Here is a 57,671-nt window from a genome sequence, read left to right as displayed (position 1 = left end):
CGCGCTCGCGGTTGCCGCACACCTCGCTGGAGCACCAGCGCCGGCGGCGGCCCCGCGAGGTGTCGAGGTAGACGAGCGAGCAGCTCTCGCCCTCGCACTGGCGCAGCCGGCCGCGGGCGACGGGGTCGGTCAGCAGGTCCACCGCGTCGCGGGCGATCTGCCCGAGCAGCTCCCCGCAGTCGGGCGGGCCGGCGAGGCTGCGCACCAGCCGGCCGTCGGTGCCCCGGACGGCCCGTGGGGCGGGCGGGGCGGTGGCGGCGAGGGCGTTGAGCCGCTCCAGGTCGGGGTCGGCGGCGCGGCCGGCGACCTCGGCGTGGACGACGCGGTGCAGCAGGTCGCGGGCGGCCTGGAAGCGGCCGAGCCAGCCGGTGTCGACGGCGTCGAGCGGCGTGCCCGGGGGCACGAGCCCGGCCCCTGTCAGCCAGGCCCGTAACCGCCGGGGCCCGTCGAGCCGTTCGGCCGGTTCGGCGGTGGCGACCAGGTCGAGGCAGAGCCGCCCGGAGTCGAACCGCAGATCGTAGGAGGCCGCTGCCATGCGCGTGCACCTTTCCCGTCGGTGTGGCTCCCCCCGGCCCAGGGTGCCCGCCCGGCCGGGAGCCCGGAAGTCCCACACGGCCAAGGTGCCCCCAAGGAACCAGTGCCGGGCCCGCGGCGGCCGTTCCTCAGCACCCCATCAGTGCCGCGTCCCCCGCCGGCAGCCACGCCCCCGCCGGCCGCTCCAGCCAGCCGCGGGCGGCCGCCAGCGCACGCGCCGCGGTCCGCAGCGCGTCCAGTCCGGGGTGGTGCAGGCCGCGGCGCCACACCATCGCCACCGGCGACAGCGGCACCGGGCCGGTCAGCGGGCGCAGCACCATGCCGGGCACGGAGACGAACTCCTCGCTCGCCAGCACCGACCAGCCCCGTTTGCGCACGACCCGGACGAACTCCTCCTCGCCCTCGATCTCCGGGAACGGCTCGGCGACGGCGATGCCCCGCCCCTCGAAGAGCCGCTCGGCCAGGTCCGTCCACTCCGCGGTGGCGGGGTTCCCGGCGGCCGCGTACAGCGTCTCGCCGCGCAGCGCGGCCAGCGGCACCTCCGCGCGGGCGGCCAGCGGATGGTCGTCCCGCAGGAGGACGGCCATCCGCTCCAGCCGTACGGGCTGGTGGCACAGGCCCGCGCGCAGGCCGGCCGGGACGCCGTCGAGGCGGCCGAAGGAGACGTCGAGGCGCCCCTCGGCGAGGGCGGCGGCGGCCCCCGTGAGGCCGCTGTGGCCGCGGGAGACGAGCTCCACGTCGGGTGCCGCGCGGCGGGCCGCCGCAAGGACGCGGCGGCCGGTGGTCACGGGTCCGCCGCCGACGTCCACGAGCAGCGGCCGGTCGCCGCCCGCGCAGGCCGCCGCCAGTTCGTCGTGGGCGGCGAGCACCCGCCGCACGTACGGCAGCAGCCGTGCGCCCTCCGCCGTGAGGGTCACCTTGCGGGTCGTCCGGACGAACAGCTCGGCGCCCAGGCGCTGTTCGAGCCGGCGTATGTCACGGCTGAGGGCCTGCTGTGCGACGTAGAGCCGCATTGCCGCCCGGGTGAAGTGCAGTTCCTCGGCGACGGCGGCGAAGGCGCGCAGCAGGCGCGGGTCCATGTCGTGGGGCATGGACGGCAGTCAACAGCACGGCGGTGCGGTCGGACGGCGGCGTCCAGGGCGGCGTCCATCCTGATGCTGCAGGTCTTCACGCCCGCCGGCGGACTGATCCGCCGCTTCTCCGCCGCGGCCATGGTCGCCGTCGGCGCGGCCCTGGCCGCCGTCTTCGCCGCCTTCTTCGGCTGGCTCAACAAGCGAACGGCCGCCTCCGCCGACGCGGCGCGGTGACCCTCCCTGCTGTCGCTCAGCCGTTGCGGCGGGCCCGGCGGCGCAGCACTGCCGCCGTCGCCGCGGCGGCGGCCGTGGCCGCTGCGAGCCCCGCGCCGCCGGCCGCGATCAGCATCGTGCGGTCCGGGCCGCCGGACGCCGAGGAGACCGGTGACGTGGAGGGCGCCGAAGAGGATCTGGAGGACGCGGAGGACGCGGTGGCGGTGCCGGTGACGACGAGGTGGGCCGTCCGCTTCACCCGCCCGTGGTGGCTGATCACCGTGACGGGATATCGCCCGGCCGCGAGCCCGGACCGGACCCGTGCGGGCCCGTAGTAGCGCGGGGCGTCGCCGTCGCCCGCCTTGCTGACGTCGCGCCGGAGCGGCACGGGCCGCTCGAAGGCCGGGGAGGTCGCGGTGAGCCGCTCTTCCTCCCCCGGGTCGGGCGAGGAGTCCCGCCACAGGACGTTGACCTTCCCGCCGGCCGCGACCTTGTGGCCGTGCGCGCGGGCCGCCTCGGGGCGGCCCTGCCCGGCGAAGAAGGCCGGACCGCGCACCCTGCCGACGTAGTCGCTGTCGCCGGGCCGGGCGGCGCGCACCACGAGCGGCCGCTCCTGCACCGGCCGGCCGTCGGAGGCGGTGAGGGTGACCTTGTAGGTGCCGTCCTTGACGTCCGGCGGCAGGGCGACGAGCGCGGTGAACATCCGGGGGTTGTTCCAGTGCGAGCCCGCCGGGTCGTGGGTGAGCCGGACCTTCGACCGGAAGGCCGGGGAGGCGGCGGTGAAGACGTCGCCGGTCGCCCCGGGCCGCAGATCGTCGAAGGAGAGCCCGACCCGCTCCCCCGGCCGCAGCACGTCGTCGGGGGCGCCGGCCCGGAACTCGGCCGGCCGCGGGGCCCGCACCTCCACCCGGTCCTCGGCGACGACCCGGCCGCCGGCGTGGACGGTCAGGGGATACGTGCCGGGCCTGACGGTCATGGCGACGGCCGGCCGCGCGTGGTGGGCCCGCCCGCCCGGCCCGTCCGGGGTGAGGCGCACCCGGTGGCGGAAGACGGGCGAGGTGACGGTGACGGCGCCGCGGTCGCGCACGCCCTGCACCTCGATGTCGATCAGCTCTCCGGGGCGGTTGCCGAAAGCCCCGTTGACCAGCAGGTGCACCTCGTGGGAGCCGTCGCCGGGGCCGTCCGCGACGGCGGACGGGGCTCCGCCCGCCCACACCGCACCCGTCCCTGCCACGACGACGACCGCTGTCCGTGTCCAGTGCACCCGGCCACCCCCCCTAGGTCGCTCTGTAAGAGGCCGCCCCCGGCCCATCGGTTGCCCGCCGGACGGGCCGGAAGGGGACGGATGCGACGGGCACGACGCGTACGGATACGACGAAGGCCCCACCGCCGGGGCGGTGGGGCCTTCGCCTCACATGGGATGAGGGGGCCTGGGGGTCATGCCCCCAGAAATGGGACGGGCGGACTGTGCTCGCGCTCGTTGCGAGCGCAGTCCGCCCGTCTGCCCGTGGAGATGGCGGGAATCGAACCCGCGTCCAACGGTGCAGAATCAGGGCTTCTCCGTGTGCAGTTCGCTGCGATTTTCTCGGCCCCGGAGATCACGCGAACAAGTCTCCGACGGGCTCAGCCACTGTTTGATTTCCCACCAGGCCCCGTGGCCGGGCCTAGTGGTTTAGTTCCCTAGCTGATGCCAGGATCCGGGTCGGGAACAGCCCCGGGCTGACACTTCGCAAGTCGCTACTTAGGCAGCGAGGGCGAAGGAATCGCGCTTGGTGTTGGCGATTATTGGTTGCGACATATGGTTTACGAGATCATTGCCGCTTCCTCGACACGCTTCCCCTGCTTCGACATCCGCTGTCGAAACCGATCATCCCCATGTTGTGTTTTCAAGCTGCGCACCGGTTACCAGCCGGTGTGCGATGCGCCCATCGTACGTGACCAACGCACGACGGTGCCAGCGAATTCCCGGGAGGGTCTAGCCCCGCTGGGCCCGCTGGGCCTGCTGGCGCCTGCGGGCGGCCGCGATCGCCCGGTTCGACTCGCGCGTGTCCTGCTTCTCGCGCAGCGTCTGCCGCTTGTCGTACTCCTTCTTGCCCTTGGCCAGAGCGATCTCGACCTTGGCCCGGCCTTCCTTGAAGTAGATGGCGAGCGGCACGATGGTGTGCCCCGTCTCCTGCGACTTCGAGTCGAGCTTGTCGATCTCCGCCCGGTGCATCAGCAGCTTGCGCTTGCGGCGCGCGCTGTGGTTCGTCCACGTGCCCTGGGCGTACTCGGGGATGTGGGCGTTGTGCAGCCATGCCTCGCCGCCGTCGATCTGGACGAAGCCGTCCACCAGCGAGGAACGACCCTGGCGCAGCGACTTCACCTCGGTGCCGGTGAGCACCATGCCGCACTCGTAGGTGTCCAGAATGTGGTAATCGTGGCGCGCCTTCTTGTTCTGCGCGACCAGTTTGCGACCCGTCGTCTCTTTCTTAGCCATAGCCCGGCCATTCTCGCACTACGACCCACCCCCGAGGCCACCCAATACTGTGCGGGCCCGTTGCTCGGCGTCGTCGCGCACCACCAGATCGGGCACGATGCCGGTGCCGTCGACCGACCGGCCCGCGGGGGTGCGGTAGTGGCCGACGGTGAGCTCGGCGACCGAGCCCTCCGCGAGCCGGCTGGGCATCTGCACGGACCCCTTGCCGAAGGTGCGGGAGCCGACGACGACGGCCCGGCCGCGGTCCTGCAGGGCGCCCGTCAGCAGCTCCGCGGCGCTCATGGTGCCGCCGTCGACGAGGACGACCAGCGGCCGCCGGGTGTCCCCGCCCCGTCCGGCCTCCAGGACGCGCGGCCGCCCGTGGACGTCGTAGGTGGCGACGAGGCCGCCGTCGAGGAAGGCGGAGGCGGCGGTGACGGCCTCGGTGAGCAGGCCGCCGGGGTTGCCGCGCAGGTCCAGCAGGACGCCCTCGCCGGGCGCGGCCGCCCGCACGGCCTCCCGGACGCGGTCGCCGGTGCCCTTGGTGAACGAGCCGATCTTGATCAGGGTGGCCGGTGCCGTGCCGGGCCCGCCCCCGGCCAGCCGGACGGCCTCGACGTTCTCGGTGGCCAGCCGCGCCCGCAGCAGCGTCCGCTCCCAGCGCCGCCCGCCGCGCTGGAGGCCGAGGCGTACGGGCGTGCCGGGCGTGGCGGCGGGCCAGGCGGACAGGGAGCGGCCGTCGCCGCGCAGCAGGGAGACGACGTCGGTGACCGGGCGCCCGGTGACGTCGACCGCGTCGATGGTGCGGATCCGGTCGCCGGGCCGGACCCCGGCCCGCTCGGCGGGGCCGCCGGGGCGCACGGCGTCGACCTCCATGCGGCCGCCGCCGGTGCGGCGGGTGGTCAGGCCGACGCCCACGTAGGCGCCGTCGAGGGCGAGCGCGAAGCCCTCGTACTCGCGGGGGCTGTAGACGGCGCTCCAGGCGTCACCGCTGCGGTCGATGACCTCGGCGGCCGCCTCGGAGCCGGACTTGCCGTCCTCGGCCGCCTCCGCGGCCGCGGCCTCCAGGGCGTTGCGGTCGACGGCCCGGGCGGCGGTGCGCGGCGGGGTGCGGTCCACGGCCGGATTCCGGCCGTCCTGCCCCTCCTCGCCCCAGGAGCCCGTGGCGGCACCGGCCGCCAGCACACCCGCGAAGACCAATGTCAGAACGGCCCCGCGGCGGGTGCGGCGCGGCGGAACGAACATCGTCGGGCCGGGCATGCGCGTGAGTCTAGGACACCGAAGGGCGCCGCACGGTCAGTTGACCGCACGGCGCCCTGGGCGCTTCTTCGGTGTCCGTCAGACCTTGAGGTACTTGCGCAGGGCCGCGAAGGCGGCCAGCGCGGGCATCAGCAGGCCGATGGCGAGCACCAGGGGCAGCTTGGCCAGCACCGCGTCCCAGCCGATGAACTGGATGACGTCGATGTGGTGGGCCAGCCAGTTGTTCACCAGGAAGTACTGCCCGCCGACGAGCAGGACGCAGGCGAAGCCCGCGCCGAGCAGGCCGGCGAAGGCGGCCTCCATGATGAAGGGGATCTGGATGTAGAAGCTGGACGCGCCGACCAGGCGCATGATCCCCGTCTCGCGGCGGCGGCTGAAGGCGGAGACGCGGACCGTGTTGACGATCAGCATCAGGGCCACCACCAGCATCAGGGCCATCACGCCGAGTGCCGCGTAGTTCATCCCGTTGAGGAGGTTGAAGAGGTTCTCCAGCAAGGTCTTCTGGTCCTGCACCACCTGCACGCCGGGACGCTGGGAGAAGGCGCTGGAGATGACGGCGTACTTGGAGGGGTCCTTCAGCTTGACCCGGAAGGACTCCTGCATCTGGTCCGGGGTGAGGGAACCGGCGATCGGCGACTTGCCGAACTGCTCCTTGTAGTGCTTGTACGCCTCGTCGGCCGTCTCGAACTGGACGCTCTGGACGACCGGCATCTTCTGCAGGTCGGCCTTGATCTGCTTCTTCTGCTCGTCGGTGGCCACGCCCTTGGCGCAGGCGGGGTCCGACTCGGCGTCGATCTTGTTGCAGAGGAAGATCGAGACGTTGACCTTGTCGTACCAGTAGCCCTTCATCGTGCTGACCTGCTCGCGCATGAGCAGCGAGCCGCCGAAGAGGGCGAGCGACAGGGCGACGGAGACGATCACCGCGAAGGTCATCGTGAGATTGCGGCGGAGACCGACGCCGATCTCCGACAGGACGAACTGGGCGCGCATGGCGTCCTTTCAGTGCCTTCAGGCGGTTCAGTGCTGGTAGCCGTAGACGCCGCGCGACTGGTCGCGCACGAGACGGCCCTGTTCGAGTTCGATGACGCGCTTGCGCATCTGGTCGACGATCTGCTGGTCGTGAGTGGCCATGATGACCGTGGTGCCGGTCCGGTTGATCCGGTCGAGCAGCTTCATGATGCCGACGGAGGTCTGCGGGTCCAGGTTGCCGGTCGGCTCGTCGGCGATCAGCAGCAGAGGACGGTTGACGAACGCACGGGCGATCGCGACGCGCTGCTGCTCACCGCCGGAGAGCTCACCGGGCATGCGCTCCTCCTTGCCGCCGAGGCCGACCAGCTCCAGGACCTGGGGGACGGCCTTGCGGATCTCCCCGCGCGGCTTGCCGATGACCTCCAGGGCGAAGGCCACGTTCTGGGCGACGGTCTTGTTCGGCAGCAGCCGGAAGTCCTGGAAGACCGTGCCCAACTGGCGGCGCATCTGCGGCACTTTCCAGTTGGAGATCCGGGCGAGGTCCTTGCCGAGCACATGGACCTGACCGTGACTGGCCCGCTCCTCGCGCAGCAGCAGCCGCAAGAACGTCGACTTTCCGGAACCCGAGGAACCGACGAGGAAGACGAACTCGCCTTTCTCGATCTCAAGCGAGACGTCCCGGAGGGCGGGACGGTTCTGCTTGGGGTAGGACTTGGAGACGTTGTCGAATCGGATCACGAGTGCACCACGTGTCGGCCTGGAGAGCGGCACGGAACGCCGCGTTCACGGCGTCCGTCGGTGTGCGTGACCATACCGAACCGTCCGTGTACGCGCAGTCGGCATCCCGTGTTGACGCCCTTGGCGCCACCGGGTTCGGGGACAAATCCTGGAGAATCGACTCCTATGGCATGGTGTGCGGGACCCCGCGCGCCGAACGGCGGGAAAGCTGGCACAGTGGTAAGGGGAACCGCACGCTGCCCCCGCGCGTTGGACGTACCGGAGGAGGACATCGCATGACATGCGACCGACTGGTGTGCGCCCACTGCGCGGCCCCCGTCAGCGAGGGCAGGTGTCCGGTGTGCCGGGCGAGCCGCGAGAGGCTGCAGCATCAGGAAGGCATCTTCGCCGGGCTGACGCCTGCGGCGCTGATCGTGCTGCTCGTGGCTCTTGTCGCGGTGATGGTGCTGGTCCGCGGCCTGGCGGGATAGCGGCGGCAGCCGCGTCTGCGGGCCGTGGCCGCGCAGACGGCGGTACGGACATACGACGGCAGGACGGACGAGGCCCGGGGTGCAGGAGCGCCCCGGGCCTCGTTCGTGCTGTGCCTAACGCCGTCAGGCGGCGGTGCTGCGGTTGATCAGGCGCGGCAGCATGCGGAAGCCGATGCCGCCGGCGATCATCGTCGCGGCACCGGCCACGAGGAAGGCGGTCTGACCGGCACCGGTCTGCGCGAGCTCGCCGGTCTGGGCCAGCTCCTCCTTGGCCTTGCCCTGCTGGACGGGCTGCGAGCCGCCGCTGTCGGGGCTGGTGTTGCAGTTGCCATCGGTGTCGACCGGGCAGGTACGGGCGTCGTCGCCGGTGCTGCCGCTGCCGCCCGTGCCGCCGGTGGCGGAGCCGTCGTGGGTGCCGCCACCGGTCGAGCCGCCGCCGGAGGTGCCGTGGTCGCCGCCGGTGGAGCCGCCGCCCGTGGAGCCGCCGCCCGTGGTGCTGCCGCCGGTGGAGCCGCCGCCGGTCGTGCCACCGCCCGTGGTGCCACCGCCGGTCGTACCGCCGCCGGTCGTGCCACCACCCGTGGTGGAGCCTCCGGTCGTGCCACCACCCGTGGTCTCCCCACCGGTCGTACTACCGCCCGTGGTGCCACCACCGGTCGTACCACCGCCGGTCGTGCCACCACCCGTGGTGCCACCGCCCGTGGTCTCCCCACCGGTGGTCCCACCGCCGGTCGTGCCACCGCCCGTGGTGCCGCCACCGGTCGTACCGCCGCCGGTGGTGCCACCGCCGGTCGTCCCGCCACCGGTCGTACCGCCGCCGGTGGTCTCACCGCCCGTGGTGCCACCGCCCGTGGTGGTGCCACCACTGCCGGTGCCGCCGCCCGTGGTGGAACCGCCCGTCGTGGAGCCGCCCGTCGTGCCGCCGCCGGTGGTGCCACCGGGCGTCGTGGGCTGCGGGATCTCGGTCGGGCCGGTCGTCGGGTCGGTGCCGTCCGCGGTGCGGACGTCCACGCTGACCTTGTCCCCGATGCCGACGTCGACACCGGCGGCCGAGGCCGCGCCGGCGGCCGTCAGCGAAGCACCCGCGGCGATCATTGCGCCGGCCGCTATGCGCGCCACGCGCAGCCGCGTCTTGTTCGTCATATGCCTGCTACCCCCAGTAGCTGATCTCGTCAATGAGCAGCTATGCACAGGGCGGTGGCGCTTCGGGGGCGGCGTGACCGAACCGGCCGTACACCTCGTACAGGCCGGGACGCTCGCCCCCCGCCACTCGTGCCCCAGTGATACGCATGCCGCACGCCAGCCTTCCCAGTTTTCCGGGCAGCGTCAAGGAAGTTACGGGCGTGATGTCCGGCTATGCGAGGGGTTGTTCGGGCTTGTTTCGAGGACGTTCGAGGAGGAGGGCTACTTCTCCTGCTGCTCCTGCTGCTTGCGCCAGCGGATGCCGGCCTCCAGGAAGCCGTCGATCTCGCCGTCGAGCACGGACTGCGGGTTGCCCACCTCGTGCTCGGTGCGGAGGTCCTTGACCATCTGGTAGGGGTGCAGGACGTACGAACGCATCTGGTTGCCCCAGGAGTTGCCGCCGTCGCCCTTGAGCGCGTCCATCTTCGCCTGCTCCTCCTGACGGCGGCGCTCAAGGAGCTTGGCCTGGAGGACGTTCATGGCGCTCGCCTTGTTCTGGATCTGCGAGCGCTCGTTCTGGCAGGAGACGACGATGCCGGTGGGGATGTGCGTGATGCGGACCGCGGAGTCGGTCGTGTTGACGCCCTGGCCGCCGGGGCCGGAGGCGCGGTACACGTCGACGCGCAGCTCGGTCTCGTCGATCTCGACGTGGTCGGACTGCTCCACGACGGGCAGGACCTCGACGCCCGCGAAGGACGTCTGGCGACGGCCCTGGTTGTCGAAGGGCGAGATGCGCACCAGGCGGTGCGTGCCCTGCTCGACGGAGAGCGTGCCGTAGGCGTACGGCGCGTTGACGACGAAGGTGGTCGACTTGATGCCGGCCTCTTCGGCGTACGAGGTCTCGTAGATCTCGGTCTTGTAGCCGTGGCGCTCGGCCCAGCGCAGGTACATGCGCTGGAGGCGCTCGGCGAAGTCGGAGGCGTCGACGCCGCCGGCCTCGGCGCGGATGTTGACGAGGGCCTCACGGGCGTCGTACTCGCCGGAGAGGAGGGTGCGGACCTCCATCTCGTCCAGCGCCTTGCGGACGGAGCCCAGCTCGGCCTCGGCCTCGGCGAGGGTGTCCGCGTCGTCCTCGGCCTCGGCGAGCTCGAAGAGCACCCCGAGGTCGTCGATGCGGCCGCGCAGCGCCTCGGCCTTGCGCAGCTCCGCCTGGAGGTGCGACAGCTGGCTGGTGATCTTCTGCGCCGCGTCCGGGTCGTCCCACAGGGACGGGGCGGCCGCCTGCTCCTCGAGCACGGCGATGTCGGCCCTCATCCTGTCGAGGTCCAGAACGGCCTCGATCGACCCCATGGTCGAGGAGAGGGACTTCAGCTCTTCGGATACATCAACGACTGCCACGCACCCAGCCTAACGGCTGCGCGGGGCAACCCGGTCCGAAGGGCCGTGATCGAAGCCCCGCGCACCGCCCGCCGCCTCTACCGCAGGGGCTCCACCGAGCCCTGGGCCGGGCCGTGGCCGGGGGTCCGGGACGGCTCGGTGCGGTGGACGCCCGGCTGCTTCCCGCCCGGCTTCGCGTCGCCCGCGTCCGTGCCGCCTCCCGTCGCGAACCAGCCGCCCACGCCCGCGGCCGCCGCCAGCGCCACCGCCGCCGCGCCGAGCCGGATGCGGCGCCGCCGCACCTCCGCCGCGGAGCGGTGCCGCGCCGAGCCGGCCCGGCGCTGCCCCGCCGGCCGCGGGGCACGGGCCGTGCCGTGCGCCCCGCCCGCGAGCTCCTCCGGGCCCGGCACCCGCATGCTCGTGTGCGTGTCGCGGCTGGAGTCGGGGACGGCGCCCGGTACGAGCGGCACCACGCCGCGGCGGCGCGGCTCGGGGGCGGCGGGCGGGGCGGACCCGCCCTCGTAGGCCCCCTCGCGCTCCGCACCGGCCCCGCCCGGCTCCTCGGGCTCGTCGATGTCGAGCGGCGGGATCCCGGCCAGGCCGGGCAGCAGCTCGCGCAGCCGTGCCGCGAGCTCGGAGGCGCGCAGCCGGGAGGCGGGCGCCTTCGCCAGGCACTGGACGACGAGCTGCCACAGCTCGTCGGGGATGCCGGGCAGCGGGGCCACGGTCTCGGTGACGTGCCGGCGCAGCACCGCGCCCGGGTGGCCGCCGCCGAAGGGCGTGAAGCCGGCCAGCAGCTCGTACAGGACGGTGGCCAGGGCATAGACATCGACGGAGGCGCGCGGCGGGAGGCCCTCGATGATCTCGGGGGCGAGGTAGTCGGGGGTGCCGATGACGCTGCGCTGGCCGGCGGGGCGGCCGCCGGGGCCGTCGCCGGTGCGCTCGCGGGCCGGGCGCGGGAAGTCGACGAGCCGGGCGATGCCGAAGTCCGTGAGCAGCGCGGGGTGCGCCCCGCCGGGCCCGAGGGGGCCCTGCATGTCGAGGAGGACGTTCTCGGGCTTGACGTCCCGGTGGATGATGCCGGCGGCGTGCGCGGCGGCGAGGCCGTCCGCGACGTCGGCGACTATCGCGACGGCCGCCTCGGGCGCGAGGCGGCGCTCGCGGTCGAGGCGGGTCCGCAGGTCCGTGCCGCGGATGAGGTCCATGACCAGGGCGAGGTCGGCGCCGTCGACGACGAGGTCGCGGACGCCCACCACGTGGGGGTGGTCGAGACCGAGGAGGGCCGCGCGCTCCTGCACGAAGCGGCCGACGAGCTCCTGGTCGGAAGCGAGGTCCTCGCGCAGGAGCTTGATGGCGACCGGGCCCTCGGGGCCGTCGCCGAGCCACACCGTCCCGGCGCTGCCGCGGCCCAGGACCTGGTGGGCGGTGTACCGGCTGCCGATCTTCCGTGCCAAGACTGTTCCCCGACTCCTCCGTCATCCGACAGGCTCGCTGGCGACCAAGCTACGCGGCCGGAGGAAGGTTGGGGACACCGATTCGGTGCCAACCATTACTTCTGAGGCAGAAAACACCCGTCGGGTGTCGACATATCGACTACCCCGGGAGGTTCCGACGGGCTCTGCGCTCGGCGTCCGGCTACGGTCCGGCTACTTGGAGGAGACCAGGTCGGAGACCCAGTCCTTGGCGTCGGTGACCCAGTCCCAGGTGGCGTCCCAGAAGCTCTTGCCGTCGGCGACCCAGTCCTTGAGCGGGGTGAACTCCCAGATCAGCCAGGAGCCCACGACCAGGACCACGATCATGAACAGGCAGCCCTTGAGGCAGCCCAGGCCCGGGATCCGCATGGGGTTCGCGCTGCGCTGCCGCGGCGGGCGCGGCTCGCGGCGCGGCGGCGCGGGGGGCTCGGGCGCGGGCGGCGGGGCGTACCGCTGCGCCTGGGCCTGGGGCGGCTGGGGCGCCTGCGGCGTCTGGTAGCGGGGCTGCTGCCGCTGCGGCGGGCGCGGCGCGTACTGCTGCGGCTGCGGCTGCTGCTGCTGCTGCTGCTGCGGTGCGTACGACTGCTGCTGCCCGTACTGCTGCGGGGGGTACTGCTGCTGGGGGTACTGCTGCCCGCCCTGCGGCGGCCGCGGGGGCTGCTGCTGGGGTGCGGCGCGGCGCACGGGGCGGCGGCGCAGCGGGTCCTCGCCCGGGTCGAGGTACTGCGTCTGCTCGTTGCGGTCGCGGGCCGCGCGCATCTGGGTCTGCCACGGGTGCGGGCTGTCGCCCTGCTGCGGCTGCTGCTGCGGGGGACCCGGCGGGACCGGCGGCATGACGCGCGTGGGGTCCCCGCCCTGCGGGCCGGAACCCGCGGGCAGCACCTGGGTGGGCTCCGCGGAGGGACCGGTGCCGTGGCCGGTGCTGCGCATCACGCTCGTCGCGGCGTTCGGGTCGTACGCACCGGGGGCGGCGGGCGGCAGCACCTGGGTGGCCTCGGCGTCGCCGGCCCCGGGTGCCGCGCCCAGGCCCGTGCCCGGGACGGACGTGGGCTCGGGGTCGGGCGCGAGCAGTGCGGCGACGCCCAGGGCGGCCTCGGCCTGGGCCGGGGAGGCGTGCACCCCGACGCCGGCGGCGACCACGCGCAGGGCGCGGGCGAGGTTCTCGGCGCTGGGGCGCTCCTCGGGCCGCTTGCTCAGGCAGCGCTCGATGACCGTCCACAGCGGCTCGGGGACGGTGGTGGGGCGGCGCGGCTCGGCGCTCAGGTGCTGGTGGAGCACCTCCAGCGCCGTCGCGCCGGCGAACGGCGGGCGGCCGGTGACCAGCTCGTAGAGCAGGATGCCGGCGCCGTAGACGTCGACGGCGGAGGTCTGCGGGCGGCCCTCGGCGGACTCGGGCGCGACGTAGGCCGGGGTGCCGACGAACTCGTGGGTCCGGGTCAGGCCGGGCGAGTCGGCCAGGCGCGCGATGCCGAAGTCGGTCAGCATCGGGTGCATCTGGCCGCCGTCGTTCTTCAGCAGGACGTTGGCGGGCTTCAGGTCGCGGTGGACGATGCCGTCGGCGTGGCTGGCGGCGAGCGCGTCGGCGATCTGCGCGGTGAGCAGGGCGGCCGCCACGGGCGTGAAGGGGCCGTTGTCCCGGAGGTAGCGGTGCAGGTCCGGGCCGTCGACCAGGTCCATGACCAGGGCGAGCAGGTCGCCCTCGACGACGAGGTCGCGGGTGCGGACGATGTTGGGGTGGGTGAGCCGGAGCAGGACGGAGCGCTCGCGCAGGAAGCGCATCACGACGTCGGCGTCGTTGGCGAGCTCCTCCTTGAGGACCTTGATCGCCAGCGTCTCGCCCGGCTGTCCGGCCACCGCCGCCTCGGCGCCGGCCGTCTCGCGCTGACGGGCCCGCCAGACGGTGCCGGTGGCTCCGCGTCCGAGCGGCTCTTCTAGCAGGTACTTGCTGCCTACCGGCCGCACGTCATGCGCTCCCTGGTCGTGATCCGAGCTGTGTCCGGTCCTTGCTGATCCGGCTTTCGCCTTCTGCCCACTGTAGTGCCGCCTCGCGGACCGTCGGACGGACGAATCCGGTGGGGCTCGGGGGAAAGACGCGGGTCATGGGCGGATGGTTGCCCGGGGGCTCCCCGGCTTCCGTCACCAGCGGCGGGAAACCGCGAGAAATCAGTCGGGAGCGGGCAACTCTCAGAAGAAACCCGCCATCGCCGGACGGTGAGCCGAAGGTTCCGCATACTCGGATGGTCGTTCAAGATCACGAAACGGCTCTCGCCGGGCGCGTCGCCGGTGGCAGGTGCGAGGATGCTCGCAGCACGGATGCGCCGGGGAGGGAGCGGGAAACCCCGCGCGACGTGGTGACCTGTACGTGCCGATGCGCCCGTGCGAGGTGGGGGAAAGGCCGCCCGGCCCCTGTCGCGCACCCGGGGCAGGAAGGGACCGTTGACGGCGATGCAGATCCGGCTGACCGTCCTCGGGCCGCTCAGCGGCCACACCACGTGCGCCTGCGATGTGCTCGTGACCGCCCCTGCGGGGACCGCCCTGGCCGCCGTGTCCAGCGGCCTCGCCGCCGCCGTCGCCGCGGCCGGCTCCGACCTCGGCAGCGGTGCCGTCGTCGTGTACGCCGGCACCGAACGGCTCGACGCGCAGCGGTGCGCCCTCGGCGAGCCGCCGCTCATCGACGGCGCGGTGCTGTCCCTGGGCGCCCCCGTCGGGCCCGAGCGGCACGCGGGCGTGCTGCCCTCCGGCGTCCCGGGCGCCACCGCCCGCCTCCACGTCGTCTCCGGCCCGGACGCCGGCGGCGTCCACCTGCTGCACGGCGGCGAGGTCCGCGTGGGCCGCTCCAGCTCGGCGGACATCCCGCTGGACGACCCGGACGTCTCCCGCCTGCACTGCGCGGTGACCCTCGCCGACGACGGCGGCGTCACCCTGCACGACCTGGGCTCCACGAACGGCACGACCCTGGAGGGCGAGTCCGTCGACGGCACGCCCCGCCCGCTCCCGCCGGGGACGCTGGTGCAGGTCGGCGAGTCGGCCCTGAGCCTGTACGGACCGGTCGGCGACGGGCCGGGCGTGCTGCCGGCCGTCCCCGACGGCGAGGGCCACCTGCGGGTGGGCCCGGCAGCCGCCGCGGACGGGCCGCCGGCCGGGGCCCGCTCCGCCGGCACGTCGACGGCCACGGGCCTCGCCGGCTTCGGAACGGCGGTGGCTCCCGGCAGTGCCGCCTCCGGCGGCGGCGCCGGAAGCGGCGTCACCTCCCGCGCCGCCGGCTTCGCGACCCTGACCGAACACCGCGCCGGCCCGCCGCTGGACGTGCCCGCCGCGGACACCGCCGACGGCAGACGCCGCAACCGCGGGATAGGGGCCTGGGCCCGCCGCCTGGCGGGCGGCCTCGGCGGCGCGCAGCGCACGGCGGACGACGCCGAAGAGCTGCCGCCCGGTGCCGTGAGCGGCGCCGGGGACCCCCTGACCACCGCCGGCACCCTGCGGGAGCGCTGGCCGGACCCGGCGGCGGTGCTGCTGACCGCGCTCGGCCCGGGCCCGCGGCTGTGGGAGCGCGGCCCCGGCCACCCCGACCTGCTGACCGTCCGCCTGGGCACCGCCGACCGCTACGCCCCGGACGGCGGCGGCCTCCTGCCGTCGGTCCCGGTGACGGTCGGACTGCGCCAGGTGGGCGCGCTCGGCCTGGCCGGGCCCCGGGCCCGTCTGTCGGGGCTGGCCCGTTCCGTGCTCGCCCAGCTGGCCGCGCTGCACGCGCCCACCACGCTCGAATACGTCCTGATCAGCGCCGACCGTGCACGCCCGGTCGAGGAGCGGATGGCGGAGTGGTCCTGGCTGGGCTGGCTGCCGCAGCTGCGCCCCGCCCACGGCCAGGACTGCCGGCTGCTGCTCGCCCACGACCGCGAGCAGGCCGAGGCCCGTACGGCCGAGCTCGTGCGGCGCCTGGACGACGGGCCGCTGGGCCCGCACTGGGCGAACGCCTCCCGCGAGGCCGTCGCGACGGCCGCCGCGGGCCACCAGGGCCCGTACACGGTCCTGATCGTCGACGGCGACCCCGGATCGGCGGCGCTGCGCGAGACCGTGGCGCGGCTGGCCGTGGGCGGCCCGGCGGCGGGCATCCACCTCCTGTGCCTGGCGGAGGCCCCGGCCACGACGCCCTCCTCGCCCGTGGCCGCCACGCTCGCGACGGCCGAGGCGGCCTCGCCCGCCTTCCCGCACTGCGGTGCGGTCGCCCTGCTGAGCGGAGACGTGGCCACCGTGGTCCAGGTCATCCACCGCACCCCCGCACCCCCGCCGCCCGCGGAGGCCCGCGAGCGCGCGACGGTGCCCGTACCGCGCTGGGCGGCCGCCGCCGACCGGGCGGCCCGGGCCGAGGGACGCACCGCGGTGCCGGGCTCCGGTCCGCACGCCGCGGGCCCCGGCGCCGGGACCACCGTCATCGGCGCCCTGGACGCGGTGTCCGGCGCCTGGGCCGAGCGGTTCGCCAGGGCGCTGGCGCCCCTGCGCATGGCCGAGAACGCCGGCGACCCCGCACACGCCTCCCGCATCGCGGCGGCCCTGCCCCGCACCTCGCGACTGCTGGACGAGCTGGGGCTCGCCCGCGCCACGCCCGCCTCGCTGACCGCCCGCTGGGCGGCCGCCACCGACCGGGGTGCCCGGCCCGGCGGCCGTGCCGTCGCCGTCCTGGGCGCCGGACCGCACGGGCCGCTCACCGTCGACCTGGCGGCCGACGGCCCGCACCTGCTGGTGGAGGGCAGCCCGGGCAGCGGCAAGACGGAACTGCTGCGCTCGCTCGCCGCGTCGCTCGCGGCCGCCGACCGGCCCGACCGGCTCTCGCTCGTCCTGGTCGACGGCGCCGCCGCCGAGCGCGGCGAGGGCCTGCGCGTCTGCACGGACCTGCCGCACGTGTCCACCTACCTGGCCGCCGCCGACCCGGTGCGGATGCGGGAGTTCGCCCAGGCGCTCATCTCGGAGCTCAAGCGCCGCGCCGAGCTGCTGGGCACGCTCGACTTCACCGCCTGGCACGACCGGCAGCCGGCGCCCTCGGCGAACCCCGGCGTCATCCCGCCCCGACGCCCGTCCGAGCCGCTCTCCGGCGACCTCGAACCGGCGCCCAGCGGCACCCTCAAGCTCCGCACCCAGCGCAGCGACGCCACGACACGCACGGCCGACACGGCCCTGCCCCGGCTCGTGGTCCTCGTCGACGACTTCGACGCGCTCGTCGCGCCCGCGCTCGGCAGCACGGGCCGCCCTGCGGCCGGTTCGGTCGTCCGGGCGCTGGAGGCCGTCGCCCGGGACGGCGAACGGCTCGGAGTGCATCTGATCGCCGCCTCGGGGCGGCCGGAGCGCACGGCCGACACGGCGGCGGTCGAGCACGCGGGGCTGCGCGCGGCCCTGGAGATCGCGCCCCCGGCACCCGACGCCCCCGCGGGGGCCGGCCCGGACGGCAGCGACGGACCGGTCCCCGGACGCGGGCGTCTGCAGCGCCCGGACGACGCGGGGGCCACGCCCTTCCAGGCGGGCCGCGTCACCGGCCGCATCCCCCGTACGGCGACGCTGCGCCCGACGGTGGTGCCGCTGGACTGGCAGCGCATGGGCGATCCGCCCACCCGCCGGCCGCTGCGCGAGCTGGGCAACGGACCGACGGATCTGGCCCTCCTGGCCAGCGCCCTGCAGCGCGCGGCGCAGTCCGCCGGGGCCCAGGCGGCGCCGCCCCTGCTCTAGGCAGCGCGTCACAGCCCGGTCACGATAGGCGAGTTGACACCGGAGACGGTATTGCGGCGGCTCGTGACCGGGCGTAGGACTGTCGCACGGGAGTGCGGCCAGCATGCCGGGGCGACGTGCGGCAGGGCCGCCTGCGGGGACCGGGCACAGGAGGTACGGCCATGCGTACGCCAACACGTCCATCGCTACGCACAACACGAGCGGCACGCAGCGCACTTGCCCTGGCCGCGGCGGGGGCCCTGGCCCTGACCGCCGCGGGGTGCGGCGACGGCGACGACAAGAGCGACGGCGGCAAACAGAACACCTCGAAGCCCGTCCCGGGCAAGTCCGACGTCATCTCCCACACCGTCGAACTCCCCAAGCTGGCAGGGCAGAAGCTGAAGGTGACGGCCGTCTGGACGGGCGCCGAACAGAAGAGCTTCACCAAGGTGCTGGACGAGTTCGCCAAGCGCACCGGCGCCGAGGTCTCCTTCGTGCCCAGCGGCGACGACATGTCCGCCTTCGTCGGCTCGAAGGTCGCGGGCGGCGACCCGCCGGACGTGGCGATGCTGCAACAGCCCGGCGTCCTGCGCGAGTTCGCCCAGAAGGGCTGGCTCAAGCCGCTCGGCCGCGAGGCCACCGCACAGCTTGACAAGAATTTCGCCAAGGGCTGGCGGGAACTCGGCTCCCACGAGGGCAAACAGTACGGTGTGTACTTCAAAGCGACCAACAAGTCCCTTGTCTGGTACAACACCAAGGTCTTCGACGCGGCGGGCGTCAAGGAGCCGAAGACGTGGCAGGAGTTCCTGCACACGGCGCAGGCGATCGCCGACTACGGGGTCTCCCCGGTCTCGGTGGGCGGCGCCGACGGCTGGACCCTCACCGACTGGTTCGAGAACGTCTACCTCTCCCAGGCGGGCCGGGAGAAGTACGACCAGCTCGCCCAGCACAAGATCAAGTGGACGGACGCGTCCGTCAAGGAGGCGCTGATCACGCTCGGCCAGCTCTTCGGCAAGAAGGAGCTGCTGGCGGGCGGCAACGAGGGTGCGCTGCAGACCCAGTTCCCCACCTCCGTCACCCAGACCTTCACCGGCGGGGAGAAGGCGAAGGCCGCCATGGTCTTCGAGGGCGACTTCGCGGCGGCCAACATCACCGGCGCCAAGGCGACGATCGGCAAGGACGCCAAGGTCTTCCCCTTCCCGGCCGTGGGCGGCCGCTCCCCCGTGGTGACGGGCGGGGACGTGGGCGTGGCGCTCAAGGACGGTCAGGCGGCGCAGGCGCTGCTGACGTTCCTGGCCTCCTCCGACGCGGCACGGATCTGGGCCGCGGAGGGCGGCTTCGTGTCGGCCAACAAGAACCTCGACCCGTCCGCCTACCCGGACGAGGTCCTGCGCTCCATCGGCAAGGCGCTCGTCGCGGCGGGGGACGACTTCCGCTTCGACATGTCCGACCAGGCCCCCGCCTCGTTCGGCGGCAAGCCCGGCCAGGGCGAGTGGAAACAGTTGCAGGACTTCCTGCGCAACCCGGGCGACGTGGAGGGCACCCAGCAACGGCTGGAGTCCGACGCGGCCAAGGCGTTCAAGAGCTGACGGGACGGGACCGGCACCGTGACCACCGCGACCGCTCCCCCACCGTCCGCCGCACCGGCCCGCAGGCGCAGGAGCGTGCTGGGCACCCGTCCCTGGGTGGCCGCCTGCTTCCTGCTGCCCGCACTGGCCCTGCTCGGCGCCCTGGTCGTCTATCCCATCGGCTACTCCGTCTACCGCAGCCTCTTCGACGCGTCGGGCAACGGCTTCGTCGGCTTCGACAACTACCAGGAGGTCTTCACCGACGAACGCATCCGCACGGCCCTGAAGAACAACGTCGTCTGGGTGGTCGTCGCCCCGGCCGTGGCCACCGCCCTGGGCCTGGTCTTCGCGGTGCTGACCGAGCGGGTGCGCTGGGGTACGGCCTTCAAGCTGGTCGTCTTCATGCCGATGGCGATCTCGATGCTCGCCGCGGGCATCATCTTCCGGCTCGTCTACGAGCAGAACCCGGACCGCGGCGTCGCCAACGCGGTGTGGGTGGGCATCCACGACACCTTCGCCGCCCCCGCCCCCTACCCGGGCGCCCGCCCCCGCCCGACCGGCGACCTGGCGGCGAGCGGCGGCGGTGCGTACACCACCAAGGCGGCGGTACGGGCGGGCACGGCGGTCGCCCTGCCGCTGGTGGCCGTCAAGCCGGAGGACGTGGGCGGCGCCAAGGAGGCGATACCCGCGCGCGACGTGGCCGGGAAGGTCACCGGCACGGTGTGGATGGACTTCACCAAGGGCGGCGGCGGGACCTCGGGCAAGATCGACGCGGGTGAGAAGGCCCTGGCGGGCGTCGCGGTGGAGGCGGTGAAGGACGGCCGGACGGTCGCCTCGGCCACCACGGACGCCGACGGGACCTTCACGCTGCCCGCGGCCGCGGACGGCGCCCGGCTGCGCCTGCCCGCCGGCAACTTCGCCTCCGCCTACAACGGCGTCGACTGGCTGGGCCCCACCCTCGTCACCCCGTCCATCATCGGCGCCTACATCTGGATGTGGGCGGGCTTCGCGATGGTCCTCATCGCGGCGGGCCTGGCGGGGGTGCCGCGCGAACTGCTGGAGGCGGCACGGGTCGACGGGGCCACGGAGTGGCAGGTCTTCCGGCGGGTGACGGTGCCGCTGCTGGCGCCGGTCCTCGCGGTCGTGGTCGTCACCCTCATGATCAACGTGCTGAAGATCTTCGACCTCGTCTACATCATCGCCCCCGGCTCCAGCCTCGACAACGCCAACGTCCTCGCGCTCCAGCTCTACCAGTCGTCCTTCGGCACCGACGTCAATCAGGGCGTCGGCAGCGCCATCGCCGTGTTCCTGCTGCTGCTCGTGACACCTGTGGTGATCGTGAACATCCGCCGGATCCGCAAGGAGAGGAAGGGCCGGTGATGGCCACCACCACGAACACGGTCGTACGGGCCAAGCAGTCGTTGCCCTCCCGCATCGCCGCCCGCCTCGGCGGCGGCGCGACGCAGGCGCTCCTCATCGTGGTCGGGCTGTTCTGGCTGATGCCGACGGTGGGGCTGCTGCTGTCCTCGCTGCGCGACAAGTCCGACATCGCGTCCTCGGGCTGGTGGCAGGTCTTCAGCCATCCCGCCCAGCTCACGACGGAGAGCTACCGCACGCTGTTCGGCAACGACAAGGTCATGGAGTCCCTCCTGACCACCGCTCTGATCACCATTCCGGCGACGGCGCTGGTCATCCTCATCGGCGCACTCGCCGGATACGCCTTCGCCTGGCTGGACTTCCCCGGCCGGGACTGGTGGTTCATGGTCGTGGTCGGTCTGCTCGTGGTCCCGGTGCAGGTCGCTCTCATTCCCGTGGCGAAGCTCTTCAACACCCTGGGCATCTTCGAATCCACCGTGGGCGTCATCCTCTTCCACACCGCCTTCGGACTGCCCTTCGCCGTCTTCCTGCTGCGCAACTTCTTCGCCGAGATCCCACGCGAACTGCTGGAGGCGGCACGCCTGGACGGGGCGGGCGAGCTGCGGCTCTTCACCCGCGTGGTGCTGCCGCTCGGCGGACCGGCCATCGCCTCCCTGGGCATCTTCCAGTTCCTGTGGGTGTGGAACGACATGCTGGTCGCCCTGATCTTCGCCGACAGCGGCAACCCTCCGATCACCGTGGCCCTGCAGCAGCAGGTCCGTCAGTTCGGGGACAACGTGGACATCCTCGCCTCGGGTGCCTTCCTCTCGATGATCGTGCCACTGGCGGTCTTCTTCGCCTTCCAGCGCCAGTTCGTGAGCGGGGTGATGGCCGGGGCGGTGAAGTGACGCCCCACGGTGTGTCCTGTGGCGTGCCTACCGGCGCAGGTAGAGCGATATCGCACCGCCGCGGACGAACACGGTGGACTCCTCCCTGTACAGCGCGTCGAGTGCCCCGGCCTTGGCCCGCTCGGCGCGCTGGGCACGGAACCACGGGGTGCCTACCGTGGTCGAGTCCGCCACCACCCACACCCGCCCGCGAGGGGGGAGGCGGCCCAGCCGGGCCCGCAGCTCCGCCGTGCCCACTTCCTCGCCCAGGAGCGTGCCGGAGGCGGCCGGCGACCGCTTCAGGGTGAGGTCGCGCAGCCCCGCGAACTCCCGCGGATAGGCCAGGGCCGTGCGGCGCTCGTGGAGCGGCAGGAACAGCACCGCGTCCCCCGGCCGCGCCATGCGTCCCACCACCGAGGCCACCCGGGCGAGTTCGTCGCCCCGGCTCGCCGGCAATCGCTCCCGCTCCTGGACGGGCAGTTGGACGGCGAAGGCCGCGGCAACCACCGCGACACCCGCCACCGTCACGGCCCGGCGCCACGGCACCGCCCCCAGCAGCCGTTCCGCGCCGGCCGCGGCGAGCAGCGGCACACCCGCCAGGCTGAACAGCAGATAGCGGTCGAGGAAGAGCGGCTGGCGCTGGGAGGCGAGGTAGAGCAGGGCCGGCGGAACGAGGGCCAGCGGCAGGGCGACCGCGTTCAGCCGCAACGGCCCCGTCCGGGGCAGCGGCAGGAGCAGCGCCACAACGGCCAGCAGCACGACGACGGTCAGGACGCCCTCGCCGGGGCCCGCGAAGGAGCGGAGGAGCGCCTGCGCCTGCTCGGGGCCGGGGGTGCGGATCCACGCGACCTGCTCGCTCTGGCGCCGGGAGACCACCGCCAGCGGCGCCAGCACCCCGCACGCCCCCGCCGCCGCACACCCCCAGCGACGCAGCGTGCGCCACGGCACCCGGGAGACGAGCAACGTCACGGCGTGCGCGGCGAGCAGCAGCACGGCGAACTCGTGGAGCAGCGCCGTGACCGCGACCACCGCCCCGTACGCCACCCAGCGCCGGTACGGGGAGCCGTCCTCGACGGCCCGTATGAGCAGCCATGTGGCCAGGGCGGCGCCGGCGGCGACCAGGGCGTACGAGCGGCCTTCCTGCGCGTAGTGGCTGACGAACGGGGTGACCGCGTAGAGCAGCCCCGCCCACAGCCCCACCCGGGGCCGGGCCAGCCGGCTGCCGATCACGGCCACCAGGGCCGCGGTGGCGGCGGCCGCCGCCACGGACGGCAGGCGGAGCACCGTCTCGTCGGCACGCAGGGCGAGGAGCGGGTGCATCAGCAGGTAGTACAGGCCGTGCACGGCGTCGATGCTGCCGAGCATGTGCCAGATCTCGGGCAGGGAGCGGCGGGCCACCTGGAAGGTGGCGGCCTCGTCCCGCCACATCGTGCCCCGGTCCAGCCCCCACAGGCCGAGCAGCAACATGACACCCGCAGGCACGGCCGGCACCAGCACGGCCGGGACACGCCGCCCGCCCCCGCTTCGGCCACTGGACCGGCTGCCGGCCCCGCCGCTATCGGGCCGCCCGCCGGACCGGCCGTCCCCGGACTGGTCACCATCCCCGGACCGGTCGTTCCCGGACTGGCCGTCCTCAGACCGGCCGTCCCCAGCCCTACCGTCCCCAGACCGGCCGTCCTCAGACCTACTGCCCCCAGACCGCACGCCCCCGTGCCGGCCGGCATCCCCCTGCCGTCCGGCAAGCCGTGCCGCCGGTCTCAGCACGGTCCACAGCAGCGTCCGCAGCACCGCCGGCAGTGCCGTCGGTAGCGCCATCGGTCCCATCTGCGTCCCTCCCCCGTCTCTCCCCGTCCCGCCCCGCATGGGTGACCATGGTGCCCATTTATCGCACTTATCGGATAAGACTGTTTTCTGTGACAGTGAACGGGAGCGGAACTCCTGCCACCGCGCAGGTCAGCGTGATCGTCATCGGCTATGACGACGCCGGGCACATCGCCCACGCCATCCGCTCCGCCCTGGCCCAGGGCCCGGTCGTCGCCGAGGTCGTCGCCGTGGACGACGCCTCCACGGACGGCACCGGCGACATCCTCGACCGCCTGGCCAAGCGCGAACCCCGCCTGAAGGTCGTCCACCGCACCGTCAACAGCGGTGGTTGCGGCACCCCCCGCAACGACGGCGTACGGGCCGCCACCGCGCCGTATGTGATGTTCCTGGACAGCGACGACGCGCTCCCTCCGGGCGCGGTGGCCGCCCTGCTGGGCGCCGCACTGCGGCACGACGTCCCCGTTGCCGCGGGTCTGTGTGTACGCCGTGAGCTCCCCCGGCGGCGGGACACCCCCTGGCAGCGCGGCCTCTACCGCAGGCCCGCCGTCCATGGCTCCCCCGAGGAACACCCCGCCCTGCTGCACGACACCCTCTGCGTCAACAAGCTCTACGCGCGCGCCTTCCTCACCGGCCACGGCATCGCCTTCCCCGAGGGCGCCTTCCACTACGAGGACTTCGTCTTCACCGCACGCGTCCTCGCGGCCGGTCCCCGGGTGGCGACCGTCCCCGACCCCGTCTACATCTGGCACGTGCGACGGAACGCGGCGCGGCCGTCGATCTCCCTCGATCGCGGCAGCGTCGCCAACTGGCAAGCCCGCGTCCTCGCCCACCAGCACGGCGTGGACGTCTTCCTCGACGCCGGCAGCAAGCCCCTCGCCCACGCGGCACGGGTGAAGTTCCTCGACCACGACCTGCGCATGTACGCCCGCGAACTGCCCTCCCACGGGCCCGCCTATGGCAGCGCCTGGTGGCGGGTGGCCCGTGACTGCCTGGCCGCCTACGAGGAGGCCGACCTGTGCGCCGCCCGTGCCCCGGCCCGCTGGATCGCCCGGGTCGTCCTGTCCTCGCCGGTCCCGCGTGACCTGGAGCGCCTGGCCCAGCTGGCGGCCCGTCCCGCCCGGCTGCTCCCGCCCTACGCCGAGGCCGCCGGACGGCCGGTCTGGGCGCCGGACCTCCCGGAGGTGTTCCTCGACGGTCTCACCGGGCCTGGCGCGAAGCCGGCCCGCCGGCTGCCGGTGACCGTCGACGCCGCGCTGTCCCGGGGACTCGGCCCCCGGGCCCGGCTGCACCTGCGCGTCCACGACCTGTACGGGCGGCTGGCGGCGGCCCGCCCGCACACGGTCGACGTGGAGCTGCGGCTGCAGGACCGTGACGGGACGGTGGTGGAGCACACGGCCCCGCTGGCGGCCGAGGAGGCGGGCTGGACCGCGGCGCTCGACGTCGATCTCGCCGGGCTCTCCACCCACGGCCGCCGGCCGGGCCCGGCCCAGGTGTGGGACGTCCGGGTGCGCATCCGGTGCGAGCACGGCGGCACCCTGCGGACGGCCGTACGGGGCGTGTTCAACGGTGGGGCCGCTCCCCGCCCGGGCGTGGCCGTGAGCGCGCGGTGCGGGGTGCTGGTGGCCCAGCCCTACGCGGCCACGGGCGGCTCGCTCGCGCTGCGGCTCGTACCCGGCGTGCGGTCCGCCGCCGCCATCGCCGAGCGCAGGCTGCGCAAGCGCTTCCCCCTCCATCGGCCCGCCCCCTTCCGGAAACACAGGCCCGGCCTGCGGGCCCCGGACGTCCGCCCGTCGACGGGCGTGTGACGGCGTCACCGCTCCACCTCCTCGAACAGCGCCTCCCACCGGTCCAGCACCGCGGGCAGTGCCAGCGGTGCGACGTGCTCGCGCGCCGCCCTGCCGTACCGCGCGCGCAGCGCACCGTCCCTCATCAGTTCGCCCAGGGCCGCCGCGAACGCCGCCGCGTCACCGTGCGGCACGAGGGTGCCCGTCCGTCCGTGGACGATCAGTTCGCGGACACCGCCCGACAGGTCGAAGCTCACGCAGGGCACACCGGCTGCGGAGGCTTCCGCGAGGGCCATCGGGCGGCCCTCGCGTTCACTGGTGAGGGCCACCACCGACAACTCGCGGTAGGCGGCGGCCATGTCGCGGGCACTGCCCCGGAAGCTGACCCGGTCGCCGACGCCCAGGCGGACGGCCTGGTCCCGTAGCTGTGGCTCCAGCGGACCGTCGCCGAAGAAGTGGAGCTCCCAGCCGGGGTGCGCCGGGCAGACGGCGGCGAAGGCGTCGATCAGCCGGTCCAGCCGCTTGACCGGGTCGAGCCGCCCTACGGCGCCGATCCGACGCGTGTCCAGGGGCGCGGGGTCGAGCGGTGTGAACGGCAGGGGGTTGGGCATCACAGCCACGTTCGGCAGCCGTCGGCGGCGGAACTCCGCCGCGTCCGGCTCGCTGAGGAAGACGGCCTTCTCCAGGGCGGGGTAGTACTGGAGGATCAGCTGCAGATTGACGGTGTGACACGCCTGCAGGAACGACTCGTGGTACTGCCCGATGGCCCTCAGGTGGAGCGGCCACTCCATGGAGTCGAGCCACACCGCCGCCCAGGGCGAGCCGATGATCACCAGCCCCTCGCGGCCGGCCGGGACCGACGCGAACCTCCGGGCCAGCCGCCCGCGGGCCCTGTTGCGTGCCGCCCGTTCGTCGCGTACCCGGCGCAGCCGTGCCGGATGCAGCCGCTCGGCGAGCGAGGCGGCCTGCCAGGCGGGCGGGGCGGGGGTGTCGTAGAGGGTGGTCCGCCGGTATGCCGGGTCGGTGAGGTAGGTGTGCGGTTCGCAACTGGGCCGGATGCCGATGAGCTCGGTGCGGTGGCCGCGCCCTGCGAAACCCTGGGCGAGGGTGTGCAGGACCCGCTGGGAACCGCCCATGGAATCGACGTCGATGCCGACGAGGAAGAGGTGGCGCGTCGTCACCGGGCGCTCCCCTCGAAGAACAGGTCGACCACGGCCTTGCTCGACCGCCCGGTCTCACAGGGGTTGAAGCGGGCCTGGAAGCGTGCGTAGGCCCCGGCCCACCGCTCCTGCAGCTCCACCGGATCGCGCAGCGCGGCGCCCAGATCGCGCGTGGTGGTGAACAGCGGGCCCGGGGCGATGTCCGTCAGGTCGTAGTAGGTGCCGCGTGAGACGGAGCGGTAGCGCTCGTAGTCATCGGCGTAGAACAGGATGGGCCGGCCGAGGTTGGCGTAGTCGAACATCACCGACGAGTAGTCCGTGAGCAGGGCGTCCGAGGCGAGCATCAGGTCGTTGAGGTCGGCGAACTCCCGCCCGTCGCGCAGTGTGTGCCCCAGCTCGCGCGGGACCGTGAACCGCTCGTAGTAGTGCGGCCGGATCACGACCGTCCACTCCTCGCCCACCTCCCGCACCAGCTCGGCGAGGTCGACCCGGATGGATTCGCCGCTGCCGCGCACCCCGTCACGGAAGGTGGGGGCGTAGAGCAGTACCTTGCGTCCGTCGGGGATCTGCAGCCGCTCGCGGGTGGCGGTGGCGCGGTCGCGTTGAGCGGGGTCGTTCCACCGGACGAGGGCGTCGTTGCGGGGCAGCCCGGTGCGCAGCAGCTCGCCGTCGTACGCGTTGGCCCGGACGAAGGTCCGCTCGAATTCCTCGCTGGGGCAGATGAGCGCGTCCCAGCGGGCCACCATCTCGCGGTGCAGGCGCTGCCGTTCGGGGCCGGCGAGCCGCAGCTCGGGGGTGTCGAAACCCATGTGCTTGAGGGCCTGGCCGTGCCAGGTCTGCAGGTAGCGGGTGCCCGGCCGTTTGGTGAAGAGCACGGGGAAGCCGTGCGAGTCGATCCAGTAGCGTGCGCGGGCGACCGTACGGACGTATTCCCAGCTGCCGCGGCGGATGAGCTCCGTGCCCTCGGGGTAGGAGGAGCGGCTGCCGGAGTAGGACCAGACGGCGCGCAGCGGGAGACGGCGGCGCTGGAGTTCCTCGTGGATGTAGCGGGGGCTGTCGGCGTAGCCGCGTCCCTCCAGGGCCTCGAAGACGATCAGGCCGTCGTCGATGGGCAGCTTCTGCAGCTCGTGGTAGGTCAGGGCCTTGGCGCGGGGCCCGGTCACCCGGCGGGTCAGGCGGTGGATGCGGCGGCGTACGGGTGACAGGCCGGGCGCGAGGCTCTCGGCGCGGGCGAGGGCCCCGGCGCGCTCCCAGGCGAGTTCGAGACGGCCCACGCCGTGTCCTTCGCACGCGGCCCGCACGGAGTGCCGGCCGACGCGCGCCCGCAGCGGCGGCAGGTCGCCGGGGGCCAGCAGCGGGTCGCTGCGGGTCAGCCCCAGTCGCTCCAGGGCGACCAGCGGGTGGCGCCGTCCCCGGAATCCCTTGGCGCCGACCGGGACCAGGCCGAGGTCCAGCTCGGCCTCGGCGGTGCGGATCTGTGCGTCCGGCCCGTCCCCGCCGCGGGCCGGGGCGTAGCGGAACGGCACGACGAGCGGTTCGGCGGTGGTGGCGATGCGCAGTTCGGCGGTGACGGGTGCGGGACCGCCGAGCACGCGGGCCGGGTCGTAGGTGCGCAGCGAGATCCGCAGGCGTGTCCCGGACGGCTCCAGTCGCACCACTTCGTGGCGCAGGGGGCCGGTGGCGAAGGGCTGCTCGTCCAGCCGCCAGTCGCTGATGTCCAGTGCGGCGGCGGCCTGTTCGTCCTCGGGAAGGGTGCGGCCCCAGTAGGTGCGTCCGGCGGCGTCCCGGACGGTGTGGCGCGGGGCGATCAGGGGCCGGTCCAGCGTGCGCGCACACTCGGCGGCCTCGGCGAGCCGGCCTGTCCGCAGCAGGTACTGGCAGAGCTGCTGTTCGCGGGGCACGGTGGCGAAGGCTTCCGGGGCGATGCCGCTCAGATAGGGGGTGACGGTGGCGGCGAACTCCTCGGTCCACCGGCGGTCCCGGAAGGGCAGGTCGCCGAGGTAGAGGCGGAGGTCGTGCCGGAGGAACTTGGCGTCTTTCGCCGGCCTGAGCCCGGCGTTGCCGCTCTCCTCCAGGAAGGCGTCGATCAGGCCGGCGACGGTGATGCGGTCCCTGACGTTCTGGATCTTGTGTCTGCTGGAGGAGATGGACGGGCCCGCCGCCGGGTCGCCGGCGAGGTGCCAGGTGTAGACGGGCCACGGGACGACGGCGAAGGCCCGCGCCAGGGTGAACGCCCGGGCGGAGAAGAGCTGGTCCTCGTAGTGCAGGTGCTCGGGGAAGCGCAGGTCGTGCCGGGCGAGGAAGTCGGCGCGGTAGATCTTGTTGGTCGAGAGGTGGTCGAGGAAGTATTCCGGGGCGGAGTGGATGCCCTCGACGAGGCGGGCGTCCGTGAAGAGTTCGGGGTACCACAGGCCCGCCGTGCCCGTCTCCTCGAAGAGCCGGGTGACCTCGCCGGTGACGAAGTCGGCGCCGCTCTCCTCGGCGGCCAGGAGCAGTGACTTGCAGGCGTGGTACGGCAGTTCGTCGTCGCTGTCGAGGAACATCACGTAGGGGGACCGTGCGGCGTCCAGGCCGGCGTTGCGCGGCGCGCCGCACCCGCCGCTGTTGACCGGGAGCCGCAGGCAGCGCACGCGGGGGTCGGCTGCGGCCAGGGTCCGGGCGACGCCGTAGGAGCCGTCCGCGGAGCAGTCGTCGACGACGACGACGTCGAGGCGGCGCAGGGACTGCCCGAGGACCGAGCGCACGGCGCGCGGCAGTCGCTCGGCGTCGTTGTGGACGATGACGACGACGCTGACATCGGGGGCGGGCATGGGTCACCTCACTTCGGAATCGGTCGAGGACGCGATCGCACTACACAGAGAGTAACCATCGTCACCGACAGTTACCACCCCTTTTTCCGTGCCGCTCCCCCGCCACGCCGCGAGGGCGAGCACCGCCGCCAGCCCCGTGAACATCACGATGTCCCGGTACGCATGCCGCTGGGCGGTGTCGAGCCCCGGCCACGGCACCCCGCCCAACTGCGGCACCAGCGGCATCCAGAACCACACCGACCGCACCGCCGCCGCCCGTTCCACCACCGACGCCGCCAGCGACGGCGCCACGACCAGCGCGTAGTTCAGGAACGACGGACGCGAGACCACGAACGCCGCGAGCATCAACAGCGACGTGCACTCCACCAGCTGCAGCCCGGGCGCACCCCCGCGCCGCCACCGCAGCCACGCGAAGCCCAGCACCACCACCCCCGCCGCCCCCGCGAGCGCGAAGGCCAGGGTGTGCGGCACCCCGAAGCGGGGCAGCACCGCCGGCCACGAGGCGTCGTACGGGCGGGCGTACGCATCCTGGCCGTGCAGCAGGAAGGGCAGCGTCCGCGTGAAGAACAGCCCCGGCCGGGGCATCGCCGACGCCGCCGCCAGGGAGAGCAGCACGGGAATGGCCACCGCCCAGGCCAGCGCCCGCCACCGCCGGGCCAGCACGAAGACCAGCAGTACCGGCACCAGCATCGGCTTGAGCGAGATCGCCGCCCCGACCACCATCCCCGCCCCCGACCAGCGCCCGCGCCGCGCCAGCAGCAGCGCCGCCGGGAACGCCAGCGCCGACGCCGCCGTCCAGTTGCCCAGGAAGACCAGGCTGTGGAACGGCAGGAAGAGCGCGATGCCGACCACCATGGCCGCCGCCAGCCGGCTGTCCGCCCGCACCGAGAAGATCCGCAGCGCCAGCACCGCCCCCACCGCCACGAAGGCACCCGTCACCACCGGCACGGCGTAGAACAGCACCCGCTCGGAGAAGAAGGTCTGGGGCACCGCCGCGAACACCGCCCCCGGCAGGTACAGGAACCGCTTGTCCGCGTACGGCGAGCCACCCTCCAGCAGCGCCTGCGCCGCCCGCACCACGACCGCGTTGTCGAGGCCCGTACGGTCCTTGGCGTAGGCCCGGATCGAACTCAGGACGTACAGCAGCAGCGCCGCGGTCAGCACCGGCCGCGAGGCGCGGCCACGCAGCCACGCGATGATGTCGGCGGGGGCGGGGGCCACGGGCCCCTCGGTGGTGGTCACGGCCGTACGACCTCCAGCAGCGCGAGCCCGCCCGGCCCCCGGGCCGCCCTCCTGAGCGCGGGATCGTCCGGGGCCAGACCCCCGCCGCCGTTCTTCTGCAGCACCCATCGCACGCCGTACTCCTTGAGGATGCCGAGCCGTTCGGCCCGGGAGGTGGCCGGGGCGAAGTAGCGCCGCGTCGCGTCCCGGCGCCGCTTCTCGTCAGGAAGGAAGAGATCCGGATAGGCGGGGGCGACGGTGTAGGGCCCGTAGGCGGGCAGGGTGCGCAGCGCATAGAAGTCGTCCGTCATCACCGTCGCCCCCTTCGGCACACGCGCCACCGCCCAGCCCAGCCCTCGCCACAGCCCGAACGCGGGCGCATCGCGCAGCACCGGCGGAATGGCGTCCCTGCGCAGGACGTACGACAGCACCCCCGCCTGCATCCACGCCCCCACCAGCAGGGCGGCCACCGTCACCGCCGGCAGGGCCCGGCGCAGCCCCGCGCCCTGGGCCTCGGCCACCTCGACGGCGAGCGCGAGCTGGGCGGGCAGCAACATGGCCGGCAGGACACGGCCCCACGCGTAGTGCCCGCTCAGCCATCCGGCCGCGAAGATCACGGCACCCAGCGCGAAGAGGAGCGCGAGCGGATCGCGCCGGTCGCGCCACCAGCGGATCGCCAGGGCCACGACGCCCAGCCCCACCAGGCAGAACCGCTCGGGCAGGAAGTCGTACAGCGGCCGGTGGACGGCGTCCATCCCGCCTCCGTCCAGCAGCGCCAGGAAGGGGTAGTACGGCCAGCACAGCAGGACGAGCATCGCCAGCGCGCCGCCTGCCGCCATCCGGAGCCATAGCTTCCGATCCGGCCCGGGCCGCGCCCCGACCAGCAGGGCCCCGACGCCCAGTACCGCGACGGCCCCGGTGAACTGATGGCACAGCAACGCCGCCGCCAGCAGCATCCCCAGCCCCAGGAATCCCAGGAGCCCCCATGCCTCCTGAAGTCCCCAGCGCAGCAGCGCCCACAGGTGGAAGGTGAGGCCCAGGGCGAAGGTGCTCGGATAGGCCAGGGTCAGGCACAGCGAGCTGAGGCCCGGCACCCCGCTCCAGGCGAAGAGCCGCACGCCGTACAGCAGCAGGACGCACAGCAGCCCGAGGGGCACGGCCGCGCGCCGGCGGCTGAACGTACGGACGAAGGCGGCGATCCCACTGCCGAGCAGGGCGAGCCCGCCCAGGGCCGCCAGCCTCAGCACCCCGAACGTTCCCCAGCCGCTCACCGTCGCCACCAGGGCCAGCGCGACCGCCCAGGGCGAGTAGTACGGGCTGACGGTGTCCTCGTCCACCAAGGGGTTGCCCGGGTGGAACAGGTCCGCGCGCAGCCGCTCCAGCACCGCACCGTGCATCCCCAGGTCGCCGGACCAGGGCAGCCGGACCACCATGAGCAGCAGCAAGGCGGTCAGCAGCAGGACCGCGACGGCGGCCGCCCGGTGCGGCAGGCGGGCCCTGAAGGCCATGGCCGGCGCCACGGGTCAGCGGGAGTGCTTGCCGGCCGGCCCCGCCGCGGCCGCGCGCAGGGTCTTCGACCGCAGCCGCCAGGGCATGGCCACGGATTCGAGCTGCACGGCCAGGTCCATCTTCGACTCCCCCGCCGTGCGGTCCTCGAAGTGGATCGGCACCTCCATGACGGTGAATCCGGCCCGCAGCGCGCGGTACTTGGTCTCGACCTGGAAGCTGTAGCCGGCACTGTCGACGCTGCCGAGGTCGATGGTGCGCAGCGCGTGGGCGCTCCAGAGGTTGAAGCCACTGGTGATGTCGCGGATGCGCGTGCCGAGGATGCCGCTGGCGTAGGCGTTGGCCCAGCGGGAGAGCAGTTTGCGGTGGGCCTTCCAGGCGTCGGAAAGCGTGCCTCCGGGCACGTACCGGCTGCCCACGACGACGTCCGCGCCGGTGGCCAGGGCGACGCCCAGCATGTCGGCGATCTTCTCGGTGGGGTGGCTGCCGTCGGCGTCCATCTGCAGGACGTAGGCGGCGCCCTCGGCGACGGCACGCTCCATCCCGGCCGCGTACGCCCGGCCGAGTCCCTCCTTGGCGGTGCGGTGCAGGACGCCCATGCGGACCCTGCCCGTCTCGTCACGCCGTTCGGACTCGTCACGCCGTTCGGCCTCGTTGTACTTCTCGGCGAGCTGCTCGGCGACGGCGCCGGTGCCGTCGGGGCTGTTGTCGTCGACGACCAGCAGCCGCAGGCCCTCCAGGGGCAGTGCCATGAGCGCCTCCGCCATGGTGGGCAGGTTCTGCGCCTCGTTGTAGGTGGGCATCACGACGGTCAGCGGAGTGCGGCTCCACTCGGCGGGCAGGGGCGGGCCGGCGGGGGTGCGCGGAGAACTCATGGGCTGGTCCTTGCGACGGAACGTACGGAACGTGCGGGGGGGGGGAGTTCAGGCGTTCAAACGGCTGTTCAAGACTGGCTTGCGGCGCGCACGACGTGTGCTCCGTGCGGCTCACACGGCGGAGAAGCGGATGGCGGCGTCGGGGATGGTGGTGCCGCACCAGATGCGGGCCCCTTCGCGCAGTTCGTTGTCGGCACCGATCTCGGAGTGGTCGCCGATCACCGCGCCGTCGAGCACGGTGCGCGGGCCCACCCGGGCGCCGGTGCCGACCATGGACGCCCGTACGCGCGCCCCCGCCTCGATGCGGGCGCCGTCCAGGACGACGGAGCCCTCGACCTCGGCGCCCGCCTCGATGTGCGCCCCCGCTCCGACGACCGTGCCGCCGTAGAGCCTGGCCCCGCTGCCGACGTGGGCACCGGGCAGCACGAGGGACTCCCCGGGCTCTCCGGGCACCGCCGGGGAACGCACGATGCCGCGGACGAGATCGGCCGACGCCTGGACGAAGGAGGCCGGGCGGCCCAGGTCGAGCCAGTACGAGGCGTCGACCACGCCGTGCAGCAGGGCCCCGTCGGCCAGCAGCCCGGGAAAGGTCTCCCGTTCGACGGAGACCGGGCGGCCCTCGGGGACGGAGTCGATGACCTCGCGGCGGAAGACGTAGCAGCCGGCGTTGACCTGATCGGTGACGATCTCGTCCGGATGGCGCGGCTTCTCGGTGAAGGCCAGGACGCGGCCGTCGGCATCGGTGGGGACGAGGCCGAACGCCCGCGGGTCGGCGACCCGTGTCAGGTGCAGCGTGACGTCGGCCTGGGCGCGCTCGTGGCGCAGGAGCAGGTCCGCGATGTCGAGGCCGGTGAGGATGTCGCCGTTGAAGACGAGCACGGGCTCACCGGGCCGCGCGGACAGGGCCCGGGAGGCGTGCCGGATGGCGCCGCCCGTACCGAGGGGTTCCTCCTCATGGACGTACGTGAGCCGGATTCCGTGGGCGGAGCCGTCGCCGAAGTACGGCTCGAAGACCTCGGCGAGGTACGAGGTGGCCAGGACGACGTGGTCGACGCCGGCGGCTCTGGCGCGCGCCAGCTGGTGCGCGAGGAACGGCACCCCCGCGGCCGGGACCATCGGCTTCGGCGTATGGAGGGTGAGCGGCTGGAGCCGAGTGCCCTTGCCGCCGACGAGCAGTACCGCCTCTGTCATGCCAGCTCCTCGCCCACTGTCGTCACCCCGTCGCACTGCGTCAGTGTTTGCGGCAATTTACACTACAATCTGCTGTCTACGTGAAATGTCCGCTACGCGTGGCGACCGTATCTGGAGATGCCCGTGCGACCGACACAGTCGAGGGGGAAGCGCCCGTCCGGCAGGGACCGCCTGCTCGCACTCGGCCACGAGTTCGCCAAGTTCGGCACGGTCGGCGGCTTGGGGATCTTCGTCAACCTCGGTGTCTTCAACGTCTGCCGGGGCGCCACCGGACTGCCGGTGGTGCGGTGCAGCGTGATCGCGACGGTGGTCGCCATCACGTTCAACTACCTGGGCCTGCGGTACTTCACCTACCGGGACCGCGACAAGACCCGCCGCAGCCGGGAGGTCCTCCTCTTCGCGGCCTTCAGCGGCATCGGCCTGGTGATCGAGAACGGAGTCCTCTACACCGCCACCTACGGCTTCGGCTGGCGCGGCCCGCTGCTGGGGAACCTCTTCAAGTTCCTGGGCATCGGCACGGCCACCCTCTTCCGCTTCTGGTCCTACCGGGCCTGGGTCTTCCGGGCCCTGCCGGGCGGCGGACGGTACGGCTCGCGTCACGGCGATCCCTCGAACAGCGCCAGCAACCCTGCCGCGTACCAACCCGAGACCACCGCACCCCCACCGTAGAGACAGATCTGCACCACTAGCGGAGCACGCGCGAGCGGCCGGGCCACCAACAGCAGCAGAACCGGCAGGAACGGCAGCATGAAGCGCGGCTTCGAGTAGTGCGAGCCCGGTGTTCCCGTCATCAGCAGCCACGCCCCGGCCACCAGCACCACCAGCAGCCGGGGCACCGTCCGGTCCAGCGCCAGGGCCAGCACCCCGACCGCCGTCAGGAGCACCACGGCGAGCACGGCCGCGTGCCGGACGTCCGCCGCGTTCCACCGCTCGCGGTAGGTCAGCACGTCGCCGATGAAGCGCACCGTGCCCGTGCCGAAGTCGAAGGACTGCCCCCAGGCCCGCTCCGCCTCGAACCAGCCGTCCCAGCGGCCCACCCTGCTGCCGAGGAACAGCCAGCCGGCCAGCAGCCCCAGCGGTGCCAGCGCCAGCGCCGCCCCCGGCCGCCATCCGTCGCGCCGGTGCACCAGCGCCCAGCCGGCGGCCAGCATCACCGTCGCGATCAGCACCACGGCCGTCGGCCGCACCGCGCCCGCCAGCAGGCACAGCAGGCCCACCGTCAGCCACCGCCGGGCCAGCAGGGCGACCATGGCCCACACCAGCAGCGCGCTGAAGACGGCCTCCGAGTACGGCACCCACAGCGCGAAGGCGTACGGCGAGCAGGACCACAGCGCCACGCACGCGTACCCCGCACCGGGAGAGGCTCCAGCCGCCCTCATGAGCCGGTAGACGCCCGCAGCGGCCACCGCCGCCGCGCACCAGGAGATCGCCACTCCCGCGTACGCGTAGGACAGGCCGGTCAGCAGGTGCAGGCCACGGATCAGCGCGGGAACGAGCGGGAAGAAGGCGAGCCGGCTGTAGTCGGGCGTCCCGTCGGGACGGTAGGGGATGAAGCTCGGATAGCCGCGCTCGGCGACCCGCAGGTAGTTCCCGCTGTCCCAGCGGTACAGCAGCCACTCCACGCCATGCCCGACATGCCGGTTGATCAACAGGAGGAGGGTGAAGCCGATGACGGCCAGGGCCAGATGAATGGCCACCGCGCCGGCCGTCTCCCGGCGCGCCGGGGTGGACACAAGCCGCGAAACGACTCTCATCCGTCTCTCTTAGCACGCGAAAGGGGCGACTCCGGGGGTTTTCCCCGGAGCCGCCCCTTTTACTCGGATGCGGAGCCGACGCGTCAGCTGTGCGAACGCAGCAGGGTGCGCATCGTCCTCATGGCCACCGACAGGTTGGCCAGGTCGAACGCGTCCGAACCGCGGATCTCGTCCAGCGTCGTGCGCGCGCGGGTGAGGATCGCGGCGTTCTTCTCCTCCCACTCCCCGAACCGCTGCTCCGGCGTCGAGGCGCCGTTGCCGACGGACAGGACCTCGGCGGTGAGCGCCGCGTGGGCCGCGTAGAGGTCCTCGCGGATGGAGGCGCGGGCCATGGACTGCCAGCGGTCGGCACGCGGCAGCTCGATGATCCGGTCCATCAGCTGGCTGATGTGCAGCCGGTCCCCGAGGTCGTAGTAGACCTCGGCCACGTCCAGCGGCGCCTTGCCCGTGCGGTCGGCGGTGGCCACGACGTCCAGCGCCGGGAAGACCGACGAGAAGCCCGCGACCCGCGTCGCCAGCTCGTCGGGGACACCGGCGGCGGTGAGCTCGTCGTGGATCGACTGCCACCAGTCCATGTCGGCGCCGCGCAGCAGCTTGGGCAGCTCGGCCCAGACCGTGTCCACGTCGTCCCGGAAGAACCCGATGGTCTCGGCCAGCTGCAGCGGCTGCGGACGGTTGTTGAGCAGCCATCGCGTGCCGCGCTCGACCAGACGGCGCGAGTGCAGTCGGATCTGCGTCTGGACGTCGGCGGCGACGACGTTGTCGAGCGCCTCGACGGCGTCCCAGACGGCGTTCAGGCTGAAGATCTCCCGGGCCGCGGTCTGCGCCCGGACGATCTCCTCCAGCGACGCGCCGGTCTCCTCCCGCAGACGGTGCAGGAAGGTCGAGCCACCGGTGTTGACCGTGTCGTTGACCAGAACGGTCGTGACGATCTCGCGGCGCAGCGCGTGGTTGTCGATCTGCTCGCCGAACGACTGGCGCAGCGGCTGCGGGAAGTAGGCGTACAGCAGTCGCTGCAGGTACGCGTCGTCGGGCAGCTCGGTGGTGAGCAGCTCCTCGGCCGTGGTGATCTTGATGTAGGCGAGGAGGACGGCCAGCTCGGGCTGGGTCAGCCCGCGGCCGGCGTTGAGCCGCTCGCGGATCTGCCGGTCGGAGGGCAGGAACTCCAGCGCGCGGTCCAGGTGGCCGTCGCGGGTGAGCCGGCGCATGATCCGCTGGTGCGCGTGGAGCAGGCTGGGGGCCTGGGCCACACCGTTGGCCAGGGCGACGTTCTGCGCGTAGTTGTTGCGCAGGACCAGCTCGCCGACCTCGTCGGTCATCTCCGCGAGGAGCTTGTTGCGCTGCTTGACGGTCATGTCGCCTTCGGTGACGAGGCCGTTCAGCAGGATCTTGATGTTCACCTCGTGGTCGGAGGTGTCCACACCGGCGCTGTTGTCGATGGCGTCGGTGTTCACCCGGCCGCCGGTGGACTCCGGGCCGCCCGAAAGGGCGAACTCGATGCGGCCGAGCTGGGTCAGGCCCAGGTTGCCGCCCTCGCCGACGACCTTGACGCGCAGGTCCTGGCCGTCGACGCGGATGGCGTCGTTGGCCTTGTCGCCCACGTCGGCGTGCGACTCGGTGGACGCCTTGACGTACGTGCCGATGCCGCCGTTCCACAGCAGGTCGACCGGGGAGCTGAGGATGGCCTTCATCAGCTCGGCCGGGGTCATCTTCGTGACGCCCGCTTCGAGACCGAGGGCCTGGCGCACGTGTGCGTTGACCGGGATCGACTTCGCCGTACGGGGGTGGATGCCACCGCCCGCCGAGAGCAGCGAGGTGTCGTAGTCGGCCCAGGACGAGCGCGGCAGCTCGAACAGGCGGCGCCGCTCGGCGTAGGAGACGGCCGCGTCCGGGGTGGGGTCGAGGAAGATGTGACGGTGGTCGAAGGCGGCCACCAGGCGGATGTGCTCGGAGAGCAGCATGCCGTTGCCGAAGACGTCACCGGACATGTCGCCGACGCCGACGACCGTGAAGTCCTCGGTCTGGGTGTTGTGGCCCAGCTCCCGGAAGTGGCGCTTGACGGACTCCCAGGCGCCACGGGCGGTGATGCCCATGCCCTTGTGGTCGTAGCCCGCCGAGCCGCCGGAGGCGAAGGCGTCGCCCAGCCAGAAGCCGTAGGACTCGGCGACCTCGTTGGCGATGTCGGAGAAGGTCGCGGTGCCCTTGTCGGCGGCGACGACGAGGTAGGTGTCGTCCTCGTCGTGACGCACGACGTCCTTGGGCGGCACGACCTCGCCGCCGACCATGTTGTCGGTGATGTCGAGCAGACCGGAGATGAAGGTCTTGTACGAGGCGATGCCCTCGGCCAGCCATGCGTCGCGGTCCACCGACGGGTCCGGCAGCCGCTTGCCGACGAAGCCGCCCTTGGCGCCCACCGGCACGATGACGGTGTTCTTCACCATCTGTGCCTTGACCAGGCCCAGGATCTCGGTGCGGAAGTCCTCGCGCCGGTCGGACCAGCGCAGACCACCGCGGGCGACCTTGCCGAAGCGCAGGTGCACGCCCTCGACGCGAGGGGAGTAGACCCAGATCTCGAACGCCGGGCGCGGCGCGGGAAGGTCCGGGATCGCCTGCGGGTCCAGCTTGATCGACAGGTAGGAGTGCGGGGCCCCGTCGGCGGTGCGCTGGAAGTGGTTCGTGCGCAGCGTGGCCTTGATGACGGTGAGGAAGGCCCGCAGGATGCGGTCCTCGTCCAGGCTCGCGACCTGGTCCAGCGCGCCGTCCAGCTCCTCCATCATCCCGTCGATCAGCTCGTTGCCGGCGCGCTGCAGCGCGGGCGACATCCGGGCCTCGAACAGGTTGACCAGGAGGCGGGTGGTGTGGACGTTGTTGCTGAGGGTGTCCTCCATGTACGCCTGGCTGAACGGCGAACCAGCCTGCCGCAAGTACTTGGCGTAGGCGCGCAGCACCATCGCCTGCCGCCAGTCGAGGCCGGCCCGCAGCACCAGGTTGTTGAAGTTGTCGTTCTCCGCGGCGCCGGTCCACACGGCCGCGAAGGCTTCCTGGAAGCGGGTGCGCGCGTCGTCGCCCTCGATGCGCTCGGGCATGCGCAGCCCGAAGTCGTAGATCCAGGCGGTGGTCCGGTCCGAGCAGCGCAGCTCGTACGGGCGCTCGTCGACGACCTCGACGCCCAGGCGGTGGAGCACCGGCAGGACGGCGGAGAGCGAGACCGGCTCGCCCGTGCGGTAGATCTTGAAGCGGCGCTCGCCGGGGGCCGCGCAGACCGGCTCGTACAGGCTGAGCTCGAAGTCGCGGTCACCGCCGGCGACGGTCAGCTTCTCCAGGTGACCCAGGTCGGAGACGGCGCCGCGCGGGGTGTGGTCGGCCTTGTAGCCCTCGGGGAACGCCTGGCCGTAGCGGCGCAGCAGCTCGGCGGCGCGCTCCTCGCCCACCTCGGCGGTCAGGGTCTCCGCGAAGCCGTCGGCCCAGGAGCGGGCGGCCTCCACCAGACGGGCCTCGATGCGCTCGACGTCGGCGTCCGAGAGGTCGGGCAGGGTGGCGCCGGGCTCGACCCGGACGACGAAGTGCAGGCGGGAGAGGACCGACTCGGTGTTCCAGGCGGTGAAGTCGACGCTGGTGCCGCCGAGCTCCTCCTTGAGGATGTCGATCAGCCGCAGCCGGACGGCGGTGGTGTACCGGTCGCGCGGCAGGTAGACCAGGGCGGAGTAGTAGCGCCCGTACTCGTCGCGGCGCAGGTACAGCCGCAGCCGGCGGCGCTCCTGCAGGTAGAGCACGCTGGTGGCGATGGCCCGCAGCTGGTCGGTGTCGGTCTGGAACAGCTCGTCGCGCGGGTAGGTCTCCAGGATCTGGAGCAGGTCGCGGCCGTCGTGGCTGTCGGGGCGGAAGCCGGCGTCGTCGAGGACCTTGGCGACCTTGCGGCGGATGACCGGGACGCGGCGGACGGACTCGGTGTACGCGGCCGAGGAGAACAGGCCCAGGAAGCGGCGCTCGCCGGTGACGTTGCCCTCGGCGTCGAACTTCTTCACCCCGACGTAGTCGAGGTAGGAGGGGCGGTGCACGGTGGCGCGGCTGTTGGCCTTGGTCAGGACGAGCAGCTTGTGCTCGCGGGCCTTGGCGCGGGCGTCCGCCGGAAGCCGGCTGAAGGACGGCGACGAGGGGCGCGACAGCGGCGCGTGGTGGCCGTCGTGGTGCCCGTCGGCGGTGTGCGTGGGGTCGGAGCGCAGGATGCCCAGGCCGGTGCCGGGGACGGCCGTGAGGACGTCCTCCTCCTCGCCGTCGGTGACGACCTTGGTCAGGTCGTACTCGCGGTAGCCGAGGAACGTGAAGTGGTCGGCGGCCAGCCAGCGCAGCAGCTCGCGGGCCTCGTCGAGCTCGGTGCCGGGGATGTCGTCGGTCGGCTCGTCGGCGAGGCCGTCGGCGATGCGCAGGGCGGCGTCGCGCATCTTGCCCCAGTCCTCGACGGTCTCGCGGACGTCGTTGAGGACGCGCAGCAGGTCGGCCTCGATCTGCTTGAGGTCGTCGCGGTCGGTCTCGCGGTCGATCTCGACGTGGATCCAGGACTCGACGACCGCGTCGTGCGGCCGCTCGGCGTCCTTGCCGGCGCCGTGGGCGTCACAGGCGGAGCCGAGGACCTCCAGCAGGCGGCCGGTCACGTCGCGGCGGACGACCATCTGCGGGTGGATGACGACGTGGATGCCGCGGTTCTGCCGGGAGAGCTCGTTGGTGACGGAGTCGACCAGGAAGGGCATGTCGTCGGTGACGACCTCGACCACGGAGTGGCTGGACGTCCAGCCGTTCTCCTCCACGGTCGGGGTGTGGACGCGCACGTTCGCGGTGCCCTGCGGCCGGTTCTCGGCCAGCCGGTAGTGCGAGATCGCCGCGCCGTAGACGTCGACCGGGTCGCGCCCGACGAGGTCCTCGGGTGCGGTGTGCAGGTAGTAGCGCTGGAGGTAGGCGGCCAGGGTCTCCTGGTCGAGCCCGCCCTCGCCCTTGGGTCCGGGGCGTGGTCCCCCCACCGGACCGCTCTCAGCGACGCGGGCCGCCCTCGCGAGCAAATCGGCCTTGGCTTCGTCCAGCTTGGTCTGCATGTCCTCTGGCTCCTGTCGCGCGCCGTTGCGAGACATAGGTGGTGATGGCTGCCCGTCGCGACGCGGGTTCTCCGGTCGTCATCGACGGTATGCCGGGATGAGGGGTGACCGGGCCGTAGGCGGCGAAATTCGTCATCCGCACCCGGTTCCAGGGACCAGCGGCGACCCGGGCGCTGTGGTGGCGGCCCGGGCGCAGGACAGAGGCATCGGCGCCCCTGCTGGATATCGCGCTGATCACCTGGTAAGGCTATCGCCCTTCACCCCGAAATCGTCACGAGCTGCTTCTGTACAAATCCGAGTGCCGAACTTTGACGCTTCGGACAGCGACGACTCAGCCGACGAGACGCTCGGCCTCCGCGACGGCCTCCGCCAGGCTGTCCACCACCGGGACACCGGCCTCCACCAGGCTCTCCCGGCTGTGGGAGCCGCCGGTGTACAGCACGGCGTGGGCGCCCACGTGGGCCGCGGCCACCGCGTCGTCCACGGCGTCGCCGATGACGACCGTACGGGAGGCGACGACCCCCGTGAGCCCGGACAGGTGACGGTCCATGTGGGCGGTCTTGCTGCCGCCCGAAGGGCCCGTGCGCCCGTCCACCCGGATGAACCGGCGCTCGATGCCGAAGCCCCGGACCAGCGGTACCAGCTCCTCGTGGCCGTGCATGGACAGCAGGGACTGGGTGCCGCCCGCCTCCTGCCAGCCGGCCAGCAGCGACTCGGCGCCGTCGGCGAGGCCGCAGCGTATGTGGTGGTCCCGGTAGTGCCGGTGGAAGACCACGTCCATGTGGTCCCACTCGGCCTGCGTGGGCAGGCGGCCCATCAGCCGCTCGTAGAAGCGCGGGATCGGCACGCAGTACAGCGCCCGGTACCGGGCCAGCGTGATGGGCTCCAGACCGATCTCCGCGAAGGCGGCGTTGGTCGCCGACATCACCGCGTCGATGTCGTGGAAGAGCGTGCCGTTCCAGTCCCAGACGATGTGCGCCGTGTGCTTGCCCATGCTGTGCATCCCCATGCGTCGACCGTACCGGGCGGGTACGACAACCCGGTCAGAGCAGGTTCGGGATCTCCTGCACGCCGAACCACATCAGCTCGTGGTCCTCCGCACCGTCCACCGTGAACTGCGCGTCGTCGTCGCCCGTGTCGGCCGCGCCCAGCGCGGCCGCCGCGGCGGCCACGTCCTCCTCGGCGTCGTCGGAGTCCACGTGCACGGCCGCCGCCTTCTTCAACGGTACGGGCCCGTCCAGGCGGACGGCGCCGAACGCCGACTGGTCCAGCCCGCGGTCCGCCTCGGCGCTCACCGCGGCGTCCGGGACGTCGACGGCCACGACCACGCGCCGGCGCGGTGCCTGCGGGTCGCCGGCCAGCTGCCGCAGCGAGCCCAGGGCCGCCCGGCTCAGCGCCGCGTACTCCAGCTCCTCGATGTCGTCGGAGACGTACCACTCGCGCAGGGCGGGAGTGACGGCGTAGGCGTCCAGCGGGGCGGGGCCCAGCTCGCCCGCCTTGTGCGCCTCGGCGAGACCGTGGAGGGTCAGAGGGACGTAGACGCGCATGACCGCCGCTTTCCTGATTCCTGAGGACTTACGGATTGTGGTGCCAGCATACGGGCGCGAGTCCCCCTTCGAGGTGCCGGTAGGTCCCGGGACACCCGCCCCCGGGACCTGTCCGTCACACCGGCCGTGCCCCCACCGCGCGGCCCCGCTCCCCGGCGCAGCGGCCCCGCTCCCCCGGATAGGTGAACGCGAGCGCCCCCTCGGTGGCCGCCTGCTGCTCCTTGCCGCCCGCCGAGAGTCGCCGGTAGAAGATCCCCGACCGAAGCTACCGCCCGGTACGGCACACCGGGCTCTGCATCGCGGGGGCGATCGCATGTACAGGACCAGGGGACCCGTCGGCAGCAGGCCGGGCGCACCACCGCGGCGTACGGACAGCCGCCGGCCGGGCGCCGACCCCGCGGCCCGTCGGCGCGAGCAGGAGCGGCGCCACCCCCGCTACTGGTTCGCCGAGCGGTTGCTGCTGACCCTCAGCGGGCAGCGTCCGGTGCACTGGATGCTCGGCCACACCCTCGGCCCCGCCTACGACCAGCTGGCGGCGCTGGCGCCCGGGGCGCCGCTGCGCCCGCTGCCGCCGCAGCGCGTCGCCCCGTTCGTACGCCATTGCGACGAGTTCCAGCCACGGCCGGGGGTCATCGAGGCGTTCGCCCGGATCGCCGCCGGCGACCGGCTCCAGGCGCTGGCCTTCCGCCTGGAGCACTGTCCCGACCAGCGGTGGCGCTGTTCGGCCGTCGAGCTGGGCGGGGCCCGCACCTGAACGGGTACGACGGGGGCGGGTACGCCCGAAGCGGGTACGGACGGAGGCGGGTACGACGGAGGGGGCGGGACACGTCTGGTGTCCCACCCCCTCCGGGGAGGCCGCCGGGCCCGGCGGCCTCCAGGGCCTACTTCTTGCGGCGGCGGCCGCCCGCGCTCTTCTGCGCCTTGCGGCGCTCGGCGCGGGTCAGGCCGTCGGCCTCGGAGCGGAACTCGCCCGTGTCCTCATTGGTGAAGTCGCCCTCGACCACGCCGCCCTCGCCGTCCACCGTGGGGGCGGAGAAGTGCAGCCGGTCCGGCCGCTGCGGGGCGTCGAGGCCCTTGGCGCGGATCTCGGGCCGCGCGGCGGGCACGGTGTCCTGGACCTTCTCCAGGGACGGGCGCTCGGCGCCGGCCTCGACCGGCACCTCCTCCAGCTGCTGGTCGACCTGGACCTCAAGGTTGAAGAGGTAGCCGACCGACTCCTCCTTGATGCCCTCCATCATGGCCGTGAACATGTCGAAGCCCTCGCGCTGGTACTCCACCAGCGGGTCCTTCTGGGCCATGGCGCGCAGGCCGATGCCCTCCTGGAGGTAGTCCATCTCGTAGAGGTGCTCACGCCACTTGCGGTCCAGGACGGACAGCACCACGCGGCGCTCCAGCTCGCGCATGATGTCGGAGCCCAGCTGCTCCTCGCGGGCCGCGTACTGCTCGTGGATGTCGTCCTTGATGGACTCGGCGATGAATTCGGCGGTGATGCCGGCGCGGTCGCCGGCCGCGTCCTCCAGCTCCTCGATGGTGACCTTGACCGGGTAGAGCTGCTTGAACGCGCCCCACAGCCGCTCCAGGTCCCACTCCTCCGCGAAGCCCTCGACGGTCTCCTGGCGGATGTAGTCGTCGATGGTGTCGTCCATGAAGTGCTGGATCTGCTCCTGCAGGTCCTCGCCCTCCAGGACGCGGCGGCGCTCGGCGTAGATGACCTCGCGCTGGCGGTTGAGCACCTCGTCGTACTTCAGGACGTTCTTGCGCGTCTCGAAGTTCTGCTGCTCGACCTGCGACTGGGCCGAGGCGATGGCGCGGGTGACCATCTTGTTCTCGATCGGCACGTCGTCGGGGACGTTGGCCATGGCCATCACGCGCTCGACCATCTGGGCCTTGAACAGGCGCATCAGGTCGTCGCCCAGCGACAGGTAGAAGCGGGACTCGCCCGGGTCGCCCTGGCGGCCGGAACGGCCGCGCAGCTGGTTGTCGATGCGGCGCGACTCGTGGCGCTCGGTGCCCAGGACGTACAGGCCGCCGAGCGACTTGACCTCCTCGAACTCCGCCTTGACCGCGGCCTCGGCCTTCTCCAGGGCGGAGGGCAGGGCGGCGGCCCACTCCTCGACGTGCTCCACCGGGTCCAGGCCGCGCTGGCGCAGCTCCGCCTCGGCGAGGTCGTCGGGGTTGCCGCCGAGCTTGATGTCCGTACCGCGGCCGGCCATGTTGGTGGCGACCGTGACGGCGCCCTTGCGACCGGCCTGGGCGACGATCTGCGCCTCGCGCTCGTGGTGCTTGGCGTTGAGGACCTCGTGCTGGATGCCGCGCTTGGACAGCTGCTGCGAGAGGTACTCGGACTTCTCGACCGAGGTCGTGCCGACCAGGATCGGCTGGCCCTTCTCGTGCTTCTCGGCGATGTCCTCGACCACGGCGGCGAACTTCGCGACCTCGGTGCGGTAGATCAGGTCCGACTGGTCCTGGCGCTGCATCGGCCGGTTCGTCGGGATCGGCACCACGCCGAGCTTGTAGATCTGGTGGAACTCGGCGGCCTCGGTCATGGCCGTACCGGTCATACCGGACAGCTTGTTGTAGAGGCGGAAGAAGTTCTGCAGGGTGATCGTGGCGAGCGTCTGGTTCTCGTCCTTGATGTCCACCCCTTCCTTCGCCTCGATCGCCTGGTGCATGCCTTCGTTGTAGCGGCGGCCGGCGAGGATACGGCCGGTGTGCTCGTCGACGATCATGACTTCGCCGTCCATGACGACGTAGTCCTTGTCCTTCTTGAACAGTTCCTTCGCCTTGATGGCGTTGTTCAGATAGCCGACGAGGGGGGTGTTGACCGACTCGTAGAGGTTGTCGATGCCCAGCCAGTCCTCGACCTTGCCCACACCGGCCTCGTGGATGGCGACCGTGCGCTTCTTCTCGTCGACGTCGTAGTCGCCGGTCTCCTCGACGCCCTTCTGCGGGTTGGCGGGCTCGCCCTTGGTCAGGCGCGTGACCAGCTTGGCGAAGTCGCCGTACCACTTGGTGGCCTGGTCGGCCGGACCGGAGATGATCAGCGGCGTACGGGCCTCGTCGACGAGGATGGAGTCGACCTCGTCGACCACGGCGAAGTTGTGGCCGCGCTGGACCAGCTCCTCCTGGGACCAGGCCATGTTGTCGCGCAGGTAGTCGAAGCCGAACTCGTTGTTCGTTCCGTACGTGATGTCGCAGTTGTACTGCTCGCGACGCTGTGCGGGCGTCATGTTGGCGAGGATGCAGCCGACCGACAGGCCGAGGAACTTGTGCACCCGGCCCATCATTTCGGAGTCGCGCTCCGCCAGGTAGTCGTTGACCGTGATCAGGTGCACGCCCTCGCCGGACAGGGCGTTCAGGTATGCCGGGAGGGTACCGACCAGGGTCTTGCCCTCGCCCGTCTTCATCTCCGCGACGTACCCGAGGTGCAGGGCGGCGCCACCCATGAGCTGGACGTCGTAGTGGCGCTGGCCGAGCACGCGCTTGGCCGCCTCGCGGACGGTCGCGAACGCCTCGGGCAGCAGGTCGTCGAGGCTCTCGCCGTCGGCGTACCGCTGCTTGTACTCGTCGGTCAGGGCACGCAGCTCGGCGTCGGAGAGGTGGAGGAAGTCCTCTTCGATGGAATTGACCTGGTCCGCGATGCGGTGCAGCTTGCGCAGGATCTTGCCTTCTCCTGCACGCATGATCTTGCCGAAGACGGACACGTAGGCTGGCTCCTTGCCGGTCGGGCCTGGGCACGGGCGGGTGCGCGGGCACGACGGGACAGTCCCCGCCGCAACGGCCATCGTAAGCGAGGACCCCACCGCGCCGGGAGGTCCGTCATCACCGAGGCCGGGTGTCACCCGCAACGAGAACGAATGGGACGCCCGGAAAGTGCCGGGCGCCCAAATTCGGACACATCCGCCGGGAGCGAAACCTAGACTCCGCCCATGGAACCCGTACACCTGACCACCGAACGCCTGGAGCTGCGCCCCTTCACCACCGCCGACGTCCCGGCCGTGCACACCGCCTGCCAGGACCCGGACATCCCGCGCTACACCAGCGTGCCCTCCCCTTATACGACCGAGGACGCGCGCGTGTTCGTCGAGGAGAGGTGCCCGCGCGACTGGGACGAGGACTCGGCGTACACGTGGGGCGTCTTCACCCGCGACGACGGCCGCCTCGCCGGCTCGATGTGCCTGGTGCGGCTCGCCTACCTGCACACCCCCGAGCGGCAGGCCGAGCTCGGCTACTGGACGGCCAAGGAGGCCCGCGGCCGCGGCTACACCGTGGAGGCGGCCCGCGAGGTCATCCGCTGGGCCTTCGAGGACCTGGGCGTCGAGCGGCTGGAGTGGTACGCCGAGGCCGGCAACGAAGCCTCGCGCGGCGTCGCGCTGAAGGCGGGCTTCCGGATGGAGGGCACCCTGCGCTCGAAGATCCCCTACAACGGCACGCGCCGCGACGCCTGGACCGGCTCCCTGCTCCCCTCGGACCTGGGAATGCCGACGCAGGCCCTCTACCTGCCGTTTCCCGAGCGCGGCTGAGCGCATCGGGGCCGTTGTCAGTGGCCGCCTCTAGGGTGATCGGCATGACAACTGCCGTCACCACCAAGGCCCGTACGGCCGGGGGTCCCCGCCCCGGAGCCCGGCTCTCCGCCGACGAGGCCCGCCGTCTGGCGCTGCGCGCCCAGGGCCTGCTCGGCGCCCCCGACCGGCGGGCGGGCGCCCGCGGGGTGCTGCGCCGGCTGGGCGCGGTCCAGCTGGACACGATCTCGGTGCTGGCCCGCTCGCACGAGCTGGTGCCGTACGCACGCCTGGGTGCCGTCGGGCGTACCTCGGTCGAGTCGGCGTACTGGAGCGGCGACCACGCCTTCGAGTACTGGTCGCACGCGGCGTGCATCCTGCCGGTCGAGGAGTGGCCGCACTTCGCCTTCCGGCGCCGGGCCATGAAGGCGCGCGGCCACCGCTGGCACGTGATGCAGGACTCCGAGCGCTCGTGCGCGGCCGTCCGGGACCGGCTGCGGGCCGAGGGCCCCCTGACGGCCACGGAGCTGGGCGGCGCCAAGAACGGCGGGGAGTGGTACGACTGGTCCGAGACCAAGATCGCGGTGGAGTGGCTGCTGGACACCGGCGAGGTGGTCTGCAGCCGACGGCGCGGCTGGAAGCGGGTGTACGACCTGGCCGAGCGGGCGGTGCCCGACGCCCTGCTGCACGACGACATCGACGACGCGGAGTGCACCCGGCGCCTGGTCGCGCAGGCCGGAGCGGCGATGGGGGTCGCGACGCGCGCCGACCTCGCGGACTACCACCGGCTCAAGGGCGCACAGGTGGACGCGGTCATAGCCGACACGGGCCTGGTGCCGGTGGAGGTGGAGGGCTGGGCCAAGCCCGCGTGGGCGGATCCGGCGGCGCTGGCCGAGACCCCGCGGGGGCGGCACCGCACGACGCTGCTCTCCCCGTTCGACTCACTGGTCTGGGACCGGCCCCGCACCGAGCGGCTGTTCGGCTTCACGCACCGGCTGGAGGCGTATGTGCCCAAGGCGCAGCGGGTGCACGGCTACTTCGCCATGCCGCTGCTGACGGGCGGCCGTCTGGCGGGCCGGGTGGACCCGGCGCGCGAGGGGAGCACGCTGGTGGCCCGGCAGGTGTCGATGGCGGGCCCGTCGGCCGTGGAGCCCATGGCCCGCGCCCTGTGGGAGGCGGCCGGGTGGGTGGGCTGCGACGCCGTGCGCGTCGAGCGCTGCGACGATGCGCAGCTGGGCCGGGCGCTGGTGGCTGCCCTCGGCTGACCGGACCCCGGGCCCACTCCGCTCACCGGATTTCGAGGATCTTCTCCCGCATCGCATAGACGACCGCCTCCATCCTGGAGTGCAGCTGCAGCTTCTCCAGGATGTTGCGGACGTGGTTCTTGACCGTGTTCTCGCTGATGAACAACTCCTTGGCGATGTCACGGTTGTTCATACCGGTGGCGACGAGCTTGAGGACCTCCAGCTCGCGGTCGGTGAGCCGGGGCGCGGGCACCAGGCGGCGCTCGTCGGTGCGCTGGATCATCGACTTGAACTCGGTGAGCAGCTTCGACGCCATCGAGGGGCTGATTTGGGACTGGCCGTCGGCGACCGCCCGGATGGCGGTGGCCACCTCGTCGGTGGAGATCTCCTTGAGGAGGTAGCCCGTCGCCCCGGCCTTGATGGCGTCGTAGAGGTCGGCTTCCTCGTCGCTGATCGTCAGCATGATGATCTTGGCGCTGGGGGCCACCTCCTTGATGGAGGTGCAGGCTTCGATGCCGCCGCGCTTGGGCATGCGGACGTCCATCAGCACGATGTCGGGCAGCAGGTCGGCCGCCTTGTCCACCGCCTCCGCGCCGTCCCCGGCCTCGCCCACGACCTGGATGTCCTCCTCCTGCTTGAGGACGATCTCCAGCCCCCGGCGGAAGAGGGCGTGGTCGTCCACGACCAGGACCCGGATCGGCTCCTCGCGGGTGGTACCCCGGTCCGTGCAGGCACCCTCGTCGTCGTCCTCGCCGGGCCCGGTCACGGGCCCGAACCTGTCCGCCATCGTTCCTCCCCCTGAAGGCCGTGGCCCCTCGCGGTTGCACTGTCAGCGCCCGCCAACCGGTTCCGGCGGACCGGCGGTTGGACTCGACCATGATTTCATGCCGGGGCGCATTTCCATGGCCGCATGGACAGTGCCCCGGGAGCGTCGTCAGCGCTCCGGGGCACCGTGACGGGTGCGGGGCTCACACGCGCCCCGGCCGCATGCCGCGGCCGGGGCCTCGTGGGTCAGCCTCCGAGCTCACCGCCCGCACCACCGGGCTCCCCGGTGTAGAAGGGGTCGCTGTTGAGGCGGATGACGCCGTAGTCGTAGGCGTGCCGCCGGTAGACGACACTGGGCATCTTGGTTTCGGAGTCGACGAACAGATAGAAGTCGTGGCCCACCAACTCCATCTCGTACAGCGCCTGGTCGAGCGCCATGGGGGCCGCGGAGTGCGTCTTCTCGCGGACCACCAGGGGGCCTTCGCCCCGGATCTCCAGCGGTCCCATGTGGGTGACGGGCACCTCGCCCGGCCCCTGGTCGGCGGTGAGTTCACCCCTGTCGTTGAGTTCCGCGGCGCCGTTCACCAGCGCCCCGACGCCGCTCGCCGGGATGCGTCCGTTGCCCCGGCGGGCGAGACGCTTGTCGTGCTGCTTGCGCATGCGCGCCTCGAGCTTGCTCGTTGCCAGATCGAGCGCGACATAGGGATCCGTCGCTGCGGCCTCCGCCCGGATCACCGGTCCACGGGAACGCACGGTGATCTCCACGCGGTCGGAGCGGTCGGACTGCCTGGGGTTGGGCTCCTTGGACACCTCCACGTCGAGGCTGATCACCTTGCCGTCGAGCTTCTGGATCTTGTCCAGCTTCAGCTTCTCGGCCACGTGCTTGCGAAACCGCTCGGGGACCTCTGTCTTGCGGCCCTTGACGACGATGTCCACGCAGAACTCCGTTCCCGGATCGCTCCGCCGAAGGTTGCGGAGCGCATCCCTCTTGCATCAGGCCCCGGAGATTCCCGGAGCCACCGACTAGGCGGTTTTCACCTCCTCCTCCCCCGTCGACAAGAACTACACCCCATCGCTTCCGGGCTCTTCGAGCTTGTTACAAGCTTCATCGAAGGCATACGAAGCGCGCCAATCGGAGATATGAGGCATAGCTCCTGCCATTCCTCACAACCGAACATATCTCGCTCGGAAGCCCGTCGGTACCCCCTACCGCTTCGTACCTCCATTCAGGTGTTCTCCTGCCGTTTTCCTCAGCAACGATGGACGTTCCCCGTCAGTTCCGGTTCGGATCCGAAAGCTCTCGGAGCGGCGGCGACCACGGCCGCGCCCAGGATCGGCCCGCCCGCAGCCGAGACCGCACGCGCCGCCTCGGTCAGCGAGGCCCCGGTGGTCATCAGGTCGTCGACGAGCACGACCGGCCCTCCTTCCCTCCACAGCCGGTCCGCTCCCCCGGCTACCCCCATCGCGCCCGACACATTCGCCCTGCGCCGCCGGGCATCCAGCCCCGCCTGGTCGGCGACCACCCGCCGCAGCCGCAGCACCGCCGCCACCTGCGCGGGCACCCCGGCCCCGCGCAGCGCCCGGGCCGCCGCCAGGGCGATCCGCCGCCCTGCGTCATGCCCCCTCCCGGCCACCGCCCGCCGCGCGGAGGGTACCGGCACGAGCAGGAATGGGCCCCTCCGGGCCCGCGCGCCCCGTGCCGAACCAGACCCACCGGCCCCGCGCACCGCGCCCGCCAGCGCGGCGCCCAGCGGCTCGGCCAGCGCCAGAGCACCGCGCTCCTTGTGGGCGAGCAGCACCGAACGCACCGCGTCCCCGTACGGCGCCGCAGCGTGCACGGGTGGCAGGCCGTCCGGCACCGGGTCCGGCCACACCCGCCGTGGCGCCCGCCCGCACAGCACCACCCGGCACTGCGCGCACAGCATGGCCCCCGGCAGGCCGCACCCCGCGCAATCGGCCGGGAGCACCAGGCCGGCGATCTCCTGCCACCATCCGCGCATAGACCCACTGTCCCGCCGTCGGCCCGGTGCCGCCACCCCTGTGGATAACTCCCCGGATACGCCTGTGACCTGCGGCTAGCCGGGGTAGACGGGGGCCGAGCCCTCCTTGCCCACCAGCTTCCAGTTGGTGTCCGGCAGGAGCCGTACGATCCCGCCCTCGCCCTCGGCGACGAGCGCCGGCGCCCTGCCCGGGCTCTCCGAAGCCGCAACGCCCCGCACCCCGGTGATCCCCGGCAGTCCGGAACCGTTGCTCTGCGAACCGTCCGTCTCGATGTACTGCACCTGCTGCAGGCCACCCTGCTCACTGCCCGCCGCCAGCAGCCGGCTCGCACCCGCCCAGGAGACCGCCGTGACGTCCTCCAGCCGGGGCGCCACGGGCCGCAGCTCCTGCACGGACAGGCTCAGCCGCTCCGCGCTCCCCTGCCGCTCGACCCGGCCGAGCTTGAGGACCGTCCGGTCGCCCTTCGTCACCAGCAGCGCGATGCGCACGCCGTCCGCCGACACCCGCAGCCCCGTGATCCGCCCGCCGTCCAGACCGGGCACTCGAACCTCCTCCGGCGTGCCCGTACCGCCCGGCAGCCGCAGCAGCCGCGGCCGTTCCTGGTCCTGGTCGGCCACCCACAGGTCGCCCAGACCGTCCCAGCTCGGAGCGGTCAGCCCCGTCTTCGCGGACGTCCCGCCGCGCACGTTCAGCCGGGCCTCGCCCAGCGCGGCCCCGCCCTGCAGCGGGGCGACGTACAGCGACTGACCGTTGGCGGACACGGCCGCCGCCCGGTACTCGCCGCGGTCCACCGCCACCGACCGCAGCTGCAGCGGACCGTCCGCGCCGAACGGCCCGGGCACCCGGCGCGGCGAGTCGTCACTGTCGGCCAGGCTCACCAACCGGTGCTGCGCGTCGACGAAGTACTGCCGGTCCGGCCGCCCCGGCGACTGGTCGGGGGCGTACCGCTTCGCCTGCTCCTTGCCCAGCGCGCACAGCCGGGAGCCGTCCTTGCGCTGCAGCGTCACATCCGTGATCTTGGCCGACTCCTGCACCGTGTACAGCAGCTGCGCGGCCATGCGCAGGCACTGTTCCTGATTGGTGCCCGCCGCCCGGTCGTTGAGCCGTACCTTCAGGGCGTTGGAGTCGTCGAGCGAGAGCCGGTGGTCCTCCAGCCGCGTACCGGTCGGGAACGCCGTCCCCGCCACCGGGTCGAGCCACGACGTGGGCCCGTCCAGAAGGGCCTTCACCGTCGAGGTCACCGGGTCTATCCGCTTGCGCAGGTAGACGGGGTCGGCGACGAGCACCTCCCGCGCCCTGCCGGCGTTGCCACCCGCCCCCAGCTCAGCAAAGTAGTACTTATTGACCGAGCGGTAGATGCGCTGGAACTCCGAGGCGCCCAGCACGAGGCCGGGCTCCAGCGCGTCGATGCGCCACTCGCCGTCCTCCCGCGCCATGTGCAGCCGCGCCCGGTAGTCGCGCTCCTCCGGCTTGTACGCGTGCTTGGCGTCCACCTTCGCGATCTGCTTGCCGGTGAGCGTGACGGTGAACCCCTGCTCCCGGTCACCGCCGCTGCTCTCCACCCGCACCTGCGGCGTCTGGGACAGCACCGTGGTCTCCGCCGAGGGGTCCCACTGCCGCTTCACGTTCTTCGCCAGGTACATCCGGGCCGTGTCGTAGCCCGGATCGTCGCTGGTCGTCGCCTCCAGGAAGCCGGCCACGAGCTCCAGCGGCTGCTCGTTCTTGCGCGGCGGCACCCCGTACACCCGCACCTGGGCGTCCGCGTCGGCGCGCTGCGAGGAGTCCACGGAGTTGACCGAACCGCTGTCCGGCATCGACGCACAGCCGGCCAGCAGGCCCCCGCTCAGCGCGAGCGCCAGGAGGCCCGCCGCCGGGCGCATCCCACGGCCGCGCTCAGTCCTGACCGTCACGATCGCCTCCGGTCCCGTTCCCGCCAGGCGTGCCCGGCCCCTTCCCGCCGCGCGGACCGGACTCTTCCTCGCCACGTGCACCGGGCTCGTCCTTGCCGCGCGTGTCCTGCCCGTTCTCGCCCCTCTCGCCCGCCTTCTCGCCGCCGAGCGGCTCGCCCGGGCGCGTCACCACGCGCGCGCCGCTCCCCGGCAGGGCCGTGGGGTCGGCCGTAGGACGTACGTTTCTGCTCTGCAGGGGCACGGGCGACGCCCGGCCCGGCAGCACCGGCGGCATCCCGGCCTCGTTCAGCCCGCGGTGGCGCCGCGAGTCCTCCGGCTCCAGCGGGATCGGCGAGCCGCGCAGCGAGTCGCCCACCGTGCGCGGCAGCGTCAGCCGGAACTGCGAACCACCGCCCGGCTCGCCCCATGCCTGCAGCCAGCCGCCGTGCAGGCGCGCGTCCTCCACCGCGATCGACAGGCCCAGGCCCGTACCACCGGTGGTGCGCGCCCGGGCGGGGTCGGCACGCCAGAAGCGGTTGAACACCCGGGTCGCCTCGCCGGGCTTGAGGCCCACGCCGTAGTCGCGCACCGCGACCGCGACCGCACCGCCGGCAGCCGCCAGCCGCACGACCACGTCCCGGCCCTCGCCGTGCTCCACGGCGTTGACCACCAGGTTGCGCAGGACACGCTCCACCCGCCGGGCGTCCGCCTCGGCGATCACCGGCTGCTCGGTGCCGCGCACCAGCAGGCGGCTGCCCTTGCGGTCGGCCAGCGGCAGCGCACCGTCCACCACCCGGTTCACCACGTCGCGCAGGTCTATCGGCTCGGCCTCCAGCGCCGCGGCGTGCGCATCGAAGCGGCTGATCTCCAGAAGGTCCGCCAGCAGCGACTCGAAGCGGTCCAGCTGCCCGAACAGCAGCTCCGCCGAGCGCGCGGTGACCGGGTCGAAGCCGTCACGTGCCTCATGGATGACGTCGGCCGCCATCCGCACGGTCGTCAGCGGCGTCCGCAGCTCGTGCGAGACGTCCGAGACGAACCGCCGCTGCATCCGCGACAGCTCCTCCAGCTGCTGGATCTTCACCTGGAGGGTCTGCGCCATCTTGTTGAAGGCTTCACCCAGACGTGCGATGTCGTCCTCGCCGGTGACCTTCATCCGCTCCTGCAGGACGCCCGCGGCCAGCCGCTCGGAGATCGACGCAGCCATCCGCACGGGCGTGACGATCTGCCGCACCACCAGCCACGCGATGGCGCCCAGCAACACGACCACGAAGACCCCGGCCGTCGTCAGCGTGCCCTTGACCAGGCTGAGCGACTTCTCCTCCTGCGTGAACGGGAAGAGGTAGTAGAGCTGGTACGCCTTGCCGTTGACGTCGTACAGCTGCTTGCCGACGATCAGCGCCGGCTGCCCCTCGTCGGAGGCACTGCGCTTGATCGTGCCCGGCTTCTCGAACGTGCCCGGACGACGGTCCAGCTGCAGGCGCAGGTCCGCGGGCACGCTGTGCTCGGGATCGATGTCCCCGGAGGCCCGGGGACCGCCGGCGCTGAGCGCCACCACGTGGTAGACGCCCTGCCCGCCGCTGGCGAGCTGCTGCACCAGCGCGGTCAGCCACGCACCCGAGTCGGGATTGCCCCGCCCGCCGGACTGCGAACTGTCCTGCCCGCGCCCCTCGGCCCCGGGGTCGGCGGCGTCCCGCGCCGCCTTGAAACCACCCTCGGCCTGGCTCTGCGAAGCGTGCCGCTTCGCATCCAGCAGGCCGTTGCGCACCTGCCCGATGACGACCACGCCCAGCAGCAGGACGACACCGAGCGACATCACCAGCGTGGTCGCCACGACCCGCAGCTGGATGTTGCGCCGCCACAGCCGCATGGCCGGCAGCAGCGGCCGCCGCACCCAGCGCACGTACAGCCGCAGCAGCGGATGCACCGGGCCCGCTCCCGCACCGTCGGACAGCATCCGCCCGGCACGCCACAGCCGCCGGAAGAACGATATGCCGCCCGCCGCCGTCTCGACGGGCCGCCCCGCGCCCCGCTCCGGAGCGGCACCGTTGCCGGTCATGTCAGCTCGGCCCGGCCTTGTAGCCCACGCCACGGACGGTCACCACGATCTCCGGCCGCTCGGGATCCTTCTCGACCTTCGAGCGCAGCCGCTGGACGTGCACGTTCACCAGACGCGTGTCGGCGGCGTGGCGGTAGCCCCACACCTGCTCCAGCAGCACCTCACGGGTGAACACCTGCCACGGCTTGCGGGCGAGCGCCACCAGGAGGTCGAATTCGAGCGGCGTCAGCGCGATCGACTGCCCGTCGCGCTTCACCGAGTGCCCGGCGACGTCGATGACCAGATCGCCGATCGTCAGCTGCTCCGGAGCCGGCTCCTCGGACCTGCGCAGGCGCGCCCGGATGCGGGCCACGAGCTCCTTCGGCTTGAACGGCTTGACGATGTAATCGTCCGCACCGGACTCCAGGCCGACCACCACGTCCACGGTGTCGCTCTTCGCCGTCAGCATGACGATCGGCACGCCGGACTCGGCGCGGATGAGTCTGCACACCTCAATGCCGTCGCGGCCGGGCAGCATCAGATCCAGCAATACAAGATCAGGTTTGGCCTCTCGAAAAGCCACTAGTGCCTTGTCGCCGTCCGCTACAAACGACGGCTCGAAACCCTCACCACGCAGCACAATTCCGAGCATCTCGGCCAGTGCGGTGTCGTCGTCGACGACAAGGACGCGTCCCTTCATATCGACATCATCCCATTACCCGATCGTGACCTGTCACACAGCTCCGCCAAACCCGCCTCCGTGACGGGGGAAACAACCCCGTTTTCCGTGACAATCGCGGTCACCAACTCCGGCGGTGTGACATCGAACGCAGGGTTGTACGCCTGCGTTCCGAGCGGTGCGACGGGCACTCCGGCCCCCGCGCCGGGCAGCTCGGTGACCTCGTGTCCCGGCCGCTGTTCCACCTCGATGGCCGCTCCCTCGGCGGTCCCCAGGTCCACGGTCGTCGTCGGCGCCACCACGATGAAAGGGACGTGGTGATAGCGGGCCAGTACGGCCAGCGGGTAGCTGCCCACCTTGTTGGCCACCGAGCCGTCGGCCGCTATCCGGTCCGCGCCTATCAGCACCGCGTCCACCTCGCCCGCCGAGAACAGCGAGCCCGCCGCGTTGTCGGTCAGCAGCGTGTACGGCATCCCGGCCCGCGCGGCCTCGTACGCCGTCAGCCGGGCGCCCTGCAGCAGCGGGCGCGTCTCGTCGACCCACAGCCTCCGCAGTTCCCCGAGCCGGTGCGCCGCCCCGGCCACGGCGAACGCCGTGCCTTCGCCCCCGGAGACCAGGGCGCCCGTGTTGCAGTGGGTCAGCAGACGGAACCCTCCGCCGGGCAGCAGCTCCTGCAGCAACGCCAACCCGTGCGCCGCCATCCGGTCGCTCGCTTCGGCGTCCTCGCGATGCAGCGACCGGGCTTCCTCCAGCGCCGTCGCAGCAGCCCGGTCGGCACCTGCGCCCGCCCTGAGGGCCCGGCGGTACGCCTCCAGGGCCCTGCGCACGCCGTACGAGAGGTTCACAGCGGTCGGACGGGCGTGCACGAGCATCTCGGCCGCCTCGTCGACGTCGAAGCCGCGCACGGCGGCGAGAGCGAGCCCGTACGCGCCGGCAACTCCCAGCAACGGAGCGCCACGTACGGCCAGCGAACCTATTGCTTCGATCAGTGCGGGGACATCGGTGCAGACCAGCTCGACCTCGTCCGTGGGGAGCCTTCGCTGGTCCAGAAGGACGATCACTGGCCCCTCGGGCAGGTCCTCCCATCGCAGAGCGGGGACAGTGGAAGATCCGGTGAAGGACGCGGGCGCCGCGTACTGATCAGCCATTGGTCCAGTCTGCCGCGCATGCACCAACTATTGAAGGGCTCCTCTGACCGCCTCCCTCTTACGTGGAGGCGGGACGGGAGGAGGAATGGCCCCTCGGGGGGCCGGGGGGCCTACGAGCCCGCCAGGGTGCCCCTGAGGCCCGTGACACGATGACTGACCGGCACTGGGCAGCCCGCACAACCGACGGACGGTGAGGACGGGCGTCAGAAGGAGCAGCAGAAATGAACGACTGGGGCAGTGGAGGCAATGGCTGGGGCCAGGCCGGAGGTGGTGGCTGGGGCAACACCCCCTGGCCCCCACCCACTCCCCCGGCACCGAAGCCGGGCGTGATTCCGCTGCGGCCCCTGGGCGTCGGGGAAATCCTGGACGGCGCCTTCACCACCCTGCGCAGGCATTGGCAGACGGCCCTGGGGATTTCCCTGGCAGTGGCGGTCGCGACCCAGACGGCACAGACGGTGGTGACGGGACTGTGGCTCCGGGACCAGTCGGCGCTGGCCGAGCTCGGCAAAGAGGGCACGGTGAGTCCACGGGAACTCCTCGATGCCCTGAAGGAAGGCATGGGGGCCCTGGCCCTCATCATCCCCGTCAGCGTCATCGGCTCGATCATCGCGGCGGCGATGCTCACCGTCGTGGTCAGCCGCGCGGTCCTGGGCAAGCCGGTCTCGGTGGCCGACGCCTGGGCCGGCACCCGAGCTCAGCTGGTCGGCATGACGGGGCTCTTCCTGGCGATTCCGCTGCTCATCACCGGGGCTTTCGCGGTCGGCCTGCTGCCGGGTCTCCTCCTCATCGGCGCGGGCGTCGAGGCCGCCGGCGTGGCGGCCTTCCTCGTGGGCGGTGCAGCGGGCCTGGCCGGTGCGGCATGTCTGTGGATTCGCTACTGCCTGGCCGCGCCGGCGCTCGTCCTGGAGAAGCAGGGCGTGAAGGCGGCGATGCGCCGTTCCGCGAAACTGGTGCAGGGCGCCTGGTGGCGGATCTTCGGAATACAGGTCCTCGTCATATTGATGGTTTTCGTGGCGGGCGCCATTGTCGAGATGCCGGTCATGGTCATTAAATTGATCTTGATGGGCGAGCCGACTGCGGACGATGCGACGAGCTGGCCGACTTTGATCATCAACGGTATCCACGCGACCATCACTTCTACGCTGACGCTGCCGATTACGGCGGGCGTCACCGCACTGCTCTACATGGATCAGCGCATCCGGCGTGAGTCTCTGGACATCGAGCTCGCCCGTGCGGCGGCCGAGGGTCAGTAGGACGGCCATGATCCGAGTCTCGCCTCCGGGGACGGTAAAAGGTTCCTGGAGGCGGGGGGGCGGCGGGCCGGTGAAACGTCCGTCGAAGCGGCCGGTGAAGTGGCCGGTAAATGCAAGAAAGCCCTGGCAGGACCCGAAAGGGTCCCACCAGGGCTTCCTGAATAATTGTTCGGCGGCGTCCTACTCTCCCACAGGGTCCCCC

General features: G+C 72.6%; 42 protein-coding genes and 1 other RNA gene (1 of these 43 running past the window's edge). 12 read left to right on the top strand and 31 right to left on the bottom strand.

Features of this window, described 5'->3' with window-relative positions:
• A protein-coding gene (locus IE182_RS27700) for a CGNR zinc finger domain-containing protein (RefSeq protein ID WP_190112693.1) crosses the window boundary here: on the bottom strand, nucleotides 1-535 show its 5' portion. Its footprint begins 50 nt before the window's first position; the window shows 535 of its 585 coding nt (coding positions 1-535); its start codon is at nucleotides 533-535; its stop codon lies off the left edge, out of view.
• Nucleotides 536-662: 127 nt separating this feature from the next.
• On the bottom strand, nucleotides 663-1,625 hold the full coding sequence (locus tag IE182_RS27695; protein WP_190112692.1) for a LysR family transcriptional regulator: 963 nt from the start codon (nucleotides 1,623-1,625) through the stop codon (nucleotides 663-665).
• 63 nt (nucleotides 1,626-1,688) lie between these two features.
• Between IE182_RS27695 and IE182_RS27690 the strand changes: the two genes are divergently transcribed.
• On the top strand, nucleotides 1,689-1,841 hold the full coding sequence (locus IE182_RS27690) for a hypothetical protein (protein ID WP_190112691.1): 153 nt from the start codon (nucleotides 1,689-1,691) through the stop codon (nucleotides 1,839-1,841).
• Nucleotides 1,842-1,857: 16 nt separating this feature from the next.
• Here IE182_RS27690 and IE182_RS27685 read toward each other — a convergent pair whose 3' ends face one another.
• The 6 genes from IE182_RS27685 to ftsE all read right to left on the bottom strand — a co-directional run bounded on the left by IE182_RS27685 (nucleotide 1,858) and on the right by ftsE (nucleotide 7,245).
• A complete protein-coding gene (locus tag IE182_RS27685) occupies nucleotides 1,858-3,084 on the bottom strand; it encodes a hypothetical protein (protein WP_190112690.1) in 1,227 nt (408 codons plus the stop codon).
• 241 nt (nucleotides 3,085-3,325) lie between these two features.
• Nucleotides 3,326-3,695, bottom strand: a transfer-messenger RNA (tmRNA) gene (ssrA, locus tag IE182_RS27680).
• Between the two features lie 100 nt (nucleotides 3,696-3,795).
• Entirely contained in the window at nucleotides 3,796-4,299 is a 504-nt protein-coding gene (gene smpB / locus IE182_RS27675) for an SsrA-binding protein SmpB (RefSeq protein WP_190112689.1), read from the bottom strand.
• An 18-nt stretch (nucleotides 4,300-4,317) separates the two neighbouring features.
• Nucleotides 4,318-5,538: a S41 family peptidase gene (locus tag IE182_RS27670; RefSeq protein ID WP_190112688.1), complete on the bottom strand. Its 1,221-nt coding sequence runs from the start codon at nucleotides 5,536-5,538 to the stop codon at nucleotides 4,318-4,320.
• A 78-nt stretch (nucleotides 5,539-5,616) separates the two neighbouring features.
• Entirely contained in the window at nucleotides 5,617-6,528 is a 912-nt protein-coding gene (ftsX, locus tag IE182_RS27665) for a permease-like cell division protein FtsX (RefSeq protein ID WP_190112687.1), read from the bottom strand.
• Nucleotides 6,529-6,555: 27 nt separating this feature from the next.
• Nucleotides 6,556-7,245, bottom strand: a complete 690-nt coding sequence (gene ftsE, locus IE182_RS27660; RefSeq protein ID WP_190112686.1) for a cell division ATP-binding protein FtsE — start codon at nucleotides 7,243-7,245, stop codon at nucleotides 6,556-6,558.
• 275 nt (nucleotides 7,246-7,520) lie between these two features.
• On the opposite strand from ftsE, the gene IE182_RS27655 reads away from it, so the two are divergent.
• Nucleotides 7,521-7,715 (top strand): hypothetical protein, encoded by a 195-nt coding sequence (locus IE182_RS27655; protein WP_190112685.1) that lies wholly within the window; start codon nucleotides 7,521-7,523, stop codon nucleotides 7,713-7,715.
• Between the two features lie 123 nt (nucleotides 7,716-7,838).
• Here IE182_RS27655 and IE182_RS27650 read toward each other — a convergent pair whose 3' ends face one another.
• From IE182_RS27650 to IE182_RS27635, 4 genes are all read right to left on the bottom strand, one after another.
• Nucleotides 7,839-8,858, bottom strand: coding sequence for a hypothetical protein (locus tag IE182_RS27650; RefSeq protein ID WP_190112684.1), 1,020 nt, complete (start codon nucleotides 8,856-8,858; stop codon nucleotides 7,839-7,841).
• A gap of 261 nt (nucleotides 8,859-9,119) precedes the next feature.
• Nucleotides 9,120-10,235: a peptide chain release factor 2 gene (gene prfB / locus IE182_RS27645; RefSeq protein WP_190112683.1), complete on the bottom strand. Its 1,116-nt coding sequence runs from the start codon at nucleotides 10,233-10,235 to the stop codon at nucleotides 9,120-9,122.
• 77 nt (nucleotides 10,236-10,312) lie between these two features.
• Nucleotides 10,313-11,668 carry a serine/threonine-protein kinase gene (locus IE182_RS27640; RefSeq protein WP_190112682.1) on the bottom strand — a complete coding sequence of 452 codons (1,356 nt, stop codon included), beginning with the start codon at nucleotides 11,666-11,668 and terminating at the stop codon, nucleotides 10,313-10,315.
• 192 nt (nucleotides 11,669-11,860) lie between these two features.
• The gene (locus IE182_RS27635; RefSeq protein WP_190112681.1) at nucleotides 11,861-13,648 is read right to left on the bottom strand and encodes a serine/threonine-protein kinase; all 1,788 of its coding nucleotides are present in this window, start codon (nucleotides 13,646-13,648) and stop codon (nucleotides 11,861-11,863) included.
• Nucleotides 13,649-14,131: 483 nt separating this feature from the next.
• On the opposite strand from IE182_RS27635, the gene IE182_RS27630 reads away from it, so the two are divergent.
• The 4 genes from IE182_RS27630 to IE182_RS27615 all read left to right on the top strand — a co-directional run bounded on the left by IE182_RS27630 (nucleotide 14,132) and on the right by IE182_RS27615 (nucleotide 21,215).
• Nucleotides 14,132-17,404, top strand: a complete 3,273-nt coding sequence (locus tag IE182_RS27630; protein ID WP_190112703.1) for an FtsK/SpoIIIE domain-containing protein — start codon at nucleotides 14,132-14,134, stop codon at nucleotides 17,402-17,404.
• Nucleotides 17,405-17,565: 161 nt separating this feature from the next.
• A complete protein-coding gene (locus IE182_RS27625) occupies nucleotides 17,566-18,972 on the top strand; it encodes an ABC transporter substrate-binding protein (RefSeq protein WP_190112680.1) in 1,407 nt (468 codons plus the stop codon).
• 18 nt (nucleotides 18,973-18,990) lie between these two features.
• The gene (locus IE182_RS27620; RefSeq protein ID WP_229845168.1) at nucleotides 18,991-20,331 is read left to right on the top strand and encodes a carbohydrate ABC transporter permease; all 1,341 of its coding nucleotides are present in this window, start codon (nucleotides 18,991-18,993) and stop codon (nucleotides 20,329-20,331) included.
• Complete coding sequence (locus IE182_RS27615) at nucleotides 20,331-21,215, top strand: carbohydrate ABC transporter permease (RefSeq protein ID WP_190112679.1); 885 nt, start codon at nucleotides 20,331-20,333, stop codon at nucleotides 21,213-21,215. The genes IE182_RS27620 and IE182_RS27615 overlap by 1 nt, the downstream gene beginning before the upstream one ends.
• Nucleotides 21,216-21,242: 27 nt before the next feature.
• Here IE182_RS27615 and IE182_RS27610 read toward each other — a convergent pair whose 3' ends face one another.
• A complete protein-coding gene (locus tag IE182_RS27610; protein WP_229845167.1) occupies nucleotides 21,243-22,676 on the bottom strand; it encodes a glycosyltransferase family 39 protein in 1,434 nt (477 codons plus the stop codon).
• Between the two features lie 437 nt (nucleotides 22,677-23,113).
• On the opposite strand from IE182_RS27610, the gene IE182_RS27605 reads away from it, so the two are divergent.
• On the top strand, nucleotides 23,114-24,823 hold the full coding sequence (locus tag IE182_RS27605) for a glycosyltransferase family 2 protein (protein WP_373303625.1): 1,710 nt from the start codon (nucleotides 23,114-23,116) through the stop codon (nucleotides 24,821-24,823).
• A gap of 5 nt (nucleotides 24,824-24,828) precedes the next feature.
• On the opposite strand, the gene IE182_RS27600 is transcribed toward IE182_RS27605, so the two are convergent.
• From IE182_RS27600 to manB, 6 genes are all read right to left on the bottom strand, one after another.
• On the bottom strand, nucleotides 24,829-25,983 hold the full coding sequence (locus IE182_RS27600) for a glycosyltransferase (protein WP_229845165.1): 1,155 nt from the start codon (nucleotides 25,981-25,983) through the stop codon (nucleotides 24,829-24,831).
• Complete coding sequence (locus IE182_RS27595) at nucleotides 25,980-28,772, bottom strand: bifunctional glycosyltransferase/CDP-glycerol:glycerophosphate glycerophosphotransferase (RefSeq protein WP_190112678.1); 2,793 nt, start codon at nucleotides 28,770-28,772, stop codon at nucleotides 25,980-25,982. The genes IE182_RS27600 and IE182_RS27595 overlap by 4 nt, the downstream gene beginning before the upstream one ends.
• Before the next feature lie 3 nt (nucleotides 28,773-28,775).
• Nucleotides 28,776-30,014, bottom strand: a complete 1,239-nt coding sequence (locus IE182_RS27590; protein ID WP_229845164.1) for a glycosyltransferase family 87 protein — start codon at nucleotides 30,012-30,014, stop codon at nucleotides 28,776-28,778.
• Entirely contained in the window at nucleotides 30,011-31,501 is a 1,491-nt protein-coding gene (locus IE182_RS27585; protein WP_190112676.1) for a hypothetical protein, read from the bottom strand. Before IE182_RS27585 ends, IE182_RS27590 begins: the two co-directional genes overlap by 4 nt.
• 15 nt (nucleotides 31,502-31,516) lie before the next feature.
• Nucleotides 31,517-32,374, bottom strand: coding sequence for a polyprenol monophosphomannose synthase (locus tag IE182_RS27580; RefSeq protein ID WP_190112675.1), 858 nt, complete (start codon nucleotides 32,372-32,374; stop codon nucleotides 31,517-31,519).
• 111 nt (nucleotides 32,375-32,485) lie between these two features.
• Complete coding sequence (manB, locus tag IE182_RS27575) at nucleotides 32,486-33,565, bottom strand: mannose-1-phosphate guanylyltransferase (RefSeq protein WP_190112674.1); 1,080 nt, start codon at nucleotides 33,563-33,565, stop codon at nucleotides 32,486-32,488.
• A 117-nt stretch (nucleotides 33,566-33,682) separates the two neighbouring features.
• Here manB and IE182_RS27570 point away from each other — a divergent pair, with 117 nt between their 5' ends.
• Nucleotides 33,683-34,234 (top strand): GtrA family protein, encoded by a 552-nt coding sequence (locus IE182_RS27570; RefSeq protein ID WP_190112673.1) that lies wholly within the window; start codon nucleotides 33,683-33,685, stop codon nucleotides 34,232-34,234.
• Here IE182_RS27570 and IE182_RS27565 read toward each other — a convergent pair.
• From IE182_RS27565 to IE182_RS27550, 4 genes are all read right to left on the bottom strand, one after another.
• Entirely contained in the window at nucleotides 34,162-35,319 is a 1,158-nt protein-coding gene (locus IE182_RS27565) for a DUF2079 domain-containing protein (RefSeq protein WP_190112672.1), read from the bottom strand. The genes IE182_RS27570 and IE182_RS27565 overlap by 73 nt on opposite strands.
• Before the next feature lie 83 nt (nucleotides 35,320-35,402).
• Nucleotides 35,403-40,406, bottom strand: coding sequence for an NAD-glutamate dehydrogenase (locus IE182_RS27560; RefSeq protein WP_190112671.1), 5,004 nt, complete (start codon nucleotides 40,404-40,406; stop codon nucleotides 35,403-35,405).
• A gap of 331 nt (nucleotides 40,407-40,737) precedes the next feature.
• Nucleotides 40,738-41,400: an HAD family hydrolase gene (locus tag IE182_RS27555; RefSeq protein ID WP_190112698.1), complete on the bottom strand. Its 663-nt coding sequence runs from the start codon at nucleotides 41,398-41,400 to the stop codon at nucleotides 40,738-40,740.
• A gap of 49 nt (nucleotides 41,401-41,449) precedes the next feature.
• Nucleotides 41,450-41,953, bottom strand: a complete 504-nt coding sequence (locus tag IE182_RS27550; protein WP_190112670.1) for a DUF6912 family protein — start codon at nucleotides 41,951-41,953, stop codon at nucleotides 41,450-41,452.
• 313 nt (nucleotides 41,954-42,266) lie between these two features.
• On the opposite strand from IE182_RS27550, the gene IE182_RS27545 reads away from it, so the two are divergent.
• Nucleotides 42,267-42,707: an Rv3235 family protein gene (locus IE182_RS27545; protein ID WP_190112669.1), complete on the top strand. Its 441-nt coding sequence runs from the start codon at nucleotides 42,267-42,269 to the stop codon at nucleotides 42,705-42,707.
• Between the two features lie 127 nt (nucleotides 42,708-42,834).
• Here IE182_RS27545 and secA read toward each other — a convergent pair whose 3' ends face one another.
• Nucleotides 42,835-45,657, bottom strand: a complete 2,823-nt coding sequence (gene secA, locus IE182_RS27540) for a preprotein translocase subunit SecA (RefSeq protein WP_190112668.1) — start codon at nucleotides 45,655-45,657, stop codon at nucleotides 42,835-42,837.
• A 225-nt stretch (nucleotides 45,658-45,882) separates the two neighbouring features.
• Between secA and IE182_RS27535 the strand changes: the two genes are divergently transcribed.
• Nucleotides 45,883-46,476 carry a GNAT family N-acetyltransferase gene (locus tag IE182_RS27535; protein WP_190112667.1) on the top strand — a complete coding sequence of 198 codons (594 nt, stop codon included), beginning with the start codon at nucleotides 45,883-45,885 and terminating at the stop codon, nucleotides 46,474-46,476.
• Nucleotides 46,477-46,520: 44 nt separating this feature from the next.
• Nucleotides 46,521-47,720: a winged helix-turn-helix domain-containing protein gene (locus tag IE182_RS27530; RefSeq protein ID WP_190112666.1), complete on the top strand. Its 1,200-nt coding sequence runs from the start codon at nucleotides 46,521-46,523 to the stop codon at nucleotides 47,718-47,720.
• 22 nt (nucleotides 47,721-47,742) lie between these two features.
• On the opposite strand, the gene IE182_RS27525 is transcribed toward IE182_RS27530, so the two are convergent.
• From IE182_RS27525 to mtnA, 7 genes are all read right to left on the bottom strand, one after another.
• Nucleotides 47,743-48,486, bottom strand: coding sequence for a response regulator (locus tag IE182_RS27525; RefSeq protein ID WP_190112665.1), 744 nt, complete (start codon nucleotides 48,484-48,486; stop codon nucleotides 47,743-47,745).
• Nucleotides 48,487-48,710: 224 nt separating this feature from the next.
• Nucleotides 48,711-49,400: a ribosome hibernation-promoting factor, HPF/YfiA family gene (hpf, locus tag IE182_RS27520; RefSeq protein ID WP_190112664.1), complete on the bottom strand. Its 690-nt coding sequence runs from the start codon at nucleotides 49,398-49,400 to the stop codon at nucleotides 48,711-48,713.
• Nucleotides 49,401-49,714: 314 nt separating this feature from the next.
• Nucleotides 49,715-50,464 (bottom strand): ComF family protein, encoded by a 750-nt coding sequence (locus tag IE182_RS27515; RefSeq protein ID WP_190112663.1) that lies wholly within the window; start codon nucleotides 50,462-50,464, stop codon nucleotides 49,715-49,717.
• Between the two features lie 75 nt (nucleotides 50,465-50,539).
• The gene (locus IE182_RS27510) at nucleotides 50,540-52,375 is read right to left on the bottom strand and encodes an LpqB family beta-propeller domain-containing protein (protein WP_229845162.1); all 1,836 of its coding nucleotides are present in this window, start codon (nucleotides 52,373-52,375) and stop codon (nucleotides 50,540-50,542) included.
• Complete coding sequence (gene mtrB, locus IE182_RS27505) at nucleotides 52,359-54,410, bottom strand: MtrAB system histidine kinase MtrB (RefSeq protein WP_190112662.1); 2,052 nt, start codon at nucleotides 54,408-54,410, stop codon at nucleotides 52,359-52,361. The genes IE182_RS27510 and mtrB overlap by 17 nt, the downstream gene beginning before the upstream one ends.
• Nucleotide 54,411: 1 nt before the next feature.
• Nucleotides 54,412-55,089 (bottom strand): two-component system response regulator MtrA, encoded by a 678-nt coding sequence (gene mtrA, locus IE182_RS27500; RefSeq protein ID WP_190112661.1) that lies wholly within the window; start codon nucleotides 55,087-55,089, stop codon nucleotides 54,412-54,414.
• Nucleotides 55,086-56,216, bottom strand: a complete 1,131-nt coding sequence (gene mtnA / locus IE182_RS27495) for an S-methyl-5-thioribose-1-phosphate isomerase (protein WP_190112660.1) — start codon at nucleotides 56,214-56,216, stop codon at nucleotides 55,086-55,088. The genes mtrA and mtnA overlap by 4 nt, the downstream gene beginning before the upstream one ends.
• Nucleotides 56,217-56,437: 221 nt before the next feature.
• Here mtnA and IE182_RS27490 point away from each other — a divergent pair, with 221 nt between their 5' ends.
• Complete coding sequence (locus IE182_RS27490; protein ID WP_229845160.1) at nucleotides 56,438-57,469, top strand: glycerophosphoryl diester phosphodiesterase membrane domain-containing protein; 1,032 nt, start codon at nucleotides 56,438-56,440, stop codon at nucleotides 57,467-57,469.
• The last annotated feature ends 202 nt before the right edge of the window (nucleotides 57,470-57,671 follow it).

Source organism: Streptomyces cinnamoneus (assembly GCF_014650495.1).
GTDB classification, from domain to species: domain Bacteria; phylum Actinomycetota; class Actinomycetes; order Streptomycetales; family Streptomycetaceae; genus Streptomyces; species Streptomyces cinnamoneus.
This window is presented reverse-complemented; position numbering and strand designations above follow the sequence as displayed.

Bases quoted from the DNA above. Each gene is read 5' to 3' on its own strand.
- IE182_RS27670 (WP_190112688.1), bottom strand. From the start codon at position 5,538: ATGCCCGGCCCGACGATGTTCGTTCCGCCGCGCCGCACCCGCCGCGGG.
- IE182_RS27650 (WP_190112684.1), bottom strand. From the start codon at position 8,858: ATGACGAACAAGACGCGGCTGCGCGTGGCGCGCATAGCGGCCGGCGCA.
- mtrA (WP_190112661.1), bottom strand. From the start codon at position 55,089: ATGAAGGGACGCGTCCTTGTCGTCGACGACGACACCGCACTGGCCGAG.
- IE182_RS27615 (WP_190112679.1), top strand. From the start codon at position 20,331: ATGGCCACCACCACGAACACGGTCGTACGGGCCAAGCAGTCGTTGCCC.
- ftsX (WP_190112687.1), bottom strand. From the start codon at position 6,528: ATGCGCGCCCAGTTCGTCCTGTCGGAGATCGGCGTCGGTCTCCGCCGC.
- IE182_RS27535 (WP_190112667.1), top strand. From the start codon at position 45,883: ATGGAACCCGTACACCTGACCACCGAACGCCTGGAGCTGCGCCCCTTC.
- smpB (WP_190112689.1), bottom strand. From the start codon at position 4,299: ATGGCTAAGAAAGAGACGACGGGTCGCAAACTGGTCGCGCAGAACAAG.
- IE182_RS27545 (WP_190112669.1), top strand. From the start codon at position 42,267: ATGTACAGGACCAGGGGACCCGTCGGCAGCAGGCCGGGCGCACCACCG.
- IE182_RS27525 (WP_190112665.1), bottom strand. From the start codon at position 48,486: ATGGCGGACAGGTTCGGGCCCGTGACCGGGCCCGGCGAGGACGACGAC.
- IE182_RS27585 (WP_190112676.1), bottom strand. From the start codon at position 31,501: ATGGCCTTCAGGGCCCGCCTGCCGCACCGGGCGGCCGCCGTCGCGGTC.
- IE182_RS27695 (WP_190112692.1), bottom strand. From the start codon at position 1,625: ATGCCCCACGACATGGACCCGCGCCTGCTGCGCGCCTTCGCCGCCGTC.
- mtrB (WP_190112662.1), bottom strand. From the start codon at position 54,410: ATGACCGGCAACGGTGCCGCTCCGGAGCGGGGCGCGGGGCGGCCCGTC.
- IE182_RS27630 (WP_190112703.1), top strand. From the start codon at position 14,132: ATGCAGATCCGGCTGACCGTCCTCGGGCCGCTCAGCGGCCACACCACG.
- IE182_RS27625 (WP_190112680.1), top strand. From the start codon at position 17,566: ATGCGTACGCCAACACGTCCATCGCTACGCACAACACGAGCGGCACGC.
- IE182_RS27565 (WP_190112672.1), bottom strand. From the start codon at position 35,319: ATGAGAGTCGTTTCGCGGCTTGTGTCCACCCCGGCGCGCCGGGAGACG.
- IE182_RS27530 (WP_190112666.1), top strand. From the start codon at position 46,521: ATGACAACTGCCGTCACCACCAAGGCCCGTACGGCCGGGGGTCCCCGC.
- IE182_RS27580 (WP_190112675.1), bottom strand. From the start codon at position 32,374: ATGAGTTCTCCGCGCACCCCCGCCGGCCCGCCCCTGCCCGCCGAGTGG.
- IE182_RS27690 (WP_190112691.1), top strand. From the start codon at position 1,689: ATGCTGCAGGTCTTCACGCCCGCCGGCGGACTGATCCGCCGCTTCTCC.
- IE182_RS27555 (WP_190112698.1), bottom strand. From the start codon at position 41,400: ATGGGCAAGCACACGGCGCACATCGTCTGGGACTGGAACGGCACGCTC.
- IE182_RS27570 (WP_190112673.1), top strand. From the start codon at position 33,683: ATGCCCGTGCGACCGACACAGTCGAGGGGGAAGCGCCCGTCCGGCAGG.
- IE182_RS27515 (WP_190112663.1), bottom strand. From the start codon at position 50,464: ATGCGCGGATGGTGGCAGGAGATCGCCGGCCTGGTGCTCCCGGCCGAT.
- IE182_RS27595 (WP_190112678.1), bottom strand. From the start codon at position 28,772: ATGCCCGCCCCCGATGTCAGCGTCGTCGTCATCGTCCACAACGACGCC.
- IE182_RS27655 (WP_190112685.1), top strand. From the start codon at position 7,521: ATGACATGCGACCGACTGGTGTGCGCCCACTGCGCGGCCCCCGTCAGC.
- manB (WP_190112674.1), bottom strand. From the start codon at position 33,565: ATGACAGAGGCGGTACTGCTCGTCGGCGGCAAGGGCACTCGGCTCCAG.
- mtnA (WP_190112660.1), bottom strand. From the start codon at position 56,216: ATGGCTGATCAGTACGCGGCGCCCGCGTCCTTCACCGGATCTTCCACT.
- IE182_RS27550 (WP_190112670.1), bottom strand. From the start codon at position 41,953: ATGCGCGTCTACGTCCCTCTGACCCTCCACGGTCTCGCCGAGGCGCAC.
- IE182_RS27560 (WP_190112671.1), bottom strand. From the start codon at position 40,406: ATGCAGACCAAGCTGGACGAAGCCAAGGCCGATTTGCTCGCGAGGGCG.
- IE182_RS27490 (WP_229845160.1), top strand. From the start codon at position 56,438: ATGAACGACTGGGGCAGTGGAGGCAATGGCTGGGGCCAGGCCGGAGGT.